Annotated in this window: 35 protein-coding genes; 20 read left to right on the top strand and 15 right to left on the bottom strand. The window is 68.4% G+C overall.

Annotation, left to right across the window (positions count from 1 at the left end; all coding sequences use genetic code 11):
• Positions 1-199 precede the first annotated feature (199 nt).
• From N5J73_RS15180 to N5J73_RS15140, 9 genes are read left to right on the top strand one after another with little or no spacing between them, the layout of a single operon-like run.
• Positions 200-1,831: a TldD/PmbA family protein gene (locus tag N5J73_RS15180; protein ID WP_049449239.1), complete on the top strand. Its 1,632-nt coding sequence runs from the start codon at positions 200-202 to the stop codon at positions 1,829-1,831.
• A gap of 30 nt (positions 1,832-1,861) precedes the next feature.
• Positions 1,862-3,496, top strand: a complete 1,635-nt coding sequence (locus tag N5J73_RS15175; RefSeq protein ID WP_088480140.1) for a TldD/PmbA family protein — start codon at positions 1,862-1,864, stop codon at positions 3,494-3,496.
• Positions 3,497-3,517: 21 nt separating this feature from the next.
• Positions 3,518-4,852 carry a TldD/PmbA family protein gene (locus N5J73_RS15170; RefSeq protein WP_049448321.1) on the top strand — a complete coding sequence of 445 codons (1,335 nt, stop codon included), beginning with the start codon at positions 3,518-3,520 and terminating at the stop codon, positions 4,850-4,852.
• Positions 4,852-5,559, top strand: a complete 708-nt coding sequence (locus tag N5J73_RS15165; RefSeq protein WP_049448319.1) for a DUF4159 domain-containing protein — start codon at positions 4,852-4,854, stop codon at positions 5,557-5,559. Before N5J73_RS15170 ends, N5J73_RS15165 begins: the two co-directional genes overlap by 1 nt.
• A gap of 16 nt (positions 5,560-5,575) precedes the next feature.
• Positions 5,576-6,559 (top strand): MoxR family ATPase, encoded by a 984-nt coding sequence (locus tag N5J73_RS15160; protein WP_049448317.1) that lies wholly within the window; start codon positions 5,576-5,578, stop codon positions 6,557-6,559.
• A 7-nt stretch (positions 6,560-6,566) separates the two neighbouring features.
• The gene (locus tag N5J73_RS15155) at positions 6,567-7,463 is read left to right on the top strand and encodes a DUF58 domain-containing protein (RefSeq protein WP_049448315.1); all 897 of its coding nucleotides are present in this window, start codon (positions 6,567-6,569) and stop codon (positions 7,461-7,463) included.
• Positions 7,460-8,581, top strand: coding sequence for a BatA domain-containing protein (locus N5J73_RS15150; protein ID WP_049448314.1), 1,122 nt, complete (start codon positions 7,460-7,462; stop codon positions 8,579-8,581). The genes N5J73_RS15155 and N5J73_RS15150 overlap by 4 nt, the downstream gene beginning before the upstream one ends.
• Positions 8,578-10,752 carry a hypothetical protein gene (locus tag N5J73_RS15145; RefSeq protein ID WP_049448312.1) on the top strand — a complete coding sequence of 725 codons (2,175 nt, stop codon included), beginning with the start codon at positions 8,578-8,580 and terminating at the stop codon, positions 10,750-10,752. Before N5J73_RS15150 ends, N5J73_RS15145 begins: the two co-directional genes overlap by 4 nt.
• On the top strand, positions 10,749-12,557 hold the full coding sequence (locus N5J73_RS15140) for a hypothetical protein (RefSeq protein WP_279941160.1): 1,809 nt from the start codon (positions 10,749-10,751) through the stop codon (positions 12,555-12,557). Before N5J73_RS15145 ends, N5J73_RS15140 begins: the two co-directional genes overlap by 4 nt.
• A gap of 99 nt (positions 12,558-12,656) precedes the next feature.
• Here the strand turns inward: N5J73_RS15140 and N5J73_RS15135 are convergent, their stop codons facing one another.
• Together N5J73_RS15135 and N5J73_RS15130 are read right to left on the bottom strand one after the other, a co-directional pair.
• Positions 12,657-13,331, bottom strand: a complete 675-nt coding sequence (locus N5J73_RS15135; protein ID WP_049448309.1) for a hypothetical protein — start codon at positions 13,329-13,331, stop codon at positions 12,657-12,659.
• Between the two features lie 40 nt (positions 13,332-13,371).
• Positions 13,372-13,890 (bottom strand): hypothetical protein, encoded by a 519-nt coding sequence (locus tag N5J73_RS15130; protein ID WP_049448306.1) that lies wholly within the window; start codon positions 13,888-13,890, stop codon positions 13,372-13,374.
• 212 nt (positions 13,891-14,102) lie between these two features.
• On the opposite strand from N5J73_RS15130, the gene N5J73_RS15125 reads away from it, so the two are divergent.
• From N5J73_RS15125 to N5J73_RS15115, 3 genes are all read left to right on the top strand, one after another.
• Positions 14,103-16,592 carry a DEAD/DEAH box helicase gene (locus tag N5J73_RS15125; protein ID WP_049448304.1) on the top strand — a complete coding sequence of 830 codons (2,490 nt, stop codon included), beginning with the start codon at positions 14,103-14,105 and terminating at the stop codon, positions 16,590-16,592.
• Positions 16,589-17,611 (top strand): ribonuclease H-like domain-containing protein, encoded by a 1,023-nt coding sequence (locus N5J73_RS15120; protein ID WP_049448302.1) that lies wholly within the window; start codon positions 16,589-16,591, stop codon positions 17,609-17,611. Before N5J73_RS15125 ends, N5J73_RS15120 begins: the two co-directional genes overlap by 4 nt.
• 66 nt (positions 17,612-17,677) lie before the next feature.
• Positions 17,678-17,992 (top strand): I78 family peptidase inhibitor, encoded by a 315-nt coding sequence (locus tag N5J73_RS15115; RefSeq protein WP_049448300.1) that lies wholly within the window; start codon positions 17,678-17,680, stop codon positions 17,990-17,992.
• Between the two features lie 40 nt (positions 17,993-18,032).
• Here N5J73_RS15115 and N5J73_RS15110 read toward each other — a convergent pair whose 3' ends face one another.
• Both N5J73_RS15110 and N5J73_RS15105 read right to left on the bottom strand, forming a co-directional pair.
• Entirely contained in the window at positions 18,033-20,015 is a 1,983-nt protein-coding gene (locus N5J73_RS15110) for a M56 family metallopeptidase (RefSeq protein WP_049448298.1), read from the bottom strand.
• Positions 20,016-20,018: 3 nt separating this feature from the next.
• Positions 20,019-20,405 (bottom strand): BlaI/MecI/CopY family transcriptional regulator, encoded by a 387-nt coding sequence (locus N5J73_RS15105; protein WP_049448297.1) that lies wholly within the window; start codon positions 20,403-20,405, stop codon positions 20,019-20,021.
• A gap of 189 nt (positions 20,406-20,594) precedes the next feature.
• Between N5J73_RS15105 and N5J73_RS15100 the strand changes: the two genes are divergently transcribed.
• Complete coding sequence (locus tag N5J73_RS15100; protein WP_049448295.1) at positions 20,595-21,662, top strand: serine hydrolase domain-containing protein; 1,068 nt, start codon at positions 20,595-20,597, stop codon at positions 21,660-21,662.
• Between the two features lie 33 nt (positions 21,663-21,695).
• Here N5J73_RS15100 and N5J73_RS15095 read toward each other — a convergent pair whose 3' ends face one another.
• The gene (locus N5J73_RS15095) at positions 21,696-22,820 is read right to left on the bottom strand and encodes an SDR family oxidoreductase (RefSeq protein WP_049448294.1); all 1,125 of its coding nucleotides are present in this window, start codon (positions 22,818-22,820) and stop codon (positions 21,696-21,698) included.
• A 194-nt stretch (positions 22,821-23,014) separates the two neighbouring features.
• On the opposite strand from N5J73_RS15095, the gene N5J73_RS15090 reads away from it, so the two are divergent.
• Positions 23,015-23,323, top strand: a complete 309-nt coding sequence (locus N5J73_RS15090) for a hypothetical protein (RefSeq protein ID WP_049448292.1) — start codon at positions 23,015-23,017, stop codon at positions 23,321-23,323.
• A gap of 65 nt (positions 23,324-23,388) precedes the next feature.
• Here the strand turns inward: N5J73_RS15090 and N5J73_RS15085 are convergent, their stop codons facing one another.
• The gene (locus tag N5J73_RS15085) at positions 23,389-24,441 is read right to left on the bottom strand and encodes a DNA topoisomerase IB (protein WP_049448291.1); all 1,053 of its coding nucleotides are present in this window, start codon (positions 24,439-24,441) and stop codon (positions 23,389-23,391) included.
• Positions 24,442-24,552: 111 nt separating this feature from the next.
• Here N5J73_RS15085 and N5J73_RS15080 point away from each other — a divergent pair, with 111 nt between their 5' ends.
• The 3 genes from N5J73_RS15080 to N5J73_RS15070 all read left to right on the top strand — a co-directional run bounded on the left by N5J73_RS15080 (position 24,553) and on the right by N5J73_RS15070 (position 31,067).
• Positions 24,553-24,942: an I78 family peptidase inhibitor gene (locus tag N5J73_RS15080; protein ID WP_049448289.1), complete on the top strand. Its 390-nt coding sequence runs from the start codon at positions 24,553-24,555 to the stop codon at positions 24,940-24,942.
• A 174-nt stretch (positions 24,943-25,116) separates the two neighbouring features.
• Positions 25,117-29,571, top strand: a complete 4,455-nt coding sequence (gltB, locus tag N5J73_RS15075; RefSeq protein ID WP_049448287.1) for a glutamate synthase large subunit — start codon at positions 25,117-25,119, stop codon at positions 29,569-29,571.
• Between the two features lie 50 nt (positions 29,572-29,621).
• Positions 29,622-31,067, top strand: a complete 1,446-nt coding sequence (locus N5J73_RS15070) for an FAD-dependent oxidoreductase (protein ID WP_049448285.1) — start codon at positions 29,622-29,624, stop codon at positions 31,065-31,067.
• Here N5J73_RS15070 and N5J73_RS15065 read toward each other — a convergent pair.
• Positions 31,053-33,461, bottom strand: coding sequence for an ATP-binding protein (locus tag N5J73_RS15065; protein ID WP_049448324.1), 2,409 nt, complete (start codon positions 33,459-33,461; stop codon positions 31,053-31,055). The two genes, N5J73_RS15070 and N5J73_RS15065, sit on opposite strands and share 15 nt — an antisense overlap.
• A 168-nt stretch (positions 33,462-33,629) precedes the next feature.
• Between N5J73_RS15065 and N5J73_RS15060 the strand changes: the two genes are divergently transcribed.
• The gene (locus N5J73_RS15060; protein ID WP_049448284.1) at positions 33,630-34,496 is read left to right on the top strand and encodes a methylglyoxal synthase; all 867 of its coding nucleotides are present in this window, start codon (positions 33,630-33,632) and stop codon (positions 34,494-34,496) included.
• 348 nt (positions 34,497-34,844) lie between these two features.
• Here N5J73_RS15060 and N5J73_RS15055 read toward each other — a convergent pair whose 3' ends face one another.
• From N5J73_RS15055 to ttcA, 3 genes are read right to left on the bottom strand one after another with little or no spacing between them, the layout of a single operon-like run.
• The gene (locus tag N5J73_RS15055; protein WP_049448282.1) at positions 34,845-35,624 is read right to left on the bottom strand and encodes a SprT family zinc-dependent metalloprotease; all 780 of its coding nucleotides are present in this window, start codon (positions 35,622-35,624) and stop codon (positions 34,845-34,847) included.
• 59 nt (positions 35,625-35,683) lie between these two features.
• A complete protein-coding gene (locus N5J73_RS15050) occupies positions 35,684-36,589 on the bottom strand; it encodes a recombination-associated protein RdgC (protein ID WP_005411825.1) in 906 nt (301 codons plus the stop codon).
• A 36-nt stretch (positions 36,590-36,625) separates the two neighbouring features.
• Positions 36,626-37,546: a tRNA 2-thiocytidine(32) synthetase TtcA gene (gene ttcA / locus N5J73_RS15045; protein ID WP_049448281.1), complete on the bottom strand. Its 921-nt coding sequence runs from the start codon at positions 37,544-37,546 to the stop codon at positions 36,626-36,628.
• Between the two features lie 91 nt (positions 37,547-37,637).
• Here ttcA and N5J73_RS15040 point away from each other — a divergent pair, with 91 nt between their 5' ends.
• Positions 37,638-37,841: a YdcH family protein gene (locus N5J73_RS15040; RefSeq protein ID WP_005421068.1), complete on the top strand. Its 204-nt coding sequence runs from the start codon at positions 37,638-37,640 to the stop codon at positions 37,839-37,841.
• A gap of 88 nt (positions 37,842-37,929) precedes the next feature.
• Here the strand turns inward: N5J73_RS15040 and plsB are convergent, their stop codons facing one another.
• The 4 genes from plsB to N5J73_RS15020 all read right to left on the bottom strand — a co-directional run bounded on the left by plsB (position 37,930) and on the right by N5J73_RS15020 (position 43,589).
• Positions 37,930-40,566: a glycerol-3-phosphate 1-O-acyltransferase PlsB gene (gene plsB / locus N5J73_RS15035; protein WP_049448279.1), complete on the bottom strand. Its 2,637-nt coding sequence runs from the start codon at positions 40,564-40,566 to the stop codon at positions 37,930-37,932.
• Positions 40,566-41,519 (bottom strand): hypothetical protein, encoded by a 954-nt coding sequence (locus N5J73_RS15030; RefSeq protein ID WP_049448278.1) that lies wholly within the window; start codon positions 41,517-41,519, stop codon positions 40,566-40,568. The genes plsB and N5J73_RS15030 overlap by 1 nt, the downstream gene beginning before the upstream one ends.
• A 424-nt stretch (positions 41,520-41,943) precedes the next feature.
• Complete coding sequence (gene pyrF / locus N5J73_RS15025) at positions 41,944-42,669, bottom strand: orotidine-5'-phosphate decarboxylase (RefSeq protein WP_049448277.1); 726 nt, start codon at positions 42,667-42,669, stop codon at positions 41,944-41,946.
• The gene (locus N5J73_RS15020) at positions 42,666-43,589 is read right to left on the bottom strand and encodes a 5'-nucleotidase, lipoprotein e(P4) family (protein WP_049448275.1); all 924 of its coding nucleotides are present in this window, start codon (positions 43,587-43,589) and stop codon (positions 42,666-42,668) included. The genes pyrF and N5J73_RS15020 overlap by 4 nt, the downstream gene beginning before the upstream one ends.
• A 100-nt stretch (positions 43,590-43,689) precedes the next feature.
• Between N5J73_RS15020 and N5J73_RS15015 the strand changes: the two genes are divergently transcribed.
• On the top strand, positions 43,690-44,343 hold the full coding sequence (locus tag N5J73_RS15015; protein WP_049448273.1) for a DUF480 domain-containing protein: 654 nt from the start codon (positions 43,690-43,692) through the stop codon (positions 44,341-44,343).
• 117 nt (positions 44,344-44,460) lie between these two features.
• Here the strand turns inward: N5J73_RS15015 and N5J73_RS15010 are convergent, their stop codons facing one another.
• Positions 44,461-44,985: a GNAT family N-acetyltransferase gene (locus N5J73_RS15010; protein WP_049448272.1), complete on the bottom strand. Its 525-nt coding sequence runs from the start codon at positions 44,983-44,985 to the stop codon at positions 44,461-44,463.
• Between the last annotated feature and the right edge of the window lie 115 nt (positions 44,986-45,100).

Raw genomic sequence — 45,100 nt, 5'->3', positions numbered from 1 at the left:
CCGCTCTGGCTCTGGCTCTGGCTCTGGCTTTGGCCGTTGCCGTTGCATTGAGCAGGTGCAGGGCTGCAAGCCCTGCCGAAACACCACCAACCATGACTGCAGTCACTTGCCCGGACGCGCCGCGCTGGCGAAAGTCGAGAAGTTGACGTGATCGGTCCGGCCCGTTGCCAACCGCACGCAAGCGAGAGAGAGAAACGCTGTGCAACGACGTGAGTTCCTGGCTTTTTCCGGTCTGGGCCTGGCGGGCCTGCTGCTGCCGCATTCCCGTGCCATCGCCGCCGAGCAGCTGCTCGCCCCGGTCGATACCGTCCAGCGCAGGCGCCTGGCGGACGTAGCGCTCGCCGCCGCACGCACGGCCAAGGCCAGCTACTGCGATGTGCGCATTGGCCGCTACCTCAACCAGTCGGTCATCACCCGCGAACACCAGGTCGGCAATGTGACCAACCGCGAATCGTCCGGCGTGGGCGTGCGGGTGATCGTCAACGGCGCCTGGGGCTTCGCTGCAACCCATCAGCAGACCGAAGCCGCCGTGCGCGCTGCGGTCGAGCAGGCGGCGGCCATCGCCCGCGCCAACGCCGGCATCCAGACCCGGCCAGTACAGCTGGCGCCAACGCCGTCGGTGGGTGAGGTGCGCTGGCAGACGCCGGTGCGCAGGAACGCGATGGCGGTGCCGATCCAGGACAAGGTCGAGCTGCTGTTGGCGCTCAATGCCGCCGCGCTGAATGCGGGCGCCGACTACATCAATTCCACCCTGTTCCTGGTCAACGAACAGAAGTACTTCGCCTCCAGCGACGGCTCGTTCATCGACCAGGACATCCATCGCATCTGGCTGCCATTCACCGCCACTGCCATCGACAAGGCCAGCGGCAAGTTCCGCACCCGCGCCGGCCTGTCCTCGCCGATGGGCATGGGCTATGAATTCCTTGATGGCGATGCGCGCGGCAAGGTGCATCTGCCCGGTGGCATCACCGCCTACCGCGACTCCTACGACCCGGTCGAGGACGCCATCGCCGCCGCCCGCCACGCGCGCGAGAAACTGAAGGCGCCGTCGGTGAAGCCCGGCAAGTACGACCTGGTGCTGGACCCGTCCAACCTGTTCCTGACCATCCACGAGAACGTTGGTCACCCGCTGGAGCTGGACCGCGTGCTCGGCTACGAAGCCAACTACGCCGGCACCAGCTTCGCCACCCTGGACAAGCGCGATGCCGGTTTCCGCTGGGGCAGCGACATCGTCACCTTCTTCGCCGACAAGACCCAGCCCGGCAGCCTCGGTGCGGTCGGCTACGACGACGAAGGGGTGAAGACCCAGCGCTGGGACCTGGTGCGCGACGGCATCCTGGTCGACTACCAGGCCACCCGCGATGAAGCCCATATCCTCGGCCGCGATGCATCGCATGGCTGCAGTTACGCCGATTCCTGGTCCAGCGTGCAGTTCCAGCGCATGGCCAATGTCTCGCTGGCGCCGGGCAAGCAGCCGCTCAGCGTCGAGGACATGATCAAGGACGTGGAGAACGGCATCTACATCCACGGCCGGGGGTCGTATTCGATCGACCAGCAGCGCTACAACGCGCAGTTCGGCGGCCAGCTGTATTACCAGATCAAGGACGGAAAGATCGCCGGCATGGTCGAGGACGCGGCCTACCAGATCCGCACGCCGGAGTTCTGGAACGCGTGCACTGCCATCTGCGACGAACGTGACTTCCGCCTGGGTGGTTCGTTCTTCGACGGCAAGGGCCAGCCCGGCCAAGTCTCGGCGGTCTCGCACGGTTCGTCCACCACCCGCTTCAACGGCATCAACATCATCAACACCGCGCGCAGTCTCGGCGCTTGAGCCACCCATCCTTCGACATGGAGAGCAGCCTTGCAAAGACGTGACTTCCTGGCCCTGACCGGGCTTACCGCGGGCGGGCTGATCGTGCCCTCCTTCTTCGGCAAGGCGATCGCCGCCGAGCAGCTGCAGAGCACGCTGGACCTGGGGCTGAAGAAGCGGCTGGCCGATGCGGCGCTGGCCGCCGCCCGCCAGGCCGGCGCCACCTACTGCGACGTGCGTATCGGCCGCTACCTGCGGCAGTTCGTGATCACCCGCGAGGACAAGGTGCAGAACGTGGTGAACACCGAGTCCACCGGTGTTGGCATCCGCGTGATCGTCAACGGTGCCTGGGGCTTTGCCGCCACCAATGCGCTGGGTACGGCCGATGTGGCCCGGGCCGCGCAGCAGGCCGCAGCGATCGCCAAGGCCAATGCCGGCGTGCAGACCGCACCGGTGCAGCTGGCCAAGGCGCCGGGCGTGGGCGAGGTGAGCTGGCGCACGCCGATCCGCAAGAATGCGATGGAGGTGCCGATCAAGGACAAGGTGGGCCTGCTGCTGGACGTCAACGCCGCGGCGATGGGCGCCGGCGCCAGCTTCGTCAACTCGATGCTGTTCCTGGTCAACGAGCAGAAGTACTTCGCCTCCACCGATGGCTCCTACATCGACCAGGACGTGCACCGCATCTGGGCACCGATGACGATCACCGCCATCGACAAGTCCAGCGGCAAGTTCCGTACCCGCGAAGGCCTGTCCTCGCCGATGGGCCTGGGCTACGAGTATCTGGACGGCGCAGCTGCCGGCAAGGTGGTCAGCCCGAATGGCGTGGTCAACTACAGCTCTTCCTACAACATGAAGGAAGACGCCATCGCCGCTGCCAAGCAGGCGCAGGAGAAGCTGAAGGCACCGTCGGTGAAGCCGGGCAAGTACGATCTGGTGCTCGACCCGTCGCACACCTGGCTGACCATCCACGAGTCGATCGGCCACCCGCTGGAACTGGACCGCGTGCTCGGCTACGAAGCCAACTACGCCGGCACCAGCTTCGCCACCCTGGACAAGCGCGAACAGCATTTCCAGTACGGCAGCGAGCTGGTCAACATCTTCGCCGACAAGACCCAGCCGGGCAGCCTCGGCGCGGTGGCGTACGACGATGAAGGCGTGAAGTGCAAGCGCTGGGACCTGATCAGCAACGGCAAGCTGGTGGACTACCAGACCATCCGCGACCAGGCCCACATCCTCGGCAAGACCGAGTCCGACGGCTGCTGCTATGCCGACTCGTGGTCCAGCGTGCAGTTCCAGCGCATGGCCAACGTGTCGATGGCACCGGGCAAGAAGCCGCTGAGCGTGCCCGACCTGATCAAGGACGTGGAGAACGGCATCTACATCATCGGTGACGGTTCGTTCTCGATCGACCAGCAGCGCTACAACGCGCAGTTCGGCGGCCAGCTGTTCTACGAGATCAAGAACGGTCAGATCACCCGCATGCTGGAAGACGTGGCCTACCAGATCCGCACGCCGGAGTTCTGGAATGCCTGCACCGCCGTGGCCGACGAGCGTGACTACCGCCTCGGCGGTTCGTTCTTCGACGGCAAGGGCCAGCCGGGCCAGGTCTCGGCGGTCTCGCACGGTTCGTCCACCGCGCGCTTCAACGGCATCAACGTCATCAACACCGCACGCAGCCTCGGCTGATCGGTCAGGAGCCCTTACACCATGAGTATCTTCACCGAAGCCCAGGCCAAGGCCATCCTCGACAAGGTCATTGCCCTGTCCAAGGCCGACGAATGCACCGCCGTGCTGGCGGGTTCGATCAACGGCAACATCCGTTTCGCCCTGAACAACGTTTCCACCAGTGGCATCGTCGACAACACCGAACTGGCGGTCACCGTCGCCTTCGGCAAGCGCGTCGGCACGGCCTCGATCAACGAGTTTGACGACGCAGCGCTGGAACGCGTGGTGCGCCGTGCTGAAGACCTGGCACGCCTGGCCCCGGAGAACCCGGAGTTCATGCCGGCCATCGGCAAGCAGAGCTACCGCGCCAGCCCGACCTTCAGCGAATCCACCGCTGCCATCGATCCAGCCTTCCGTGCCAAGGTCGCCGCCGATTCGATCGCCCCGTGCCGTGGCCACGGCCTGATCGCCGCCGGTTTCCTTGAAGACGGCCAGGGCTTCCAGGCCACCGCCAACAGCAACGGCAACTTCGCCTACCAGCGCACCACCAACTTCGATTACACCTGCACCGTGCGTACCGAAGATGGCCGCGGTTCGGGCTGGGTCGGCCGCAACCTGAAGGATGCGGCGGACTTCAAGGCCGACCAGGACATCCGCATCGCCATGCGCAAGGCCACCGAATCGGCCGAAGCCAAGGCGCTGGAGCCGGGCAAGTACACGGTCATCCTGGAGCCCGCCGCGGCCGCCGGCCTGATCAGCTTCATGATGAACTTCTTCAGCGCACGCTCGGCCGATGAAGGCCGCAGCTTCCTGTCGAAGAAGGGCGGCGGCAACAAGCTGGGCGAGCAGGTCTACGACCCGCGCGTGACCATGATTGCCGACCCCTGGCATCCGGATGCACCGGTGCTGCCGTGGGACAACGAAGGCATGCCGCGCGAACGCATGGCGATCATCGAGAACGGCAGGATCGCCAACCTCGACTACTCGCGCTTCTGGGCGCAGAAGCAGGGCAAGACCGCCAAGGCCACGCCGGGCAACCTGCTGATGAGCGGTGGCGACAAAAGCACCGCCGAGCTGGTACGCGGCACCCAGAAGGGCATCCTGGTCACCCGTACCTGGTACATCCGCATGGTCGACCCGCAGACCGTGCTGCTGACCGGCCTCACCCGCGACGGCACCTTCTACATCGAGAACGGCCAGATCAAGCACCCGGTGAAGAACTTCCGCTTCAACGAGTCGCCGGTGATCATGCTCAACAACATCGAAGAGCTGGGCAAGCCGGTGCGCGTGGCCGGCGATGAATCCAGCTACGTGATGATGATCCCGCCGATGAAGCTGCGCGATTTCACCTTCACCTCGTTGTCCGACGCGGTCTGATGGATCGCCGGGCGTGCCTGCGCTGGTTGGCCGCTGCCGCTTCGGCGGCGGCGCTGCCGGCCTTCGCGCAGGCAGGCCCGCGCAGTTCGCGCTACGACTTCTGGTTCACTCGCCTGCAGTACGACTCCGGTGACTGGGACGTGGACGCGCGCATGCCGTCCAACCTGATCACCTCGCTGATCGACTACACCTCGCTGCGCGTGGACCCGCAGGAACACGTGGTGGCGCTGGCCGACCCGCGCATGCTGGAAGCGCCGTTCTGCTACCTGGCCGGGCACACGCTGGTGGAGTTCAACGCCGCCGAGCGGCAGAACTTCGTGCGCTATGTGCGCAATGGCGGCTTCGTCTTCGTCGACGACTGCAACCACGATATCGACGGCCTGTTCGCCACCTCGTTCGAGGCGCAGATGGGCCGCCTGTTCGGTCCCAGGGCACTACAGAAGCTGCCCAACAGCCACCCGCTGTACCGCAGCTTCTTCCGCTTCCCCGATGGCCCGCCCGCCACCAGCTTCGAACTCAACGGCTGGGGCGACGACCTGGTGCACGACTACCTGAAGGGTATCGAGGTCGATGGCCGCCTGGGGCTGCTCTACAGCAACAAGGACTACGGCTGCGAGTGGGACTACGACTGGCGCAACAAGCGCTTCCTGGCCGAAGACAACACCCGCTTCGGCGTCAACATCGTGATGTACGCGTTGAACAATTGATAGGACCTGCACGCCCATGACCTCCCCCGACCTCGATTCCCTGCTGCCGCGCCTGCACGATCTGCGCGCTGCGCTCGCACGCGCGGTGGTTGGCCAGAACACCGTGGTCGAGCAGCTGCTGATCGGCCTGCTGGCCGGCGGCCATTGCCTGCTGGAAGGTGCGCCCGGGCTCGGCAAGACCCTGCTGGTGCGCTCCCTGGGCCAGGCGCTGGAACTGCAGTTCCGGCGCGTGCAGTTCACCCCGGACCTGATGCCCAGCGACATCCTCGGCACCGAGCTGCTGGAAGAAGACCACGGCACCGGCCATCGCCATTTCCGTTTCCAGCAGGGCCCGATCTTCACCCACCTGCTGCTGGCCGACGAACTCAACCGCACCCCGCCCAAGACCCAGGCCGCACTGCTGGAAGCGATGCAGGAGCGCACGGTCAGTTACGCCGGCACCACCTATGCACTGCCGGCGCCGTTCTTCGTGCTGGCCACGCAGAACCCGATCGAGCAGGCGGGCACTTACCCGCTGCCGGAAGCGCAGCTGGACCGCTTCCTGCTGCACGTGCTGGTGGATTACCCCAGCGAGGACGAAGAGCGGCAGATCCTGGAGCAGACCACCGGCGGCGCCACCGACGCGGTGCCGAAGGTGATGGATGCCGAAGCGGTCATCGCACTCCAGGCCGCGGTGCGCCAGGTGCACGTCAGCCCCGATGTGCTGGCCTGGATCACCCGCCTGGTACGCGCCAGCCGTCCGGGCGACGGCGCGCCGGCCGCCATCAACCAATGGGTGAAATGGGGCGCCGGCCCGCGTGCCGGGCAGTCGCTGGTGCTGGCCGCGAAGGCCCGTGCGCTGCTGCAGGGCCGGTTCGCCGCCACCCGCGAGGATGTGCAGGCACTGGCCGCGCCGGTGATGCGCCATCGCCTGCTGCTGTCGTTCGCCGCCGAGGCCGAGCAGAAGCGTGCCGACGACGTGGTCGCCGCCCTGCTGCAGGCCGTGCCGTTCCCGGGTTGATTCACGCGTGAGCGCCGGTACCCCGCTGACCTTGCCACCGGAACTGCGTGCGCGCCTGCGCCTGCTGCGGTTGCGGCCGCGCCTGGCCAGCGGCGCCAGTGGCATCGGCCAGCACGCCAGCCGCAGCCGCGGTGCCGGCCTCGAATTCGCCCAGTACCGTGCCTACGAGCCCGGGGACGAACTGCGCCAGATCGACTGGAAGCTGTACGCCCGCTCGGATCGCTTCTTCGTGCGCGAGTCCGAACGCGAAAGCCCGATCACGGTCTGGCTGCTGCTGGACGCCACCGCTTCGGCCAACCAGGCGGATCGCGCGGTACCGCAGCGCACGCGCCTGGATCATATGCGCGGCGTGGCCGCGTGCGCGGTGGAGCTGGCCCTGCAGCAGGGCGACCGTTTCGGCCTGCTGGCGATCAATGGCGATGGACTGCAGCTGGTGCCCGCAGCGAACGGCGCACGCCAGCGTGATCGCGTGCATCTGCAACTGCATGCCCTGCAGGCACGCGGTGGCTGGCCTGCGGCCGATCGCCTGCGTCCCCTGTGGGAACGCGTGCGCCCGGGCGACCTGCTGCTGGCGATCGGCGACGGCTTCGACGAAGCCGGCATTGTGCTGCTGGAACAGCTGGCCAGCGCGCGCCGCGAGGTGGCACTGCTGCAGATCCTCACCGCCGACGAGCGCGACTTCCCGTTCGACGCCGGCCACCGCTTCCGCGATCCGGAGACCGGCGAGGAACTGTTGGGCGACGGCGCGGCGATCCGCGCCGACTACCTGCAGCGCTTCGCTGACGCACGCAGCGCGTTGCATGCGCGCCTGCGGTCCAGTGGCATCGCCAGTGCCACCGGCTGGCTCGACCAACCGTTGGACCAGGCACTGCAGGCGCTGTTCGGCCGTGGGGGCGGTGCATGACCCTGCTGTTCCCGCTCGGCCTGGCCGCGCTCGCCGCATGGCTGCTGCCGCTGCTGATCCATCTGGCCCGGCGCCATCCGTACACGCCGCTGGATTTCGCCGCGCTGCGCTGGCTGCACGCACAGATCCGGCCGCGCCAGCGCATCCGCTTCGATGACTGGCCGTTGCTGCTGGTGCGCCTGCTGTTGCTGGCCGCACTGGCCCTGCTGCTGGCACGACCTGCGTTGACCGGCCCCTCTCCCGCCTCCGATGCGTGGACGGTGGTGGCCCCTGGGCTGGACGCTGCTGCACTGCGTGGTACCGCTGCGGACCGCAACTGGCACTGGCTGGCACCTGGCTTCCCCGCCATCGAACAGGCGCCTCCTGCAGCCAGCGCCTCCCTGCCCAGCCTGTTGCGCGAACTGGACGCACAGCTTCCCGCGGGCACCACGTTGGTCGTGCACGTTCCCGATCCCCTGCCCGGCCTGGATGGTGCCCGCCTGCAGCTTTCGCGCGACGTGCAGTGGCACACGCAGCCGATACCGGTCACCCCGCCGCAGACTGCAGCAACTCCGCCCCGGTTACGCGTGCACGGCGAAGCATCCGCGACTACCCAGCGCTGGTTGAACGCGCTGCAGCGCGCGTGGGGCGTGCAGGCACCGCTCGCTCCGCTGCCGGCAGATGCCCTGCCCGAACGCGGCGAGATCGGCGTGTGGAGCCGCAGCGATGCACTGCCGGCGACCTGGCAGGCGTGGCTGCGTGACGGCGGTCGTGTCATGACTGCCGGCAAGCCTGCTGCCAGTGCCAGCATCCTGCTGCGCGATGCCGAGGGCACACCGCTGCTGTGGCAGCAACGCATCGGCCACGGCTATCTGCTGTCGCTGCCGGGCGACTGGAATGCCGCCAGCAACGCCGCGCTGCGCGATCCGCGCATGCCGCGTGCCCTGCTGCTGACGCTGCAGCCGCCCACGGCTCCGCGCCTGGGCGATGCACGTGACCAGGCACCGCAGCGGGCCACATTGCCTGCTGCAACACCACCGCTGCGTGAGCCGACGCCTTGGCTGTTGCTGGCCATCGTGCTGCTGTTCGCGCTGGAACGCTGGATGGCCAGCAGCGCCCGCCGCAGGGTGGGCGCATGAATACCTTGCAGCACGCCTGGCAACGTGCGCGCCGCCGCCGTGCGCTCATCACCCTGCTGCTGGGCCTGCCATGGGCGCTGGCTGCGGCGGTGCTGGCCCTGCGTCTGGCAGGTTTCGATATCGCCTGCGTCGTCGGTACGATCAGCCTGCTCGCGTGTGCGGGCTTCGCCACTGCGCATGCCCGCCAACTGGACCGGCAGTGGCTGCAACGCCACCTTGATGGCAGCGGTGCCAGCGAGGACAGCGCCGATCTGCTGTTCGCCGATGCCGCCACGCTCAATCCGCTGCAGCAGCGCCAGCGTGCGCATGTGCTGGCCACGCTGGAACGCGCGATGCCGGAGCTGCGTCCGCGCTGGCCACGTGGTGCATTGGCGCTGTGTTGGATCGCAGGGCTGGCCATTGTTGTGCTGGCACTGGGCTGGCCACGTTCGAACCCCGGTTCCGCGCCTACCCGCACGTCGGCGCCCGGCAGCACTGCTGCCGCAGGCCCGCTGCGCCTGCAGTCCACCCGCCTGCGCATCGACGCGCCGGCCTATACCGGCCAGGCCACGCTTACCCAGAATGCGCTGGACGCCAAGGTCGCCGCCGACAGCCGGCTGTCCTGGTCGCTGCGTTTCGACCGCGCACCGGACAAGGCATGGCTGCAGTTCCACGACGGTCGTCGGTTGCCACTGAGCGAACACGAAGGACAGTGGCAGGCACAGGACATTGCACGCACGCCGGTGCTGTACCGCGTGGTGAGCGAACCGGCACTGGCAGAGACCCGTCTGCATCGGCTGGATGTGGTGGCCGACCGTGCACCCAGCGTGCGCGTACTGGAGCCCACGGCCAGCCTGGTGCTGGGCACGCCGGCGCAACGACAGTGGGCACTGCGCTTCGAGGCCAGCGACGATTACGGTGTCGCGGCGCAGGCCACGCTGTCGATCACCACCACCCAGGGCAGCGGCGAGAACATCACCTTCGTGAAGCGCAGCGTCACGCTTGCCGGCAGCGGCGAAGCCACCGAGCGGCGTTTCGCCCACACCCTTGATCTGGCTGCGCTGGGCGCGCAGCCCGGCAACGATGTGATCGCCCAGCTGGAGGTGCGCGACAATCATGCACCCACGCCGCAGACCGGGCGCAGCAGCAGCGTGATCCTGCGCCTGCCCAGCGCCGAAGTCGCGCTCGGTGCAGAGCTCGAGGGCCGCATCAAGAAGACCCTGCCTGCGTACTTCCGCAGCCAGCGGCAGATCATCATCGATGCCGAAGCGTTGATCCGGCAGCGACGCAGCCTGGCCGCCGAGGACTTCGTGAAGCGCAGCGATGCGATCGGTGTCGACCAGCGCATCCTGCGCCTGCGCTACGGCCAGTTCCTGGGCGAGGAAAGCGAAGGTGCGCCGAAGCCACCGCCGACCAGTGACCTGCCCACCAGCGATACGCCGGCCGCAGACGACCACGACCATGACGACGAGCACGATCACGACCATGGCGCCGATGCAGGCGCGCACGACGCGCATGGCCACGACCACGGCGGCAAGCCGGCCAATGCCGATACGCCACCGGTGTTCGGCAGCGCCACCGATGTGCTGTCGGAGTACGGCCACACCCATGACCACGCCGAGGCGGCCACCCTGCTCGATCCGCAGACCCGTGCCACGCTGAAGGCCGCGCTGGACCAGATGTGGTCGGCCGAAGGCGAGCTGCGCCAGGGCCGTCCGGAGCAGGCATTGCCTTTTGCCTACAAGGCGCTGGGCTTGATCAAGCAGGTGCAGCAGGCCGAGCGCATCTACCTGGCCCGGGTCGGGCCGGAGCTGCCACCGATCGATGAAGGCCGTCGCCTCGGCGGTGATCGCGCTGGACTGGCCAGTCGCGAACTGCCGCTGGCCGCGCGCACCCCGCCCGATCCGGCCATCGTTGAATCCTGGCAGCGCCTGGGTGATGACAACGGCGCACCGGATCTCGATGCGCTTGCGGCCTGGCAGCAGCGCAATGCAGCCTACCTGCCTGATGCATTGGATCTGGCTGCGGCCATCGAGCAGCTGCGCATCGAGCCCGACTGCAGCGACTGTCGCCAGCGCCTGCGCGCGCAGCTGTGGCGGGCGCTGCAGCGTCCGCTGCCGCAGGCGATGCGGCGCAGTGCTGCCGATGCAATGGGCCAGCGCTACCTCGATGCGCTGGAGGGGCAGCCATGAACGCCTCCAGCCTGAACCTGTGGATTGCGCTGGCACTCGCTCTGGCGGTGGTCATCGCCAGCGTGCGCCAGCTGCGTGGACGCACCGCGCACCCTGGCCGCCGGTGGAGCGTGATCGCACTGCAGATCATCGTCGCCACGCTGCTGTACTTCTGCCTGGTGCCGCCCACCCACCAGCAACCCGCAGGCGGGCTGGTCGTGCTTGGCGTCGATGCGGGCAAGGCCGGCGCGCTCCCGGCCAGCGAAGGCCCGCTGTTGCTGTTGCCGGAAGCTGCCGATGTGCCCGGCGCACAGCGCGTTCCCGACCTGGCCACCGCGCTGCGCCAGCATCCGGCCGCCACGCTGACGCTGGTCGGTGCGGGCCTGGCCGCACGTGACCGCGACGCGGTGCTGCCGCCGGATGTACGTTGGCAGGCCGCACCGGAGCCGCGCGGCTGGATCGCGCTGCAACCACCGGCCGATGTCGCACCCGGTGCCCGCTTCGATGTGCAGGCTCAGGCGCGTGGCGCGGCCAAGGCGAAGGCCGAACTGCTCGACCCGGCCGACAGCGTAGTCGATCGCACGGACGTTGCCGACGACGGCCGCGTGCAGCTGAGTGGCATCGCCCGCGCCGAAGGCCGCAGCGTGTTCCAGCTGCGCCTGCTCGATACCGACGGCCATGTGGTGGACAGCGTACCGGTGCCGCAGCAGACCCTGCCGGCCGCACCGCTGCGCCTGCTGGTGCGCGCCAGCGCGCCGGGGCCCGAACTGAAGTACCTGCGCCGCTGGGCGACCGATGCCGGCATCCGTGTGCAGGTGCAGGCGGATACCGGGGCCGGACTCAGCATTGGCGATGGCGCGGTGTCGATTGATGCAGCATCGCTCACGCGCAGCGAACTGCTGCTGCTGGACGAGCGCAGCCTCGCGGCATTGAGTGCAGGCCAGCTGGCCACCGTGCGCCAGGCACTTCGCGATGGACTGGGTGTGCTGGTACGCAGTGCGGGCGCGCCTTCGGCCGGTGCGCGCCAGCGCCTCCGCGATCTGGGCCTGCCCGTGCAGGGCGATGGCAGCAGCCACACCCTTGAACTTCCCAGCGATGGCGAAAGCGCGATCCTCGCCGCACGACGTGGCCCGCTTGCCGCCGGCACGTTGCCGACCGGCTACGGCGAAGAGGCCGACCGCAGCTCGCACAGTGCCGCGCTGCCTTCGCTGGAAGCACTGGCGTTGCAGGCGCCGGGCAGCAACGCACTGCTGCACGATCGGGGCGGCAAGGCCGTCGGCGGCTGGCGCGCGGTCGGCAACGGACGCATCGGGCTGCTGCCGCTGACCGACAGCTGGCGCTGGGTGCTGGCCGGCCGCGATGACCGCCACGGCGAACTGTGGAGCGACGTGGTTGCCACGCTGGCACGCGCGCAGGGCAGCGGTGATGCGCTGTGGTCACCACAAGTGATTGCCTGGGCCGGAGAACGGCAGTCGCTGTGCGGCGCGCAGGCGCCCCTGCAGGTCTTCAGCAAGCGTGGCGACGATGTACCCCTGATTGTCGATGGAGCGACGTCGGCGCTGCGCTGCGCCGGCTGGTGGCCGCGTGAAGCGGGCTGGCAGCGCCTGCAGCATGGCGACAGCGTTGTCTGGCGCTATGTGTTCGACCCAAAGGATGCATCTGCGCTGCATCGACAGGCGATGATCGATGCGACCACGCGGGCGTTGGCCTCCAGTACATCGGCGAATGCGTCGGTGATGCAACCCGTGGCAGGCTCACGCTGGCCGTGGTGGCTGGCGTTCGTGTTGTGCGCATCACTGCTGTGGTGGCTGGAGCGACGGCGCTGACCGCATCGATTGGATCGCGGGCAGCATCCACGCATGGCGTGGACCTACTGCCCGGTTGCCCTGGTAGATGCCAACCTTGGTTGGCGCCTTTCCGCGGGGTCAGCGCTTGCCCGCGCGTCGGTACACGCCGTTGAAGCGCACGTTCATGCCACCGCATTCGCTGTTGTCGGCCACGATCAGCACCGCACCCAGCGAATGCACGCGGACCTTGCAGGTGTCCTCGACGAACTCGACGTCGGCGCCACGCGGCGCCGCGCGCGCTTCCACCTGGCCCATATTGGGTCCATAGGGACGCTGCTCCGGCGTGGGGTTGGCGGAGGGCCAGTAGGCGTCCCCCTCCACATGCAGTTGCCCGCCCTGCACGCGGATCTTCAGGCCGTTGTCGCCATCCTTCCACTCCCCCGCCCAATCCTGCAGCGTTGGCACAGCCACCGGCAATGGCTGCAGCTTGCTGCGGTCGACCCAACCGGCACTGCCACCCACCTTGTTCGGGAAGAACGCGCAGCGGTAGCGGCCGAGATCACGCCCCGTCACCACGGTATCGCCGTTGACCACATAGCTGCGCTGTCGGCAGGCCGGTTCGCCCTTGGCCGGGCAGCCGTCCATGTCGCCAAGCAGGTACAGACGGGGTGCATCGACCACCCGCGCCAGTGCGAACTGGCTTTGTTCGGAGGGGAACGCACCATTGCGGCAGGCACCACCGCCGGCGATGCCGTCCGCGAAGGCGGACACCGGCAGCAATGTGGCCATCAGGCAGATCAAACGCAGGAACATGGCAGCACTATTGGTGGGGGAGCCGGCAGGATATACCGGGCTACTTCACCGGCGGTGCATCGCCGGCATCCTGCTCCTGGGAGAACCGCAGCGCGCGCTGCCGCTGTTCGGCACTGAGCTCCGGCGGCGGCCGCGCCACGGCGGCCTGGATCTGCGCCGGTCCGCCGGTGAGTTTGTTGACGCCCTTGGCGGCCGCCATGACCCCCTTGACCACGCCCATCATGATGTAGCCGCCGCCCATGCTGACCTGCTCCGGCGATGGCGGTTCGCTCCAGTCGCGGCTGAAGCGGTTGTCACCGAACTTCACCGGATTCTTGAAGCGATACAGGTCCAGCGGCTCGTCGTCGGGCTTGAGCGCACGCACTTCGCCGAGGGTGGTGACATTGTCCTGCGGCAGGGTGGTGGAAATCGGCGCGGTGGTTGCCGCCGGGGCATCAGCAGGGGGAACGGGTGCAGGATCGGGCACTGCCACCGGCGCGGCCTGCTGCGCCTGCGCGATGCCGGCCAGCAGCATGCCGGCCAGGAGTGCTTCCTGCGTTCCACGTCGTGCCACAGCCATCCACCCTGTTGGTTGCGTCCAGCGCCCAAGGATACGGATGCCGGCTTCAGATTTCGTTGCTGCAGCGGCAACTGTTCAGCCAAGGGAGATGCGGCGACGCCACGGGACGCGAGCACTGAACGGTTCACGCCCGCCGTGTACGGTGTCTCACATCCTGAGACGTGAGTGTGGTGCCATGTGACCCCTCGCAATCCGTCCCGGCTCCATCTTCCATGGCTTACGAACTCGCCAAGCGCACCGCCGATGCCGAGCAGAAGCTCGCCACCCGCGATGGCCTGCCCGCCCGCGACGGCGCCCTGCTCAGCGCGCGCCTGCAGCGCCGCTACCAGGACCGCATCACCGGCAGCTTTGCCATTCCCGGCCGCGAAGGCCGCTATGCGCCCATTCCCGGGTCGGTACCGCCGGCCCTGGCCGCCGCGCTGAAGGCGCGTGGCATCGAGCAGCTCTACAGCCACCAGGCCGAGGCCTGGGAGGCCAGCCAGCGCGGCGAGCACGTGGCCATCGTCACCCCCACCGCCAGCGGCAAGTCGCTGTGCTACACCCTGCCGGTGGTCAGCGCGGCGATGCAGGACAAGGCCAAGGCGCTGTACCTGTTCCCGACCAAGGCGCTGGCCCAGGACCAGGTGGCCGAGCTGCTGGAACTCAACCGTGCCGGTGACCTGGGCGTAAAGGCCTTCACCTTCGACGGCGACACCCCCGGCGATGCGCGCCAGGCGATCCGCCTGCACGGCGATATCGTGGTGTCCAACCCGGACATGCTGCACCAGGCGATCCTGCCGCATCACACCAAATGGGCGCAGTTCTTCGAGAACCTGCGCTACATCGTCATCGACGAAGTGCATACCTACCGCGGCGTGTTCGGCAGCCACGTCACCAACGTGCTGCGCCGGCTCAAGCGCATCTGCGCGTTCTACGGCGTGCAACCGCAGTTCATCCTGTGCTCGGCCACCATCGGCAACCCGCAGGCGCATGCCGAGGCGCTGATCGAGGCGCCGGTTACCGCCATCACCGAATCCGGTGCGCCCAGCGGGCCGAAGCAGGTGCTGCTGTGGAACCCTCCGGTGATCAATCCGGACCTGGGCCTGCGCGCCTCGGCACGCTCGCAGAGCAACCGCATCGCCCGCATCGCGATCAAGTCCGGGCTGAAGACCCTGGTGTTCGCGCAGACACGTTTGATGGTGGAAGTGCTGACCAAGTACCTGAAGGACATCTTCGACCACGACCCGCGCAAACCGCCGCGCATCCGCGCCTACCGCGGTGGCTACCTGCCCACCGAGCGGCGCGAGACCGAGCGCGCGATGCGTGCCGGCAACATCGACGGCATCGTCAGCACGTCGGCACTGGAACTGGGCGTGGATATCGGCAGCCTGGACGTGGTCATCCTCAACGGCTACCCCGGCAGCGTGGCCGCCACCTGGCAGCGCTTCGGCCGCGCCGGCCGCCGCCAGCAACCCGCACTGGGAGTGATGGTGGCCAGCTCGCAGCCGCTGGACCAGTATGTGGTTCGCCACCCGGACTTCTTCGCCGAGGCCTCGCCCGAGCACGCGCGCATCGCGCCGGACCAGCCGCTGATCCTGTTCGACCATATCCGCTGCGCGGCCTTCGAGCTGCCGTTCCGGGTCGGCGATGGCTTCGGCCCGATCGATCCGGAAGTGTTCCTGGAAGCGCTGGCCGAAAGCGAAGTGATCCACCGCGAGGGCGAACGCTGGGAATGGATCGCCGACAGCTATCCGGCCAACGCGGTCAGCCTGCGCGCGGTGGCCGACGGCAACTTCGTGGTGGTCGACCGCAGCGATGGCCGCCAGCAGATCATCGCCGAGGTCGACTATTCGGCCGCCGCGCTCACCCTGTACGAAGGCGCCATCCACATGGTGCAGTCCACGCCGTACCAGGTGGAGACGCTGGACTGGGACGGCCGCAAGGCCTACGTCACCCGCACCCATGTGGATTACTACACCGACAGCATCGACTTCACCAAGCTCAAGGTGCTGGACCGTTTCGATGGCGGCGTGGCCGGCCGGGGTGATTCACACCATGGCGAAGTGCACGTGGTACGCCGCGTGGCGGGCTACAAGAAGATCCGCTACTACACCCACGAGAACATCGGCTACGGGCCGGTGAACCTGCCCGACCAGGAACTGCACACCACTGCGGTGTGGTGGCAGCTGCCGCAGGCGCTGCTGCTGCGCGCGTTCGCCAGCAAGCAGGATGCGCTGGACGGCTTCCTCGGTGCGGCGTATGCGCTGCACATCGTCGCCACCGTGGCGGTGATGGCCGATGCGCGCGACCTGCAGAAGTCGGTGGGTAACGGCGATGGTTCCTGGTTCGCGATCGCCGACCAGAGCGGCCGTGGCCAGCTGCGTGGCAGCGAGGGTGATCCCGGTGTGGTGGAGCTGCTGCAGGAATTCGTGCCCACCGTGTACCTGTACGACAACTTCCCCGGTGGCGTCGGTCTCAGCGAGCCGTTGTGGCAGCGCCAGGCCGAACTCGTGCAGCGCGCGCGCGAACTGGTGCAGCGCTGCGACTGCAAGGCCGGCTGCCCGGCCTGCGTGGGCCCGGTGCTGGCCGCACAGGAGGAAGATGAGACCTCGCCGCGCGCGCTGGCGCTGCGCGTGCTGGACCTGTTCGATGCAGAGGCCTGCCAGCACGTGCGCGACGTGGTGGTGACCACGCGCGAGCCGATGGAGCTGATGGCACCGTGAGCCTGAGCCTGGACAAGCTGCGCCTGCTGCGCAGGCAGGCCGGCGACCCGAAGGCAAGCACACCGGCCGCGCCGGACGTGCCCCCTGCGCCACTGCCACCCGTGGCCGCCAACGATGCGCGGCAACCTTCGGCCGAGCGTTCGGTGTTCGCCTGGGTCGAACAGGAAATCCGCCACAAGCCGACCGGCGCTGCAGCCCCCGCACCGGCATCCGCACCGCTGCGGCGGCCGGAAGTGGGCAGCCTGCATCGCCTGCTCGGCCTGCGTTCGCGCGGTGGAGCCGCGCCGGCACGCGCCAGTGCACAGGATCGCCAGCTGCCCGGCGAGGAGATCGCGCCAGGCCTGTTCCTGATCGAGTCGCTGCAGCCGCAACCGATCCCGACCGCCCCGCTGTCATTGGCCTTCGCCAAGCGCGAAGGCCAGCACGTGGCCGCGCGCGACCTGCTGTTCTTCGATACCGAAACCACCGGCCTGGCCGGCGGTACCGGCACCCGCGCCTTCATGATCGGCGCCGCCGACTGGCATGTGTGCCCGCAGCGCGGCGAAGGCCTGCGCATCCGCCAACTGCTGATGTCGACGATGGCCGCCGAGGACGCGATGCTCGCCACCTTCGCCAGCTGGCTGCAGCCGTCCACCGTGTTCTGCAGCTACAACGGCCGCAGCTACGATGCGCCCCTGCTGAAGGCGCGCTATCGGCTGGCCCGCCAGCGTTGCCCGATCACCGCACTGGATCACGTCGACCTGCTCTATCCGACCCGCCGCCGCTATCGCGGCACGTGGGAGAACTGCAAGCTGTCCACCATCGAACGCCAGCTGCTGCGCGTGGTGCGCGAGGACGACCTGCCGGGCTCGGAGGCTCCGGGCGCATGGCTGCGCTTCCTGCGTGGCGGCGACGCCGTGAATCTGCGCCGGGTCGCTGACCACAACCACCAGGACGTAGTGACCCTGGCCCTGCTGCTGCAACGGCTGGTACGCGAGGAGCAACGCGAGCGCGAGACGCTGGCACTGGTCGGGCCGTAGGCGTTGACGCGGCCTGACGGCGGCAGCGGTGACACTGCCGCCACCATCCATGCCTGGAGCCCGACGATGCGCCTCAATCCCCTGGCCCTGCTCGCCATCCTGCCCTTGGCCGCCTGCAGTCATGCCGGCAGCAGCACCACCCATGATCCCGCACCGGCGCCCGTGGCCGAGACCGTGCACGAATGCAGGCCGGAAGCGCTGGACGCCTTCACCGGCAAGACTGCCGACGAAGCCACGATCAAGAAGCTGGTGGCCGACAGCGGCGCGCGCGGTGCTCGGGTGGTCAAGCCGGGCATGGCAGTGACCATGGACTTCCGCCAGGACCGCGTGACCGTGCAGGTGGACGCGCAGAACCGGATCGAGCGCGCCAGCTGCGGTTGATCGACCCAAGGTAGTGCCGGCTACTGGCCGGCACTACCGATCAGAGTTGCTCGGCCTTGCCGCTGGCCAGCGCGCGCGCGATCACCTGCTGTGCCTGCTGCGATGCCTGCGCATGCACGCGTGCCTGGCGCTCGCCCAGCGCGGCCTGCTTGCTGCCCAGTGCCGCCTGGCGGCTGGCCAGTTCAGACTGCTGGCTGGCCAGACGCTGCATGTCACGGGTGCGGCCGGACTGCGCGGCCTCGCTGCGGGCTTCCTGCATCGCACGACGTGCCTCGGCGACGGCCTCGCGGGCGGCCTCACGCGCAACGGCCACGTCGCTGGTTGCACCGCGCGCAGCCTTCGCCGCTTCCGCAGCCGCCTCACGGTTGATGTCGTGGGCGGCCATCGCGCTGCGCGCTACCTCGGCGGCGGCCAGTGCGATGCGGCGTGACTCCTCGCCCTGCAGACGCCCCATCTCACCCATCTGCTTGCCGAGTTCGCCCTGCTGGCGACCCAACGCGCTCTGCTGGCGGCCCAGTTCGCTCTGCTGGCGCCCCAGGTCTGCGGCGCCGCTGTAGGCACGCTGCAGGGATTGGATCAGCATCGGGTCGCGCACCACATAGCGCTTGTCGCCCTGGCGGAACCACAGCGCCGGGCCCTTGCCGAGCTGCCTGCGGGCCACCGTAACGTCGTCGATGCCACCGTTGGCGAAGGTCGAATCACCATCGACCAGCACGTAGGCCTCCCGGGGCGACTTGCCCAGATCGAGGCGACCGTAGGTGGTGATGGACGTGGTGGTGGACGTCGTGCCGTCATGGTCCTCATCCCTGCCAGCGGCATCGTCGACGTAGGCCACGTCGGCATCGTCAGGACCGGACGGTTCTTCCACATCGGCCGGTTCGGCGGGCGGCGCCGGCGCCACCGGCACGGTCGGCACATGCGCGGACGACGGGGGTGCAGGCGGAGCCTTCGGCGGCGCGGGCACCACGGCGGTCGGTGCCGCAGGAGGCGCGGGCGGCGCCGGCGGCACTGGCGCTGCGACCAGCCGCATCGGTGCCACGCCCACCACCACCACGATGGCCGTCAGGGCCACCGCCAACAGGCGCGGGCAGGACCGGCGCGACTGCAGCGAGAGCAGGCGACGCTTGAGGCTGGTGGTGCTCGGTGCGGCACTGGCCACACCCAGGTGCGGCTGCGGGGCCACGCCCAGCTGCAGCAGCAGGCGGCCATAGGCCTGGCGGCTCGCGCCATGCTGGCCGACCACCGCCGCATCCACCGCTTCCTCCCGGGCCTGGGCGTATTCGCGCACCGACAGGCGCAGCAGCGGATGGAAGAAGAACAGGTGCTGCGCCAGTGCGGGCAGCAGGCCCCACTGCAGGTCGCGACGCTGCAGGTGCTGCAGTTCGTGGGTCAGTGCCAGGTCCAGCGCATCGCCCTGCAGGGCGTTGTCGCCGGCCGGCAGCAGCAGCACCGGGCGGAACGGCCCGACCAGCTGCGGCGAGTCCACCTGCGTGCTCATCCACAGCCGCGGTGCAGGGCGCACGCCGTGTGCGTCGGAGGCCAGCTGCAGGGCCTGCACCAGCGCCTCGTCCTCGCAGGGATAGGCGGCGGCCAGCAGCGCCCGGCAGCGACGCCACTCACCGAAAGTGCGCAGGGCCATCAGCAGCACGCCCGATGCCCATAGCGCAGCCAGCGCGACGGCCCACCACGCCACTGCCGGCACGTCCGGTGCAGTCATCGGCATTGTCGCCAGCAGCTGCGCCGAGGCTTCCGGCGCCAGTGGGTAGACCAGATCAGCGGCAACGTCAGTGGCGGTCATCGCCACTGCCTGCGGTGCCGGCAGCCAGGCCAACTGCAACGGCTGGCTCCAGAACAGGCCGAGCACGGCCTGCAGCGAGACCAGCCACCACAGGCGGCAGCGGGTAGCCGCCGACAGTGTCGGCAGCGCGCGGCACAGCACGTAGACCAGCGCCACCAGCAGCACGGTCTGCAGGCTGGTCCAGCCCAACCGTTCCAGCATCGGGATCAGCATCGTGGTGTCCATGGCTCAGCCCTCGTGGCGACGCGATTGGAGTTGGGCGACCAGCGCTTCCAGCTCGGCCAGCTCGTTGTCGCTGACCTGCTGGCGCTGCGACAGGTAGGCCACGAACGGCGACACCGAGCCCTGGAGGGTGTTGTCGATGAACTGGGCCACGGCCCCCTGCAGCACGCTTTCCGGGCCACGGGTGGCCTGGTAGCGGTAGACGCCGTCCTGCTGCTGGCGCTGAAGATACCCCTTGGCCCGCAGCCGCTCCATCATCGTCAGCACGGTGGAGCGGGCCAGGCCACGGGCCTCGCCGTAGCCACTGGCGACCTCACCGACCGTGGCCGGCGCATGTTCATCGATGTACTGCAGCAGGGCCAGTTCCTGGTCCCCGATGGTCTTGCCACGCATGACACCACTCCCTTGACTACACGTGTCGTCACTGTCAGCTTGACGACAACTGTAGTCAACCCCCCGGAAGTCATGGGCCGACGAACGGTAGGGGCGCCGAGCGCTTAAACCTTTGGCGCACCGGCTGCATCCGATCCGGACGCCCTGCAGGAATTCCGCATGTTCCGCCCAACGCTTCGAGTCGTACTCATGCTCATCAGTGCCCTGCCCTTCACCGCCATCTCTGCCAGCCAGGACCAGGCCAACGACCAGACCCGCCGCCTGATCCGCCAGATCATGCTGGAGCAGCGCATCCCCGGGTTGCAGGTCGCGGTGGTCAAGCAAGGGCAGATCGTGCTGTCCGAAGCCTATGGCCTGGCCAATGTCGAGAATGGTGTGCTTGCCTCGCGCGACACCCGCTTCCCGCTCAACTCGGCCACCAAGGCATTCACCGGCGTGGCCGCCGCGCAGTTGGCGCAGGAGGGGCGATTGGATCTGGACGCGCCGGCCTCGCGCTACCTGGATGATCTTCCACCAGCGTGGAGAGACGTACGCGTACACCAGCTGCTGGCGCATACCTCCGGCCTTCCGGACATCCTTGATGCGAACGGGCTGTTGGGCGCTGGCTCAGAAGCGCAGGCGTGGGCGGCCGTCACTGCGCAGCCGGTCGAAGCCGAGCCCGGGCAGCGCTTCGCCTACAACCAGACCAACTACGTACTGCTGGCACGAATCATCGCGAAGCAATCCGGCATGCCCTACGAACGTTTCCTCGCCACCGGCCAGTTCAGCAGCGCGCGCATGGCCCGCACCACCTTCGGCGACAGCTACGACCTGATTCCGGATGCGGCGACGATGTACAGCCTGGCCCCACGTGCCACCGACGCTGCGGATGCACCGTCCCGCCTGTCGCACTGGTTCTACGACATACCGCCTTCGCTGTGGGCAGGTGGCGGCATCCTCACCACCGCCGACGACACCGCGCGCTGGCTGGTCGCGCTGACCGAAGGCCGCCTGCTACCGGAGACGGCCCTGCGGCGGATGTGGAGCGCGGAGCGCCTGGTCGATGGCCGTGCCGGCCCGTGGGCGGGTGGCTGGCCGGTGCTGCGCGCATCGCCCGACCTTCAGGTGGCCGGTATCGGCGGTGCGCGCTCGGCGTTCGTGGTCTATCCCGAGCGCGGCGTGGCGGTGGTGGTGCTGACCAATCTTGTCGGTGCCAATCCGCAGCAGTTCATTCCGCGCATTGCCGATCTCTATGCGCCTGCGGTGACCGTGCCCTGAGGCTGCCGGCCAGCGGCCGGCACTACCGTCGGCTCAGCCCCGCGGCCCACCCATCACCGGCAGGATCACCCCGCTGATGTAACTGGCACACGCCGGCGAGGCCAGGAATACATACGCGGGCGAGAGCTCTTCCGGCTGCGCGGGCCGGCCCATGTCACTGTCCTTGCCGAACTCAGCGACGTCCTCCGCCTTCTTGTCGGCCGGGTTCAGCGGCGTCCACACCGGTCCCGGCGCCACGCAGTTGACCCGGATGCCACGTGGCAGCAGCTGGCTGGCGAGCGACTTGGTGAACGCATGGATTGCGCCCTTGGTGGCCGAGTAGTCGATCAGCGCCTTGCTGCCGAAGATTCCCGTTTCCGAACCGGTGTTGATGATGCTGGCGCCCTCGCCCAGATGCGGCAGCACCGCACGCGCCATCTGGATGTAACCGCCGATGTTGGTCTGAAGGGTCTCCTGAAGGTGCGCGTCCTCCAGGTCCTCCAGGCGCTCGCAATGCAGCTGGAACGCGGCGTTGTTGACCAGGATGTCGATGCCGCCGAACGCCTTGGCCACTTGCTTCACCGCCCTGTTGCAGAAGCGCGGATCGCGCACGTCACCGGCGATCACCACGCAGCGGCCGCCTTCGCGCTCCACGTGCTGGCGGGTGATATCGGCATCCTCTGCTTCGTCCAGGTGGAGTACCGCCACATCGGCGCCTTCGCGCGCAAACAGCACCGCTACCGCGCGACCGATGCCGGAATCACCACCGGTGACGATCGCGCGCATGCCCTGCAGCTTGCCGCTGCCGACGTAGTCCGGTGCCAGGAAGCGCGGTGCCAGTTCCAGTGCGTGCTCATGGCCCGGCTTGGCCAGCTGCTGCGCCGGCATCGCCTCCGGCTGTCGGCGCGTGCCGGCCTGGGTTGCGGTTTTCTTCGTTGTCTTCGTTGCTTTTTTTGCCGCGCGCACGTCCTTGGCCTTCTCCTGGTCCTGCAGGCGCCGCTGCCGCGCTGCCACACGGGCCGCGCGCGGATCGGAAGCGGCAGCCTTGCGGGTGGCGGTCTTCACCACGCGCGGGCGCTGGGATGCGGTGGTCTCGGTGGCGGCTGGCGCGGCCTGGGTGCCTTTGCGCACCTTCGGCGATGCCTTGCGGCGGGTGGGGGTCTTCTTGGTGGTGGCCATGCAGGTCTCCTCGGGAGGGTTGGGGTTGCCGGCCAGCGGCCGGCACTACCGGGGGCGGCATCCGCCGCACCTGCAGTCTCTCCGCCCGGGCTGTCGGGGGCAGTGAGCACTCCGTGCCCACCGCGTGCACGGCATTCATTCCGCCACCACGTGCGCCGTCGCACCCTGCAGGCAACCACACGAGGAATGCCTCCATGAAACATGCGATCGCCGCCGCCGCTCTCAGCGTTGCCCTCGCCGCCTGCAGCAGCACGCCGGTGGCCCAGGTACAGCCGATCGACGGTGTGATTTCCGGCCAGTGCCACAGCGACATGGTGCGCGGCGCACTTGGCCTGGCCGCCTCGGATGCCACCGTCACACGCGCCCGGGTGGACAGCGACAGCCTGCATGTAAGGGTGCTGCGCCATGACGGTCCGCGGGTGCCACCGGCCAGCGAAGGCGGTGACCGCCTGACCATCGAAAAGGGACGCACCAACAACATCACCGCGATCTACTGCGGATAACCGCCATCGAGCAAGCCCGACGCTGCAGGGTGCCGCCGGGCAGGGCAGGCGCGCCCGACGTCATCTCAGGCGCTGCGCTTGGCCAGCCGCCGCGCCCGGCGCAGTACCTTCAGCGTGGCCTGTTCCCACTGGCGCGGCCCACGCAGGCCGGCCAGTTTCGCCAGTTCGCCGCGCTCCCAGCCGGCGAACACGCAGGGGTCGATATAGGCCTTGCGGCATACCGCAGGCGTATTGCCCAACTGGGTCGCCACCTTGCACACCACCTCGCGCTGTACCTTGGCCATCGCGCGCTGGCTGGCCGGTTCGGGCAGCTCAGTGGCGGCGAACGCCTGCACTGCGGCCAGGGTGCCGCCCCAGGTGCGGAAATCCTTGGCGGTGAAATCCTCGCCCATCACCTCGCGCAGGTAATCGTTGACCGCACCGGAGTCGACCGGTTGGACGACACCGTCGTCGTCGCGGTACTGGAACAACGCCTGGCCCGGCAACTGCTGCACACCGCGCACCAGCGTGCCCAGCCGGCGGTCACCTACCGTCACTTCATGCAGCTGCCCGGATTTGCCGCGGAAGCGCATCCGTACGCGCCCGCCGCGCAGCAGATCCAGATGCCGGTTGCGCAGCGTGGTCAGGCCAAAGGATTTGTTTTCCTTGGCATAGGTTTCGTTGCCTACCCGCACCAGGGTGTCGGCCAGCAGCGCGACCACGACCGCCAGCACCTTCTCACGGGGGAAGCCACTGCGCTTGAGATCGCGGCTGAGCCGGCGCCGCAGCGCAGGCAGTGCTTCGCCGAAGGCGATCACCCGGTCGAACTTGCCGGCGTCGCGCACTGCGGCCCAGTCGGGGTGGTAGCGGTACTGCTTGCGCCCGCGTGCATCGCGGCCGGTGGCCTGCAAATGGCCGTTGGCGTGGGCGCAGATCCACACCGCGGTATACGCCGGCGGAATCGCCAGGGCGCGGATGCGCTGCAGCGTTGCCGCCTCGCGCACGGCATGTCCCTCGGCATCGCGGTAGGCAAACCCCTTGCCCGCGCGGCGACGGCTGAAGCCGGGTTGGGTGTCATCGACATAGCGCAGGCCGGCGGCGCGCGCGGCCTGTTGTTCCGGGGTGGAGGGCGTTGGCATGCGCTGAGTGTCGCGGGTGCGGCGCGGTGATCCTGTCGATAACGCAAGACAAACACGTGAGGGCCGGTTCGCCGCTATGCTCGGGTCTTCACAACCCCTTCCGGAGTCATGATGTCGTTCCCGATTCGCGCCCGTTCGCTCTCCGCCCTGTTGCTGCCGGCCGTGCTGGCCCTGACCGCCTGCCAGGCACCGGCGCTGGATGAACAGGATTCGGCCACCGCCCACGCCCAGCAGGCCGCCGAAGCAGCCAAGGCGCCGGCCGACGACGCCGGCAAGGCCACCGAGGCACCGCCGGTCGGCACCTGCGACGCCAGCCAGGTGCAGAGCCTGGTCGGCCAGGCCTACACCGACGCCGTGGGCAAGCAGGCGCAGGAAGATGCGGGCGCCAGCCAGCTGCGCGTGCTCAAGCCCAACGACGTGGCCACGATGGAGTTCCTCGGCGACCGCCTGAACATCGAAGTGGACGACAAGGGCGCCGTCAGCGGCGTGCGCTGCGGCTGAGTCCCGCCCCGCGCCGGCACTGGGTTGCCGGCGCGTTCCGTTGCACCTGCAACCGTGTATTGCGGCGTTGCAGCAACCTGTGATCTAGTCGAGGCATCCGGTGGCCTCACGATGCGCTCCAGGGAATGAGCGGGGACGAGTGTCGCCGCCAACCCTATACGCATCGAGGTAGAGATGGCCCCCCGCAACCGCCAAGGGCTTTACGACCCGCGCTCCGAGCGCGATGCCTGTGGATTTGGCATGGTCGCCCAGCTCGACGATCAACCATCGCGCCTGTTGGTTGATACCGCCATCGCCGCGCTTTCGCGCATGACCCACCGTGGCGGTGTCGCCGCCGATGGCCTGACCGGCGATGGCTGCGGCCTGCTGCTGCGCCGCCCCGATGCGTTCCTGAAACTGCTGGCGAGTGAGGCCGGCATTGCCGTCGCCGCACGCTTCGCCGCCGGCCTGGTGTTCCTGCCCCACGACGCCGACGCGGCGCAGGCCTGCCGCGCCCAGCTGCAGGCGCAGGTGGAAGCGGTGGGCTGCAAGGTTGCCGGCTGGCGCGAGGTACCGACCGACGACAGCGTCTGCGGCCAACTGGCGCGCGACACGCTGCCGCGCATCGAACAGGTGTTCGTCGATGCCGGCGTTGGCCAGGATGATGCCGGCTTCGCGCTGGCGTTGTTCCTGGCACGCCGCCGCAGCGAGCAGGAGCTGCGCGATCACGCCGACTTCTACGTCACCACGCTCACCCCGGATGCGATCAGCTACAAGGGCATGGTGCTGCCGGACAAGCTGAGCCGCTTCTTCCCGGACCTGCAGCGCCGCGAACTGGCCTCCAGCGCCATCGTGTTCCACCAGCGCTTCTCCACCAACACGTTGCCGCGCTGGCCGCTGGCCCACCCGTTCCGCATGCTCGCCCACAACGGCGAGATCAACACCATCGAAGGCAACCGGCGCTGGGCGCAAGCACGCAGCAAGGTGTGGAAGACGCCGCGCTTTGATATCGGCGAGTTTGACCCGGTTATTTCCATGCACGGTTCGGACTCGCAGAGCCTGGACAACATGCTGGAGCTGATGGTCGCCGGTGGCATGGAGCTGATCCAGGCGCTGCGCATCCTGGTGCCGCCCGCCACCCAGTCGCTGGAGTTCAAGGATCCGGACCTGGCCGCGTTCTACGAGTTCCACGGCCTGAACAGCGAGCCGTGGGACGGCCCGGCCGGCATCGTTGCCTGCGACAGCCGCTACGCCGTCTGCACCCTCGACCGCAACGGCCTGCGCCCGGCGCGCTGGATGCTGACCGCCGACCGTCATTTCCTGGTCGCCTCCGAAGCGGGCGTGTGGGAAGTGCCGACCGAGCGCGTGGTGCGCAAGGGCAAGCTCGGCCCCGGCGAGATGATCGCCATCGACCTCAAGCGCGGCGACCTGCTCGACTCCGAAGCCATCGACCGCATCAACCGTGGTCGCGCGCCGTACAAGCAGTGGCTGCAGCAGGGCGTGACCTACCTGCAGACCGAACTGATCGACCCGTCGCTGGTGGAAGAACCCTTTGACGAAGGCACCCTGCGCAGCTACCACAAGCTCTACCAGCTCAGCAGCGAGGAAGTGGAGCAGGTGCTGCGGCCGCTGGCCGAGACCGAGCAGGAAGCCACCGGCTCGATGGGCGATGACACGCCGATGGCGGTGCTGAGCCAGCGCAGCCGCCCGCTGTACGACTATTTCCGCCAGGCGTTCGCGCAGGTCACCAACCCGCCGATCGACCCGCTGCGCGAAGACTGCGCGATGTCGCTGTCCACCCAGCTTGGCAAGGAGACCAACATCTTCCATGCCGGCCCGGAGACGGTGAACCACGTCATCCTCAATTCGCCGGTGCTGAGCCAGCGCAAGCTGCGCCAGCTGCTGAAGATGGACCAGTACGTGCAGGCCAACCGCCTGCTCGACCTGTCCTACAGCGAAGACGAGGGCCTGCGCGCCGGCATCGAACGCATCTGCAGCGAAGCCGAACAGGCCGCGCGCGACGGCATGGTGATGCTGCTGCTGTCCGACCGCTACCCGGTGGCCGGGCGGCCGATGGTGCATGCGCTGCTGGCCACCAGCGCCATCCACCATCACCTCTCGCGGCTGGGCCTGCGCTGCGACGTGAATCTCATCGTCGAGACCGGCACAGCGCGCGACCCGCACCACATGGCCTGCCTGCTCGGCTTCGGCGCCACGGCGGTGTATCCGTACCTGGCCTACCAGACCCTGTTCGACCTGGGCCGACGCGGCATTCTCAAGCTCAGCAAGGGCGGTGAGCAGTCGCAGATCGGCCGCCGCTACCGCAAGGGCGTCTACAAGGGCCTGTCGAAGATCATCTCGAAGATGGGCATCTGTACCGTGGCCAGCTACCGCGGCGCGCAGCTGTTCGAGATCATCGGCCTGGAACCGGAGGTCGTGGATCTGTGCTTCCCGGATACCGCCTCGCGCATCGGTGGTGCCGGTTTCGCGCGCCTGGATGCCGACGCACGCGATCTGTGCGCGCAGGCCTGGGATGCGCAGCAGGACGTGGATGTCGGCGGCCTGCTGAAGTACGTGCACGGCGGCGAGTACCACATGTACAACCCGGATGTGGTCACCACCCTGCAGCGCGCGGCGCGCAGCGGCGATCCGCGTGCCTGGCAGCAGTACTGCGATGCGGTGCATGCACGGCCGCCGTCGGCGCTGCGCGACCTGCTGGAACTGGTGCCGGCGGCCACGCCGGTACCGCTGGACGAGGTGGCTCCAGCCAGTACCCTGTTCCCGCGCTTCGATACTGCGGCGATCAGCCTGGGCGCACTGTCGCCGGAAGCACATGAAGCATTGGCCATTGCCATGAACCGCCTCGGCGGCCGCAGCAATTCCGGCGAAGGCGGTGAGGATCCCGCCCGCTATGGCACCACAAAGCGCAGCAAGATCAAGCAGGTGGCTTCCGGCCGTTTCGGCGTCACCGCTGAATATCTGGTCAATGCCGAGGTGCTGCAGATCAAGGTCGCGCAGGGCGCCAAGCCCGGCGAGGGCGGCCAGCTGCCCGGCCACAAGGTCAACGAATTGATCGCGCGGCTGCGCTACGCGCGCCCGGGCATCGGCCTGATCTCGCCGCCGCCGCACCACGACATCTATTCGATCGAAGACCTGGCGCAGCTGATCTACGACCTGAAGCAGGTCAACCCGACCGCGCTGGTGTCGGTGAAGCTGGTCAGCCATGCCGGCGTCGGCACGATTGCCGCCGGCGTGGTCAAGGCCGGCGCGGACCTGATCACCATTTCCGGCCACGACGGCGGCACCGGTGCCTCGCCGGTCAGCTCGATCCGCTATGCCGGCGTACCGTGGGAACTGGGCGTGGCCGAAGCGCACCAGGCGCTGCTGGCCAACGACCTGCGCGGGCGCACCCTGCTGCAGACCGATGGTGGCCTGAAGACCGGCCTGGACGTGGTCAAGGCCGCGCTGCTGGGTGCGGACAGCTTCGGCTTCGGCACCGCGCCGATGATCGTGCTGGGCTGCAAGTACCTGCGCATCTGCCACCTCAACAACTGCGCCACTGGCGTGGCCACCCAGGACGAACGCCTGCGCGAGAACCACTTCACCGGCCAGCCGGAGCGCGTGGAGAACTTCTTCCACCTGCTGGCCGAGGAAGTGCGCGGCTGGCTGTCCTACCTGGGGGCGCGTTCGCTGGACGAGATCGTCGGCCGTACCGACCTGCTGCGGCAGGTCGAAACGGCGCCGCGCGAGGGCGTGCGCGTGGACCTGTCGCGCCTGCTGGCCGACAGCCGCTACGAAGGCAGCCACTGCGCCGCGCAGCGCCTGTACGAATCGCCGGACAGCCTGGCCACGCAGATGGACGGCCTGCTGTCCTCCGCCATCGAACACAAGCGCGGCGGCGAGCATCGCTTCCTGATCCACAACACCGACCGCAGCATCGGCACCCGCCTGGCCGGCGCGGTGGCCCGCACGCACGGCAATCAGGGCATGGCCGAGGCACCGCTGGAACTGCGCTTCCGCGGCAGTGCCGGGCAGAGCTTCGGCGCGTTCAACGTGGGTGGCCTGCACCTGGAAGTGGAGGGTGAAGCCAACGACTACGTCGGCAAGGGCATGGCCGGCGGCCGCCTGGTGGTGCGCCCGCCGCGCGGCGCGCGCTTCGAGGCCCGCAGCACCGCCATCATCGGCAACACCTGCCTGTACGGCGCCACCGGGGGCGAGCTGTTTGCCGCCGGCCGCGCGGGCGAACGCTTCGCGGTGCGCAATTCCGGCGCGCTGGCGGTGGTGGAAGGCGCCGGTGACCACTGCTGCGAATACATGACTGATGGCGTGGTGCTGGTGCTGGGCAAGGTCGGCCTGAACTTCGGTGCCGGCTTCACCGGCGGCCTGGCCTACGTGCTGGACGTGGACCGCGATTTCGTCGACCGCTACAACCACGAGCTGATCGACATCCATCGCGTCTCCGCCGAGGGCTTCGAGAACTACCGCCAGCATCTGCACCGCCTGATCGGTCGTCATCGCGAGCTGACCGGCAGCATCTGGGCGCAGCAGATCCTGGACGAGTTCCGCGATTACATCGGCAAGTTCTGGCTGGTCAAACCGAAGGCCGCCAGCATCGAGTCGCTGACCGAAACCCTCCGCCGCGCCGCGTAACGGTAGTGCCGGCCGCTGGCCGGCAACCGCAAAACACCACAGAGCCCGCCATGAGCCGCAAGCACGCCTTCCAGTTCCTCGACCTGCCCCGCACCATGCCGCAGCGCATCCCGGTGGAACTGCGCACCTCCGGCGACTGGGGCGAGTTGTACGGCAAGTTCGGCAAGGAGGACGCGCAGTACCAGGCCGGCCGCTGCCTGGATTGCGGCAACCCCTACTGCAGCTGGAAGTGCCCGGTACACAACGCGATTCCGCAGTGGCTGCAGCTGGTGCAGGAGAACCGCATCCATGAAGCGGCCACGCTGTGCCACAGCACCAACCCGCTGCCGGAAGTGTGCGGCCGGGTCTGCCCGCAGGACCGCCTGTGCGAAGGCAGCTGCACGCTGGAGGAATTCGGCGCGGTCACCATCGGTGCGGTGGAGAAGTACATCGTCGATACCGCGCTGGCCAGCGGCTGGCGCCCGGATCTAGGTGCGGTGCAGCCGACCGGCCACAGCGTGGCGGTGATCGGTGCAGGCCCGGCCGGCCTGGCCTGCGCCGACCGCCTGGCCCGCGCCGGCATCACCGCCGTGGTCTACGACCGCTACGAGCAGATCGGCGGCCTGCTGCAGTTCGGTATTCCCAGCTTCAAGCTGGACAAGGACGTGATCCATCGCCGCCGCGAAGTGCTGGAAGGCATGGGCGTGCAGTTCCGCCTCGGCGTGGAGATCGGTCGCGACCTGAGCGTGCAGCAGCTGCTGGACTCCCACGACGCGGTGTTCGTTGGTACCGGCGCCTATCGCTACACCGACGGCGGCCTCGACGGCCAGGACCTGAAGGGCGTGCTGCCGGCGCTGCCGTTCCTGGTGCAGAACAGCCGCATCGTCGGCGGCGATGATCCGAAGGGCCGGCCGATCGCCGGCTGGGAGGACACCATCGCCCTGCCCGACCTCAACGGCAAGCGCGTGGTGGTGCTCGGTGGCGGCGATACCGGCATGGACTGCGTGCGCAGTGCCGTGCGGCTGGGCGCAGCCAAGGTCACCTGTGCCTATCGTCGCGACGAAGCCAACATGCCCGGCAGCGCGCGCGAAGTGGCCAATGCTCGCGAAGAAGGCGTGCGCTTCCTGTTCAACCGCCAGCCGCTGTCGATCGAAGCCGGCGCCGACGACGAAGTGATCGGCGTGACCGTGGTCGAGACCCGACTTGGCGAGCCCGATGCCAATGGCCGCCAGAATGCGGTGCCGATCGACGGCAGCGAATCGCTGCTGGAGGCGGACGTGGTGATCATCGCCTTCGGCTTCTCACCAACCGTGCCGGCGTGGCTCACCGAACACGGCGTGGAAGGCCAGTCCAACGGTCGCATCGTGGCCGGTGGCAAGGATCGCCTGCCATTCCAGACCGCACATCCGCGTCTGTTCGCCGGTGGCGATGCGGTGCGCGGCGCTGACCTCGTGGTAACCGCCGTGGCCGAGGGTCGCGATGCCGCCGCCAGCATCGTGCGGCTACTGACCCGCTGACAGCGGCGCCAGCAGCACGGCCAACAGCGCGTGCAGTTCGCGGGTTTCCACTGGCTTGGCCAGGAAGTGGTCGATGCCGGCCACGCGGCAGGCGTCGCGGGTGCGATCCAGCACGCTGGCGGTCAGCGCGATGATCGGCACCTGCGCACGCGCCGGGCAAGGGTCGGCACGGATCGCCCGCGCCAGCGCGAAGCCGTCCATGTGCGGCATGTGGCAGTCGGTGATGACCAGGTCGAAGGGTTTCGTCTGCCAGGCCTCGAAGGCCTGCCGGCCGTCCCCGCAGGCGTGCACCTGCAGTCCCAGCTCGCACAGGCGCTGCTCCAGCAGAAGCAGGTTGGTGGGATGATCATCGGCTGCCAGCACCCGGGCCGGCGACAGTGGCCGCATTGCCGACAACGGCAGAGGTCGCGGCTCTGCGGGCAACGCACAGCCAGCCAGCTCAAGCTCCATCCTTACCGTGGTGCCCTCGCCTGGCGCGCTGCGCAGCTGCAGCTGCGCGCCCATCGACTCGGCCAGCTCGCGGCAGATCGCCAGGCCCAGGCCGCTGCCACCGAAGCGGCGTGTTGTGGATGCTTCGGCCTGGGTGTAAGCGGCAAACACCGCCTGTTGCCGCTCCGGACTGATGCCTACGCCGCTGTCGCTCACCTGCAGGCGCAGGCGCTGGCCACCATCGAATTGCTGCAGCACCTGCACCCGCAGTTCCACGCCCCCTTGCTCGGTGAACTTGAGCGCGTTGCCGGCAAGGTTGAACAGGATCTGGCGCACGCGCAGACCGTCGGCGAGCGATCCAGCCTGCAATGCCGGATCCAGCTCGGCGCGCAGGTACAGGCCGCGGCTGGCTGCGACCGGCATCAGCAGCTGCTGCACCGCGCGTACCAGAGCGCCCAGATCCGTGGGCCGCAGCTGCAGCGGCGCAGCCTGGAATCGCTGGCTGTGCAGCACATCGTCGAGGATCTGCCGCAGCATCCGCGCGGCATCACCGACTGTCGCCAGCACCTGCTGCTGGCCCGGATCCAAGTCGCTGCCAGCCAGTCGTTCGAGCATGCCCAGCAGGGTGCTCATCGGCGTGCGGATCTCGTGGCTCATCGTTGCCAGGAAGTGGGTCTTGTCCTGCGCCACCTGCTCGGCCTCCCGGCGCGCTTCGGCCAGCGCCCGGGTGCGCGACTGCGCCTCGCTGACATCGATCCAGTAGCCACTCCACTCGACATCGCCGTCATCGCAGGACAGCGGTCGACCATGAGAGCGTACCCAACGCCAGCCCTGTGGCGATCGCGTGCGGAAGGTGACGTCGATCGGGCCACGCGCCAGCGCAGCGGCATCGACAGCGTCCATCAGCCGATTGCGATCCTCAGGGTGGACCGCTGCGAGCAGGCGCTGCTGGTCGATCAGCGCGGTTTCCACGCTGATCCCGAACAACGTCTGCACGTCACCTGCAATCTGAGGAAAACTGTAATAGCCCGCGGCGGAGCGTCGTGCCTGATAGACCACAGCCGGCAGATTCGAGGTCACCTCCTGCAGGCGTTGCGCGGCTACGCGGCGGCGCGCGCTTTCACGGTGCACGCGCCAATAGCCGAAGGCGTATACCAGCGCGAGCGCCAGCAGGATCAGCGAGGCGGTTACCAGCCAACGCAAGGGCGACGGTGACGACTGGCTGCGTGGCCCGGCCGGCTGCCAGGCTGCGCGGATCGCCTCGTGCTGCGCGTCCGTCAGCTGCGACACGGCGTGCTCGAACTCGCTGATGACATCGGCACAGGCGGGCACGACGGCCAGCACCAGCGCATCCTCGATTCCTGCCGGTGCTGCGACCACCAGCGAATCTCCACGATAGCGGCGTAACGCGGCCTCGACCTCGCCGAGATTGGCGATCACGGCATCGATCAGGCCGGTACCCAGCAGCGACAGCGCGTCGTCGATCGGTGCCGGTGGCAGCAGCTGCGCACCGGGCGCCTGCTCGGCCAGCAGCGCAGTCAGCGGCAATGGATCGGGACTGGCCACGGTGCGCCCGCGCAGGGCCTCAAGCCCCATGACCGGCGGCGCATCCCGGCGCCGCACGATCACCTGCGGCAGCTGCAGGTAGGGCGCGCTGGCCACCCAGCCGATGGGCACCTGCGAACGTGGCCACCCCAGCAGTGCCTGGGTGTCGTGGGGCAACGCCCCCTCGGCCACGGCAACGCCCCGCAGTGGCTGCATCTGCAGCGGGCGCTGTGCTTCCAGCAGCGCCAGGTACTGCGCGCCGAGCCCGCGCGCCTGGCCTTGTTCGCTGGAGGACAACGGTGCGCGGTCGGCGGGCCAGGCGATGTGCAGCGGCGACTCGCAGCCAGCGGCGGCGGCTGTGGTGGGCAGCAGCAGGCAGGCCAGGACCACGGCGGCGGCAGGCAGGCCAGCGACGTTCACGATGGGCATCCTCATTTCGCGGACTGAAGTGCACGGCCGCGCAGCGGTACCGCTGTCTGCCACGCTAGCGACGTGCGGACAGGCCGCAATGAAGAAAGTTGTAAAAACATCCAGAGAGGGGAATGCCGACATACACTGCCGCCTTCACCCGTACCTGCGGAGTTTTCGATGCGCATCGGCCTGGCTGCCAACCGTCTCCACCACCACGACGCGCGCGCCGCCCTGTTCCGCTGGCTGCGTGTCAGCGAACCCGGCCTGCGCGAACTGGGCGTGTCGCTGCACGCGGTCGGCCGCACCCATGACGCGATCGGACGACAGGGCTTCCTCGCTGGATATGGGGGACTGCACCGCTATCCCTACGGGCGCGAGGGTGGCCTGATGAAGCTGGTCGCCGAGGTGGTCGGGATGGGCCCGGATCGGACACTGGATGGTGCGATCTATCTGATTGATCCGGTCGATCCGTCCTCGGTGTTTCCGGAGGCCACGGCCCTGAAGCGACAGTGCGTGATCCACGGCAAACCGTTCATTTCGACCGTGGCCACCGCACGCGACTGGGTCGAGGTGGAGCGCATCCACGCCGGGCTGGCGGCCGATGCCGGCGCCGACGACCTGCATGCGTTCGAAGGACAGACACTGGCGCTGATCGCGCACGATGCGATGAAGCCGGCGATGCTGGCCTTCGCCGATGAACACTTCGATGTGCTGGCCCGGTTCGGTGAACGCGTGGCGACCGGCACCACCGGCCAGCGCTTGAACGAGCTGGCCTGGAGCCGGGGCTGGCCCAGCGATACGCCCTGGGTAACGCGCTACCAGAGTGGCCCGATGGGCGGTGATGCGCAGATTGCCGACCGGGTGCTGGAAGGGCGTTGCCAGCGTGCGATCTTCTTCGAGGACCCGCATGTGGCGCGCCAGCATGAGGCGGATATCCAGCTGCTGGAGCGTGCGGTGACGACGGTGACCGATCAGGCGGTGTGCATTACGGCGCCGCGGGTGGCGGCACGTTGGGCCACGGCAGCGGCGTTGCGGGCGGGGTGAGGGTTTCGGCCAACGGCTGAGCCCCTCGTGGTGGGTGGTATCCGAAGGCAAAGCCGTGCTTGGCCGGGCGGGGTGGATTACGCAGGGGGCGCTGCAAGTACGTCCTTGTAAGCTCGGTCGCCGCATCCATGCGGCTCACGCCCCTGCGCAACCCACCCCAGCCGGCCACGGACACTTTCCGGTGTGTCCACCACGGAAGAAGGAAGGAAGAGCAGGAGCGGGTCGCGCGCTGCGCGCGCTCCATGGCGCGTTGCCAGGGCGGGCTGGAGGAAAGCCCCTTCTGTTGAAGGGGCGCGCCGAAGGCGGGGGTAGAGGAAGAATGCGTGGGCAACTGCTGTAGCGCTGGCGCTACAGCAGTTGCCGCAACATGGCCTTCAGGCGTCGCCCTTCAAGCTGGAAGTAGTCGCGCTGTTGCCGCCAGGCGGGGAAGCGTTGTTCCACTTCGTGCCAGAACGCGGGCGAGTGGTTGGGCTGGATCAGGTGGCAGAGTTCGTGCACCAGCACGTACTCGAACGCTTCCGAGCGGCCCAACACCAGGGCCAGGTCCAGCGCCATGCTGCCGTCAGGCGCCAGCGAACCCCACTGCGAGGACATCACCTTCAGCCGCAGGCGGCTGGGTGCGCGCGGCAGGGTGGGCAGGTACTTCGGCAGCCAGCGACCGACGTCGGCGCGGGTCTGGGCTTCGTAGAACTCGCGCAGCAGACGGCGCAGGGTGGCGTCACCGCCGCGGGTCGGCCACTGCACGCAGGCGCCGTGTTCGTCGATCTCCAGGCGCGCGTAGCGGCCTTCCTGCCAGCGCAACGGCAACAGTTCACCGCGCAGTGGCAGCACGCCGTCTTCGCCGGGCTGAAGCGGGGCCGGCAGGCCCTGGCCCTGGTACTGGCGCAGCTGCAGCGCCAGCCAGTCGCGGTGCTGCTCCAGGAAACGCTCGCCCATCACCAGGCTGGCCCGCAGCGGCAGGGTCAGTCGTGCGCCGCGCTCGTCCACGCTCAGCTTGATGCGGCGCGCACGCGGATCACGCACGCGCAGTACCTCGATCTCGGCATCCTCCAGGCGCAGGCGAACGGTGTCGCGCTGTACGGTGGCAGGCGGGGTCGGGCTGATCAGGCGGCGCAGCAGACGGCTCATGCGCCCAGCATAGCGCTGCTTCGGGCCGCCGGATGACCGGCGGCCGTCGGGCTGCCTGTTCAGTCAGCCTTGCTGAGCTTGAAGGCTTCTTCCAGCAACAGGAACAGGCGGCGGATCTCGGCGCTCTGCAGGGCGAAGCGGGCATCGAACTCGGCGCGGCGGCCGTCTTCATCGGCATGCTCCAGCTGGTCCAGGGCGCCGTCGAGGAACTTCAGCTTGCGCACGATCAGGTCGTCGCCGATCACGAACGACAGGTTGTCCTCGAAGATCAGCGCCAGCTTGGTCACCTGCTTGCCGGCGTCCAGGTGCTTGTCGATCTCGTCGCAGCGCAGTTCCTGGTGCTGGCACTTGACCACCGCGCCGCCTTCCACCGGGTCCTTCATCTCGCATTCTTCGCCCAGGCTCAGCCCGGTCGGCAGCGGCTCGCCGGCAATCCAGCCGGTCAGGATCGAACGCGGTGCGACTTCGGCGTTCAGCGGCATCGCCGGGAAGCTGCCGAGCAGGCCACGGATGTCGGACATGAAGTACTCGCCGGTCTTGCGGCTGGAGGTATCCACTGCCACGTAGCCGTGCTGCAGGTCGATGAAGGCGTCGTTGCGCGAGGACTTCACGAAGGCGCGCGGCAGCAGTTCATGCAGCAGGTCGTCCTTCATGCGCTTGCGCTCGCGGCCACCCGGGCGGCGGCCTTCCTTCTCCTCGATCTCCTCCAGCTTGCGCTCAAGCAGGTCGTTGACCACCGCCGCCGGCAGGATCTTGTCCTCGCCGCCCACGGTCAGCCACAGGTGTTCGGCGATGCGGTGGGAGAGCAGTTCCTTCTCCTCGCGGCCGAACGGCGAGATGAAGCCGCGCGAATTCATTTCCAGTGCGCCGACCGGCTTGAGCAGGGCGTGCGGCAGCAGGGTGTCGACTTCGGAAAAATCGGTGGTGGTCGGGAAACGGAAGAACGTCAGGTTGCGAAAGAACATGGAATTCCGGATGGCAAAGAGAAAGGGCGACCGACCTTAAACGGTGGGCGTCTCGGGATCTGCGTCGGCATCGGCCGGTGAACCGGCCAGCCAGGCATGGGCGTCGGGCAGCGGCGCGTCGTCGCGACGGCCCAGCGCCATGAAGTCGAACAGGGTGGTGTCGGCCAGCTGCGAGGGCCGGACTTCACCCATGGCGCGCGCGATCTGCTCGATGCGGCCCGGGTGGTCCTTCTCCCACTGCTTCAGCATCAGGCCGACCTGGCGGCGCTGCAGGTTCTCCTGGCTGCCGCACAGGTTGCAGGGAATGATCGGGAACTGGCGTACCTGCGCGTAGTCGACGATGTCGCTCTCGCGCACGTAGGCCAGCGGCCGGATCACCACGTGCTTGCCGTCGTCGCTGCGCAGCTTCGGCGGCATGCCCGACAGCTTGGCGTGGTGGAACAGGTTCATGAAGAACGTGGCCACCATGTCGTCGCGGTGATGGCCCAGCGCGATCTTGGTGAAGCCATGGATTTCGGCGTAGTTGTACAGCGCACCACGACGCAGCCGCGAGCACAGCGAGCACATCGTCTTGCCTTCCGGAATGACCCGGCTGACCACCGAATAGGTGTCCTGCTCGATGATGTGGTACGGCACGCCCAGCCCGGCCAGGTACTCCGGCAGGATGTGCTCGGGGAAGCCCGGCTGCTTCTGGTCCAGGTTCACCGCCACCAGCTCGAACGGCACCGGCGCCTTTTTCTGCAGCTGCAGCAGCACGTCCAGCAGGGTGTAGCTGTCCTTGCCGCCGGACAGGCAGACCATCACCTTGTCGCCAGCCTCGATCATGCCGAAGTCGGCAATCGCCTCGCCGACCTGGCGGCGCAGGCGCTTGGCCAGCTTGTGCTGCTCGCGCTCGGCCACGCGCGGATCGCGGGCGGCGCGCGGCAGGGGATCGGGAAGGGAAATCACGGCACTCATGGGCTCCATTCTAACGGCTCGGAGCGGCCCCGGCCGGGGGTCGGAATTCCCCTCTCCCGGCGGTCATCATCGCTGTGTATGCTCAGAGGCTGTGGACACCTACAGCCCCGCCGAGATCGTCGAGCACCTCGCCGCCCTGCGCGCTGAGCACCGCCTGCTGGATGAACAGATCACCCGCATGGCGGCCAACGGCGAGGATGAACTGGAAGCCAAGCGCCTGAAGCGGCGCAAGCTGCAGCTGAAGGACTGCATCGCCAGGCTGGAAAGCCTGCAGATTCCTGACGAACCGGCCTGAAGACCGTCCTGGTGGGTGCCAACCTTGGTTGGCACGGCTGGAAGGTGTGGACCAAGGTCCACACCCACCGCAGGACCCGGCGCTACGTTCAATCCTGCGGCGCGGGCTCGTCCGGGCGCGCCGCTTCCGGGCTGACCCGTTCGATGGTGTGGCGCAGCTCGCGGCCCAGGATGAACTTGGCATCCTTGGCCCAGGCATCCAGCCGCTCGTCGAACAGCAGCTTGCTGTTTTCGTCCGGCCACACCAGGCGCAGTTCGCGCAGCTTCTGGATGAAGCCGCGGAACAGGGACTTGTCGAAGAACTCCGGCGCCGCCGGTGCATAGAGCAGGCTCAGCCGCTGCGCCGCCTGCTGGCACAGGCTTTCCAGCTCGGCGGCGCCGAGCACGCCGGGGCCGTTCTTCACCAGCACCGAGATGGCGATGTAGTAGCGCTCGAACGCCTGCTGCAGCGAATGGCCGATCGCACGCAGGCGGAACACCTCGTCGGTCTGCCCGGTATTACGCGCCAGGATGCCGCCGTCGTCATCGTTGACGTTCTGCAGCAGGCCCTCGCGCACGAACACATCGATGGTCCGGTCGATGCGGTGGGCGAACTCGTCCTCGCTCCACGGCAGGAACAGTTCGGCCTGCAGGAACGGGTACACCGTGCGCCCCAGCTGGACCAGCCCGGTACGGCTCATGCGACGGTTGTTCTGGAAGCAGCAGGCCACCCACGACGAGGCGGTGAACAGATGCACCACGTTGTTGCGGAAGTAGCTGAGCAGCACCGCGGTGTCGCCACTGACGCTGAGCACATCGCCCAGCGGGTGCTTGATGCGGGTGAGGACGTTGATTTCCTCGGCATGGGCGATGATCCGCTCCGGCGAGTGCGGGGTCACCGTCACCCGGTCCGAGTACGGCATCTCGACCAGCAGGGTCTTGCACAGCTCGATCTGCGCGATCAGGTCGGCCTCGCCCATCGCGTGCTTCGGCGTGGACAGCAGCGCCAGCGCCAGCAGGTTGATCGGGTTGACGTCGGCAGCGCCGTTGATGCGCACCTGGATGCGTTCGGCCAGCGTGTCCACCGTGGTCGACAGCCAGGCCGGCTTCTCGTCCTCGGATACCGCCTCGCCCTTCCACTCCGGCGCCTTCTCGGCCAGCACGTCGTTCAGTGCGATCGGTTCGCCGAAGTTCACCACCACCTGGCCGTAGTTCTGCTTGAGCACCTTGGGGATGCCCCACAGCAGCGACCAGATCGATTCCTTTTCCTTCGGCCGCCCGGACAGTTCGTCCAGGTAGCTGCCGCCTTCCATCAGCTTCTCGTAGCCGATGTAGATGGGCTGGAACAGCACCGGCTTGCGCGGCTGGCGCAGGAACGCGCGCAGGGTCATCGAGATCATGCCGCCCTTGGGCTGCAGCAGCCGGCCGGTACGCGAGCGGCCACCTTCGACGAAGTACTCCAGCGAGTAGCCACCGGCCACCAGCTGCGCGACGTACTCACTGAGCACCGCCGAATACAGCGCGTTGCCGCGGATCGAACGGCGGATGAAGAACGCACCGCCCTTGCGCAGCAGGGTGCCGACCACCGGCAGGTTCAGGTTGATGCCGGCCACGATGTGTGGCGGCACGATGCCGCGGTCGTACAGCAGGTAGGACAGCAGCAGGTAGTCCATGTGGCTGCGGTGGCTGGGCACGTAGACCACTTCGTGGCCCGGCGCGGCGGCCTTGAACTTGTCCAGGTGGTGCACCAGTACGCCCGCATAGATGCGGTTCCACACGTGGCTGAGCATGAAGCTGGCCGAGCGCACCACCGGGCTGGAGTAGTCCGCGGCGATTTCCCAGGCGTAGGCATGCGCCTTCTTCCAGGCATCGGCCGGCTTGGAGTTGTCGCGCTTGGCCTGCGCGGCGATCGCTTCGCGCACCGGTTCGGCGGCCAGCACCTGGTCCACCAGCAGGCGCCGGGTCGACAGGTCGGGGCCGATCACCGATTCACGGATGCGGCGGAAGTGCGTACGCAGCACGCGCTGCAGCTTGCGTACCGTGCGCTCCGGCTCCAGGCCTTCGTCCACGGTGCTGCGCAGCGAGATCGGCGGGGCGAAGCGAACGATGGTACTGCGGCCGTTGAGCAGTACCGCCAGCAGGCGGCGGAAGCGGCCGACCAGCGCCCAGTTTTCCGAGAACAGCACAGCGAACCAGCCGCTCTGCTTGTCCGGCGCGCGGCCGACGAAGATCGACACCGGCACCAGGTGCACGTCCAGGTCGTCGCGCACGCGATGCGCCTGCAGGACCTTGGCCAGCGAATCGGAATGGGTCTTGGCGCCGCGCTGCTCGGGGATCAGCGAGTTGCTGGAGCTGCGGCGCGACAGTGCCAGGTAAGCGCGCTTGCGGCCGGTCGGGTCACCGGCCAGCGGCACCAGCGGCGACGGCAGGCCGGCCTGGCGGCAGGCCTTGTCCAGGATCAGCGCGTTGGACAGGCCGTAGTCTTCCAGCACGTACATGACCGGGCGGCCATCGTTGTACTGGCCCGGGTCTTCCGGCTCGATCTTCAGCGACAGCCACGGCTCGACCAGGCGGCCCAGCAACCGTGCCCACAGCGGGCGGCGGCCAGCCGGACGCGCGTGCGCGGGCGGCGGTACCGGGTTCGGGCCGGTACCGGTCGAGGGGGACGCCGGCACCGTATCGGCGGGCGTCGACTGGGATTCTTCGCCGGGGAACGGCAGCGGGTTCTGTTTCGACATCGGCGCCATTATGGCTTAGGCGGCGGCGTTGCCGCTTCCCCACCGTCGGCGGGGGCTTCGGCCGGTGACGGCGACGCAGCAGCGCGGGCCGCGTCGGCCTTGCGCAGCAGGGCGTCGGTGTCGGCCAGGGTTCGGGTCAGGTACCAGTGGCCTTCGCGCCGGCTCAGCGGCAGCTGCAGGGTCATTTCGCGGCCAGCCAGGTCGTAGTGCAGGCGTACCAGGGCATTGTCGCCCTCCACCGAGAGCAGCTCACCACGCACGCTGCGCAGCGCGTCGTCCACGCCCAGCCCGTAGCTGCCCAGCACCGCCTTGAGGGTGTGGATGAACGGTGCCAGCTGCTGCAGGCTGCCTTCCATGCCGGCGGCCTGCAGGCCGGCCTCATCGTCGAAGCCGACCTTGTCGGCCGCGCCGACCAGCGCGGCGATGGTGCTGCGCGCGCGGGCACGGTCACTGATCGGTGCCCCCTGCGCCCAGCTGGCGAGGGTTTCCACCAGGGCGATGTAGTGGGCCTGTTGGCCGGGCGTATAGCCCTTCTGATGGCGCAGGTACTGCACACCGAAGTTGCCCATCGACTGCGCGGCCTGGCGCACGGCACCGGCCTGGCCGGCCAGCTGGCGGTCGAAGCTGCGCTGCAGTTCGACGCTGGCATTGGGCGCACGCAGGGCGGCCAGCATCGGCAGCAGCTGGTCGCCCAGCGGGAGCTCGGTCAGCGGCCACTGGCTGTGGCCCTCGTCCCACGCCTGCTGCAGGCGCTGGTACTGGCTCGGCGGTACCGACAGCTTCGCGTAGCCGACCAGATCGTCCTCGGCCAGGCGCAGGGCCATGGCCTGCACCGCCGCAACCGGTTCGGCCGCCGGCTTGGCCGGATCGTTGGCCGATTCACGACACGCGGCCACGGCCAGCAGCAGCATGGCTGCCAACCCCCATCCACGCGCAGACCTTCCTCGCACTGCCACGCTCATGCACTCGGACTCCCCGGACCGGTCCGCATCTTGCGGCCTGCGACGTGACAGCGGCAAGCCGGGGCGTCACGGTTTCCGCTGTTGCCCGTGCAAGTCACTGACCGGAATAAAAAAAGAGCCGGGATCACGGGGATCACAGGCTCTTCAAGCCGGCGCAGGGCCGGTGGACAGTGGTGTGGCGCATGTCCGGTCCGAGGACCGGATGGCGGCGATCCTACGCTGCCGCTCAAGTTAAGGCAACACTTCACGTAATGCCATATAAATTATTGATTTTATTGATCCACTTGGTACGTGGGGCCAGGGTCAGGAAATCTGCGGCAGGTTTTGCGGCGATTCGGGCACAACCGCTCCCCGGGCGGATGCAAAAACGCCATCCCGCGCGGGTCGGGATGGCGCTCGATCCTGCAGCCTTGGCAGCGGAATCTCAGCGCGCAGCCAGCGCCGACGCGATTTCCTGCTGGATGGCCCGCGCCGCGGCCTGCGGATCGGCGGCCAGGCGGATCGGACGGCCGACCACGATGGCATCGGCGCCATCGGCAAAGGCCTGGGCCACGCCAACGGTACGCTTCTGGTCATCACCGACCGGGCCGCCGGGGCGGATGCCCGGGCAGACGATCGAGAACCCGGCGCCGGTGGCGGCCCGGATCGGGCCGGCTTCCTGGCCCGAGGCGATCACGCCATCAATGCCAGCCGCCTGGGCGGCCAGCGCGCGCTCGACCACCACGTCCACTGGCTCGCGGTCGATGCCCATCTGCGCCAGGTCCAGGCGGCCCATCGAGGTCAGCACGGTCACCGCCAGCAGGCGCATGTCGCTGCTGTTGGCGGCCGCGCAGGCTTCCATCATCGCCGGGTGCCAGCCGTGGATGGTGGCGTAGCTGACCGGCCACTGCGACAGGCGCTTGATGACCGCTGCGGCGGTGGCCGGGATGTCGAAGAACTTCAGGTCGACGAACACGCGCTTGTCGCGGCGGGCCAGCTCGTCCAGCACCTGGAAGTACTCGCCGGAGGCGAGCAGTTCCATGCCGATCTTGTAGAACGCCACGCTGTCGCCGAGGCGGTCGACCCACTCCAGCGCCTGCACGCGGTCAGGCACGTCCAGCGCGAAGATCAGGCGCTCGTCGTCGCGCAGCGGCAGCGGTGCGCGGCTCACGGTGCGTAGTCCAGGGCAGCGCGCTTGGCGTCGTGACGGGACTGGCGCGACTGGCTGTAGTCGTTGTTGAACTGCGCCGGCTCGAAGCCGCCGTAAGTCGGGTTCGGCAGCATCCACCAGCGCTCGCCGAACCAGTCGTGGTACTGCTGCAGCAGCGCGTCACGACCCTCGTTGGTGTTGGCGGTCACTTCGACGAAATCGCCCAGCTGGTCGCCGAACTGCATCAGCACACGGTACTTCTGCCCGGCGAGGCGACGGCGGCAGTTCTTCTCGCTGCCGGCCTGCTCGCAGCCTTCGACCACGGTGCCCAGGCCCAGGAACACGCTGTCATCGGCCACCGGCAGGCCCTGCTCGCGCAGGTTGGCCAGGGTCGCGTCCTTCAGGTGCACGGCGCGGTTGGAGATGTACAGCAGGGTCACGCCCTTGGCATTGGCGGCCTTGGCGAAATCGACCACGCCCGGAATGGCCTTGGCCTTCTTTTCGGCCACCCACTGGTCCCAGGTCATTTCATCGTATTCCTTGCCGTCGCGGACCAGGCGCGCCTGGTAGGGCGAGTTGTCCAGCACGGTCTCGTCCACGTCCAACACCACGGCCGGCTTCAGGCCCTTGGCCTCGTTGCCGCGTTCTTCGGGCACCAGCGCATCCCAGTGGGCTTCCTTCAGCGCGGCATCCAGGTGATCGGCGGCGGCACGGTAGGTCTGCTCGGTGATCGCCTTGTACTCCTGCGCGCGCTGCATCCACAACACTGCATTGAGATTGTCGTTGGCAGTGGCATCGAGCGCGCCATCGGCCTTGGCAGCGGCGGCCGGGGCCTCCGGTGCAGCGGCTTCGGCGGCAGGCGCATCCACGCGCTTGCAGGCGGACAGGCCCAGCGCCGCAGTGGCGAGCAGGGTCAGGGACAGGGAAACGGGACGACGCATGGATTCACCGGCAATCAGATATACCGGCGCATTTTACCGGCAAAGGCACCGCCGGGACGGCTATGCTTGGCGGTTGACCCGTTGTCTTCCGGAAGCCGCCATGACCGACCCTGCCCAGACCCCCGACGTTCCCCTGCTCGACGCCGTGCAGGCCCGCCTGCTGGGCTGCCTGGTGGAGAAGGAGGCGACCACTCCGGATACCTACCCACTGACGGTCAATGCCGCCCAATCAGCCGCCAACCAGAAGACCGCCCGCGAACCGGTGATGAACGTGGACGCCGGCAGCGTGCAGCATGCGCTGCGCCAGCTGGAGGCACTGGGCCTGGCCCGCCAGCACTTCTCCTCGCGCGCGGACCGTTACGAGCACCGCCTGCAGGCCGCGCTGGACCTGACCCGGCAGCAGACCGTGCTGCTGGCGCTGCTGCTGCTGCGTGGGCCGCAGACGCTGGGCGAACTGATCACGCGCAGCGAACGCCTGCACCGCTTCGCCGACACCGACGAAGCCCGCCACGCCATCGAGCGCCTGCAGCAGCGCGCGCTGCTGGTGGTGCTGCCGCGCGCCAGTGGCCAGCGCGAAGACCGCTACATGCACCTGCTGTGCGGCGAAGTGGACGGCGCGGCGCTGGCGGCCAGGTACGCCAACAGCGGCGGTGGCAGCAGCGATGCGGCCGACCCGGGCCTGGCCGAGCGCGTGGCGCAGCTGGAAGCGGCCGTGGCCGAACTGCAGGCACAGCTGGCCGAACTGCGCGGTTGAAGGGGTGGGTGCCGACCGTTGGTCGGCACTGCATCTGAATAGTGCCGACCAACGGTCGGCGCCCACCATCAGCCGCTACTGTGCCGGCCAGTGGCCGGCACCTGCCAACATCAGGGGTCAGACCTGCGCCGCACCCGGGGTGGCATACAACCGGCTCGGGCTGTCCACGCCCGGCAGCTGGATCACCCCGCGCTCCTGCATCCCCAACCCCAGCAGGATCTTCCCGGACACCACGTTGTCCAGATCGGTAATGCCATACAGATCGTGCAGGCCCAGCCCAGCGCGCGCATGCGCGAACACCGCCCGCGCCGCCTCACCGGCGTAGCCCTGCCCGGCGAATTGCGACAGCACCGCATAGCCGATGTCCGGCCCCGGCAAGCCATCGCGCCGCACCAGCCCGGCATTGCCCAGCCAGGCACCATCGGACAACCGCTCGATGGCATACATGCCATAGCCATGCAGCGCATAGGCCGGCAGTACCCGCATCGCCGCGTAGTCGCGCGCCTCCTGCTGCGTACGCACGCCACGATCACCGATGAAGCGCACGAAGCCCGGATCATTCAACAGCGCCAGCATCTGCCCGGCATCACCCTCCGGATCGATCCGGCGCAACCGCAGACGTTCGCTTTCAATCGGATGCACGCGCAGACCTCCAACAGAAAGTCCGATTGTGCCTCAGCCCCCGGCTGCTGCTGTTGCTTTTGATTTTCTTTGCATTGCCGTGGAAGGAAGCGCCCGGCATCTGTCAGAGGCCGGT

Origin of the sequence: Stenotrophomonas sp. GD03654 (assembly GCF_029845105.1) — a bacterium.
GTDB classification, from domain to species: Bacteria; Pseudomonadota; Gammaproteobacteria; order Xanthomonadales; family Xanthomonadaceae; genus Stenotrophomonas; species Stenotrophomonas africana.
Note: the sequence above shows the minus strand (reverse complement) of the source record. Positions and strands in the feature narration are given on the sequence as shown.

Excerpts from the sequence above, each read along its gene's own strand:
- N5J73_RS15165 (WP_049448319.1), top strand. The coding sequence starts at position 4,852 with ATGGATCGCCGGGCGTGCCTGCGCTGGTTGGCCGCTGCCGCTTCGGCG.
- gltB (WP_049448287.1), top strand. The coding sequence starts at position 25,117 with ATGGCCCCCCGCAACCGCCAAGGGCTTTACGACCCGCGCTCCGAGCGC.
- N5J73_RS15095 (WP_049448294.1), bottom strand. The coding sequence starts at position 22,820 with ATGGCCACCACCAAGAAGACCCCCACCCGCCGCAAGGCATCGCCGAAG.
- N5J73_RS15150 (WP_049448314.1), top strand. The coding sequence starts at position 7,460 with ATGACCCTGCTGTTCCCGCTCGGCCTGGCCGCGCTCGCCGCATGGCTG.
- N5J73_RS15055 (WP_049448282.1), bottom strand. The coding sequence starts at position 35,624 with ATGAGCCGTCTGCTGCGCCGCCTGATCAGCCCGACCCCGCCTGCCACC.
- plsB (WP_049448279.1), bottom strand. The coding sequence starts at position 40,566 with ATGGCGCCGATGTCGAAACAGAACCCGCTGCCGTTCCCCGGCGAAGAA.
- N5J73_RS15050 (WP_005411825.1), bottom strand. The coding sequence starts at position 36,589 with ATGTTCTTTCGCAACCTGACGTTCTTCCGTTTCCCGACCACCACCGAT.
- N5J73_RS15170 (WP_049448321.1), top strand. The coding sequence starts at position 3,518 with ATGAGTATCTTCACCGAAGCCCAGGCCAAGGCCATCCTCGACAAGGTC.
- N5J73_RS15060 (WP_049448284.1), top strand. The coding sequence starts at position 33,630 with ATGCGCATCGGCCTGGCTGCCAACCGTCTCCACCACCACGACGCGCGC.
- N5J73_RS15030 (WP_049448278.1), bottom strand. The coding sequence starts at position 41,519 with ATGAGCGTGGCAGTGCGAGGAAGGTCTGCGCGTGGATGGGGGTTGGCA.
- N5J73_RS15145 (WP_049448312.1), top strand. The coding sequence starts at position 8,578 with ATGAATACCTTGCAGCACGCCTGGCAACGTGCGCGCCGCCGCCGTGCG.
- N5J73_RS15080 (WP_049448289.1), top strand. The coding sequence starts at position 24,553 with ATGTCGTTCCCGATTCGCGCCCGTTCGCTCTCCGCCCTGTTGCTGCCG.
- ttcA (WP_049448281.1), bottom strand. The coding sequence starts at position 37,546 with ATGAGTGCCGTGATTTCCCTTCCCGATCCCCTGCCGCGCGCCGCCCGC.
- N5J73_RS15130 (WP_049448306.1), bottom strand. The coding sequence starts at position 13,890 with ATGGCTGTGGCACGACGTGGAACGCAGGAAGCACTCCTGGCCGGCATG.
- N5J73_RS15140 (WP_279941160.1), top strand. The coding sequence starts at position 10,749 with ATGAACGCCTCCAGCCTGAACCTGTGGATTGCGCTGGCACTCGCTCTG.
- N5J73_RS15015 (WP_049448273.1), top strand. The coding sequence starts at position 43,690 with ATGACCGACCCTGCCCAGACCCCCGACGTTCCCCTGCTCGACGCCGTG.
- N5J73_RS15070 (WP_049448285.1), top strand. The coding sequence starts at position 29,622 with ATGAGCCGCAAGCACGCCTTCCAGTTCCTCGACCTGCCCCGCACCATG.
- N5J73_RS15105 (WP_049448297.1), bottom strand. The coding sequence starts at position 20,405 with ATGCGTGGCAAGACCATCGGGGACCAGGAACTGGCCCTGCTGCAGTAC.
- N5J73_RS15100 (WP_049448295.1), top strand. The coding sequence starts at position 20,595 with ATGCTCATCAGTGCCCTGCCCTTCACCGCCATCTCTGCCAGCCAGGAC.
- N5J73_RS15020 (WP_049448275.1), bottom strand. The coding sequence starts at position 43,589 with ATGCGTCGTCCCGTTTCCCTGTCCCTGACCCTGCTCGCCACTGCGGCG.
- N5J73_RS15160 (WP_049448317.1), top strand. The coding sequence starts at position 5,576 with ATGACCTCCCCCGACCTCGATTCCCTGCTGCCGCGCCTGCACGATCTG.
- N5J73_RS15135 (WP_049448309.1), bottom strand. The coding sequence starts at position 13,331 with ATGTTCCTGCGTTTGATCTGCCTGATGGCCACATTGCTGCCGGTGTCC.
- N5J73_RS15110 (WP_049448298.1), bottom strand. The coding sequence starts at position 20,015 with ATGGACACCACGATGCTGATCCCGATGCTGGAACGGTTGGGCTGGACC.
- N5J73_RS15085 (WP_049448291.1), bottom strand. The coding sequence starts at position 24,441 with ATGCCAACGCCCTCCACCCCGGAACAACAGGCCGCGCGCGCCGCCGGC.
- N5J73_RS15115 (WP_049448300.1), top strand. The coding sequence starts at position 17,678 with ATGCGCCTCAATCCCCTGGCCCTGCTCGCCATCCTGCCCTTGGCCGCC.
- N5J73_RS15125 (WP_049448304.1), top strand. The coding sequence starts at position 14,103 with ATGGCTTACGAACTCGCCAAGCGCACCGCCGATGCCGAGCAGAAGCTC.
- N5J73_RS15090 (WP_049448292.1), top strand. The coding sequence starts at position 23,015 with ATGAAACATGCGATCGCCGCCGCCGCTCTCAGCGTTGCCCTCGCCGCC.